Here is a 56313-nt window from a genome sequence, read left to right as displayed (position 1 = left end):
CACGATTCCTGTCATTTCCGCAGTCGGCCATGAGACGGATTTTACGATTGCTGATTTTGCGGCTGATCTGCGCGCCCCGACACCGACGGCCGCGGCCGAACTTGCCGTTCCACATATCGACGAAGTACGTGAAAAAATTTTAAACATGCAGGCAAGGCTTTTGCGGAGCGTGCGTGAAAAAGTGCGCCATGAAAGCAGCCGCCTCGCGTATCTCGAGCGGTCGCCCGCTTTGAAAAACCCGTACCGGCTGATCCGCCAGCAAATGGAACAGGCTGACCGCCTGGCGGAAAGCTTGCACAGGGAAGCCGGACGCCTGATCGGAGCGGCTGGGGAACAGTGTCGGAACTTGTATGAGCGCCTTTTGCGCAACCGGCCGGAGCAGAAACTTTTGCAGGCGCGGCGGGATTTTATAAGCCTTCACGGGAATTTGGTGAAACAAATGCAGGCGGTGCTGCGGGAAAAACAGCACCGGTTCGGGAAGAACATTTCCGCCCTTGAAGCACTCAGCCCGCTCAAAGTGATGGAAAGGGGATACAGCCTGGCAATGGCGGAAGACGAAACGATCATCAAAAAAACAAGCCAGGTCAAAAAAGGAGACACCATCCAGGTCGTGTTAACGGACGGGGGGCTCTTGTGCACGGTGGATGAAATTCGGAGGAGGAGAGAAAATGGCTGAATCATTAACATTTGAAGAGGCGATGGCGCAGCTCGAGGACATTGTCCGCAAACTGGAAGAAGGGGATGTTCCCTTAGAGGAAGCAATTTCCATCTATAAACAGGGAATGGAGCTGTCCAAACTGCTGCACGGCAAATTGAAGAATGTCGAAGAACAATTGACGAAAGTCATGTCCGAGGACGGGGAAGAAAAGGATTTTGAAATTAAGGAGGAGGAATAACCTTGCACGAGGCGACGTATGATGTGAAAGAAATTGAAAAACGGCTGGCGCAATATATTGCGGGACTAAAAGCGCCTTCCGTGTTAAAAGAAGCAATGGATTATTCCATCCAGGCCGGCGGAAAGAGAATTCGCCCCTTGTTCTTATTGTCAACCGTGTCCGCGCTCGGTGAACGTGTTGAAAAAGGCATGCAGACGGCGTGCGCAGTGGAGATGATCCACACTTACTCCCTCATCCATGACGACCTTCCGGCAATGGATGATGATGATTTGCGGAGGGGAAAGCCGACAAACCATAAAGTGTTCGGGGAAGCGGTTGCAATCCTAGCGGGGGACGGGCTTTTGACACACAGTTTCCAGCTCATTGCCGAAGACCCCTATCTGGATGATGCATTAAAAGTGAAACTGATTGCGCTCCTGGCAGAATCGGCCGGCCCGGAAGGCATGGTGGCGGGGCAGGTTGCCGATATGGAAGGGGAAAACAAAAAACTGACTTTAGATGAACTTGAATATATTCATGCCCATAAAACCGGTAAGCTGCTTACGTTCAGTGTCCTGGCCGGGGCGATGATCGGCGGCGTAACGGACATGCAGCTTGAACAATTCAGGCAGTTTGCCGAACATCTCGGCATTGCATTCCAAATCCGCGACGATATTTTGGATATTGAAGGGGATCAGAAAAAAATTGGAAAACGGGTTGGCAGCGACGAATCGCGCCATAAAAGTACATACCCGGCACTTTTGACGCTTGAAGGCGCAAAAGCGGAACTCAAGAAGCACATCCGGCTGGCAAAAGAACGGCTGAAAGAAACTGGCGCGGATACGGGCACGTTACTGGAGCTGGTACGGATGGTTGAAACGCGGGACCATTAATGCGCGCCATGTCGTTTTTGTGTTATAATACAGTAAGGTTAGCCCCTTGATGATTGGTAGCGCTTTTACAGAAGCGTTTTTGCCGAAACTGGCTGAAACGGGTCGGTATTTGCCGGATTATGTTTAAAGCGGGAATTTCTTGTCTAAGCGAAGGTTTCGTTTATAATAGAATTTAAGCTTACGCCGTTATTTTGAAATGAAAGCGAGTGATCCGTATTGGATCTTGAATCGATTAAGGACCCGTCCTTTTTGAAAAAAATGGACATTCCCGCGCTGATACAGCTGAGTGCGGAGATCCGCCGTTTTTTGATTGAAACGCTGTCGAAAACGGGCGGGCATATTGGGCCGAATCTCGGTGTTGTGGAACTCACGCTTGCTTTGCATAAATGTTTCGACAGCCCGAAAGACAAAATCCTGTGGGATGTAGGCCACCAGTCGTATGTGCATAAAATTTTAACCGGACGTGCGGGCCAATTCAAAACATTGCGTCAGTACCGCGGCCTTTCCGGATTTCCGAAGCAGAATGAAAGCATCCATGATGTATGGGAAACCGGGCACAGTTCCACGTCCTTGTCCGCGGCGATGGGCATGGCTGTGGCACGGGATTTAAAAGGCGAAAAATCCTATATCGTTCCTGTGATCGGCGACGGCGCGCTGACAGGCGGGATGGCTTTTGAAGCACTGAACCATATCGGCCATGAGAAGAGGGACATCATCGTTGTTTTGAATGATAACGAGATGTCGATCGCCCCGAATGTCGGAGCACTTCATCAGGTGCTCGGCAAACTGCGGACGGCGAGCAAATATCGGCGCGCCAAAGATGAACTGGAATTTTTGCTGAAAAAAATCCCGGCTGTCGGCGGAAAGCTCGCGGCAACCGCAGAACGGCTGAAAGATTCCCTTAAATACCTGCTTGTTTCTGGCATCTTTTTTGAAGAACTGGGGTTCACGTACTTCGGCCCTGTTGATGGCCATCATTTCGAAGCGCTTCTTGAAAATATCCAGTATGCGAAAAAAACGAAAGGCCCGGTACTCCTGCACGTCATTACAAAGAAAGGCAAGGGATATAAACCTGCCGAAAACGATACAAGGGGCGCCTGGCACGGCACAGGGCAGTATAAAATTGAAACCGGAGATTTTATTAAGCCGGTAAACGCCCCACCGGCATGGAGCAAACTTGTCAGTGACACCGTCTTGAGGCTTGCCAAAGAAGACCCCCGCATTGTTGCGATTACGCCGGCAATGACGGTCGGTTCCAAGCTGGAACGGTTTCAGCAGGAACTGCCGGACAGGGTGTACGATGTCGGCATCGCGGAACAGCATGCGGCCACTTTTGCGGCCGGCCTTGCGACACAAGGGATGAAGCCGTTTTTGGCCATTTATTCCACGTTTTTGCAACGGGCTTACGACCAGGTTGTCCACGATATTTGCCGGCAAAATTTAAATGTGTTCATCGGCATTGACAGGGCCGGCCTTGTCGGCGCGGATGGCGAAACACACCAGGGCGTGTTTGATATTGCCTTCCTGCGAAGCCTGCCGAATATGGTCTTAATGATGCCGAAAGATGAAAATGAAGGCCAGCATATGGTCTATACGGCTTTAAAATACGGCGACGGCCCGATCGCGATGCGGTTTCCGCGCGGCAACGGCCTCGGCGTTCCGTTGGATCCGGATTTGAAGGAAATCCCGATCGGCACGTGGGAAGTGCTGAAAGAAGGTACGGATGCCTGCATCCTTACATTTGGAACGACAATCCCGCTGGCGATGGAAGCAGCAAAATATTTACAAAAGCAGGGAACATCGGTAAAAGTGGTCAATGCACGGTTTTTGAAGCCGCTTGATGAGGCGGTGCTGGCATCCATTCTTGCAAGCGGCATGCCGGTGTTGACCGTTGAAGAAGGGGTGCTTCTAGGCGGCTTCGGCAGCGCAGTGTTAGAGTTTGCCCATGAACACGGCTTCCACCACAATTCCATTCGCCGTATCGGCATTCCGGACCGCTTTATCGAGCATGGCAGCGTAAAAGAATTATGGCGGGAAATCGGCTTGACAACTGAACGGATTATCGAAGAAATACAAGGCGAATTAACTGCAAAACATCAGAAAAGGGCTTAGCATCAATGAAAAAAGAACGTGTAGATGTTCTCCTCGTAGAACGCGGATTAATGGAAACAAGAGAAAAAGCAAAACGGGCGGTGATGGCGGGGCTTGTGTTTGCAAACGAAACCCGACTTGATAAACCGGGCGAAAAAATCCCGGTTGATACACCACTTGCCGTTAAAGGAAACCCGCTTCCATATGTTTCGCGGGGCGGGCTGAAACTGGAAAAAGCATTAAAAGTGTTTAATCTTGACATAAAAGGAAAAATCCTTCTCGATATCGGAGCCTCAACCGGCGGATTTACCGACTGCGCCCTGCAGCACGGCGCCAAAATGTCGTACGCCCTTGATGTCGGCTATAATCAGCTGGCATGGAAGCTCCGCCGGGATGAACGGGTTGTCGTCATGGAAAGGACGAATTTCCGTTACGTAACCCCGGGAAATCTGACAAAAGGAGTCCCGGATTTTGCATCGATTGATGTGTCTTTTATTTCTTTGTCCCTCATCCTTCCGGTATTAAAAACATTGCTTGCGCCGGACAGCGATGTTGTCGCCTTGATCAAGCCGCAGTTTGAGGCAGGGCGCGAGCAGGTTGGCAAAAAAGGGATCGTAAAGGATAAAAAAGTGCATCGGGAAGTCATTGAAAAAATCATCCATCTTGCAATACATGAAAAGTTTTCGGTTGAAAACCTTTCCTATTCCCCGATTACCGGCGGTGAGGGCAATATCGAATTTTTAATCCACCTCAAATGGCCGGCTTATGAAAAGGATAGGGGGCAGAACCGCCTCCCGGTGGCCGTAAAAGACGTGGTGGAAGAAGCCCACGCCGCACTGAAAAAAGGGTAATGTTATTTACAAAACAGCCTATTGGTTTTCCAGTAGGCTTTTTTGCGCAGGCTGTACCGCCTAGAAAGGGACAGGCTGATGTCTAACCGGGTACGTGTGCGAAAAAAGCAACTGATACGGCATTAAGATTTTCTTACAGGCATGGCTGCTTCTTTCAATGTACATTTTCCCGGAAATACGCTAACATACAGATAGATGCATATTTACAAAAGTAAGCACGCCTTGAGGTGAGGACATGAATAAAGGACAGCGCTTAATTAAAATACGGGAAATGATTACGAATTACGATATTGAGACGCAGGACGAGCTTGTTGAGCGTTTGCGGAACGCCGGATTCAATGTGACGCAGGCGACGATTTCAAGGGATATAAAAGAACTTCATCTTGTGAAAGTGCCGCTCAATAACGGCAGATACAAATACAGTCTGCCTGCCGACCAGCGCTTCAATCCGACGCAGAAGCTGAGGCGGGCGTTGGCAGACGCATTTGTCAGCGTAGATACGGCCGGGCATTTAATTGTGATGAAAACTTTGCCGGGGAACGCCCATGCAATCGGCGCTCTGATTGATATTTTGGATTGGGAAGAAATCATCGGGACTTTGTGCGGGGATGACACATGCTTGATCATTTGCAAAAATCAGGACGAGACCGAATCGGTTGCACAAAGATTTTTGGACATGCTTTAAGAAAGTGGTGATGTTCACTTGCTGCAAGAACTATCGATTAAAAATTTCGCCATTATCGACCAATTATCTCTATCGTTTGAAAATGGCTTAACCGTCCTGACAGGGGAAACAGGCGCCGGCAAATCGATTATCATTGACGCCATCCAGCTTCTGACAGGCGGCAGGGGATCGTCCGAATATGTGCGCCACGGCGAGGACCGCGCTGAAATCGAGGGGTTATTTCTAGTGGACGACGGGCATCCGTGCATGGAACGGGCCCGCGAATTCGGCATAGACATCGAAGAAGGCATGGTCATCTTGCGGCGCGATATTTCGAAGGCCGGAAAAAGCGTATGCCGCATTAATGGAAAGCTCGTCACCATTTCAGTTTTGCGCGAAATCGGGTCAACATTAATTGATATACACAGCCAGCATGAGACCCAGGAATTATTAAATGAAACATTCCATTTGCCGCTTCTCGATCATTATGGCCGGGTGGAAATTGAAGCGGCGCTTGACGATTACCGGGAAGTGTATAAAAAATACGAAACTGTATCCGGCCGTTTAAAAAGAATGAACGAAAACGATCAGCAGCTTGCCCAGCGTCTTGACCTCATTCAGTTCCAGCACGGTGAAATCCAAAGGGCCGACCTGAAGCTCCGTGAAGATGAAGAACTGGCCGATGAAAAAAGGAAGTTGATGAATTTTGAACGCTTGTTTGAATCGCTGAATACAAGTTATGAGGCGCTGCAGGGCGAACAGCACGGCCTCGACTGGATCGGGCTTGTCATGGGACAGTTGGAAACGGCTGCCGAAGCGGATCCTGCGCTTGCGCCGCTCTTGGAGACGGTGCAAAATTGTTTTTATACGCTCGAAGATACGGCCCGTACGATCCGCTCCCAACTTGATATGCTTGAATTTGACCCGGAGAGGCTGAACCAGATTGAAGCACGGATGAATGAAATCAACCAGTTGAAACGGAAATATGGCAGCTCGATCGAAGAAATATTGGAATACGGCGCGAAAATTGAAGAAGAAATTGAGTCAATCCTAAACCGTGACCATCATGTGGAACAGCTGCAAAAAGAACTGCAAACGGTCAAGCGCGATTTGTATTTGGAAGCTAAACAGCTCAGCGATTTGCGAAAAAAATGGGCGGAAAAGCTGACAAAGAATATCCATTCCGAATTAAAACAGCTTTATATGGACAAAACAACATTTGAAGTCCGTTTCCTTTCCACTGCGGATGATTATTTTGAAGCGGATGAGATCCCATTCAGGCGCGATGGGCTTGACCAGGTTGAATTTTATATTTCCACAAACCCGGGCGAGCCGCTCAAGCCTTTGGCAAAAACGGCATCTGGCGGGGAACTGTCCCGGATTATGCTCGCCTTAAAAACCATCTTCTCAAAACATCAGGGGATCACTTCAATTATTTTTGACGAAGTGGACACAGGCGTCAGCGGTCGGGTCGCCCAGGCGATCGCGGAAAAAATATACCGCATTTCGGTCCATTCGCAAGTGCTGTGCATCACCCATCTCCCACAGGTCGCCGCTATGGCGGATGTCCATCTGTTTATTATGAAAGAAACGGTAAAAGGACGGACGAGAACAAAAGTAAAACCGTTAGGGCAGGAAGAAAAAATTAAAGAAATCGGCCGCATGATTTCCGGCGTCGAAATGACTGACCTGACAAGGCAGCATGCAAAAGAACTGCTAGAACTGGCCGAAACGATTAAATAAGGGGTCCGGGGCCCGCCTTTTGGAAAAAAGGTGGAGCCGACCCCTTTCTATCCAGTTTGGGCAGGTTTTTTTCCAACGGTCCGGTTATATTTAAAGCGCTTCAAGGCTAAATTAAAATCATAGCCAAATAAAATAAAGGCTAAACCAAAAGGGTGGACTAGAAGCGAGGAGAGTGGATTGTTTGAACTTTGAAAACGTAAGAAAGCTGATTGGCGGATTTCTCCTTGTTTCACTTGTGCTATTAGGTTTTTCGCAACCTTTTCAACAATACCTTCACTTTCCGAAGCAAGTTCGCTTAATGGAAGGCCAGCAAATTGAATTCCATAAATCCGCCGCTGCAACAGTTGCTGTAAAAGGGAACAGTGCGGATATCAAGGAAAATAAGCAATCGGTTTCGATTAAAGGGAAAACAGCCGGAAAAGAAGAAATGTTTCTTGAACTGGCAGGCGTCCCGATTAAAAAAACCGATGTGGAAGTGTATAAAAACATCAAGATGATTCCGGGCGGCCAGTCGATCGGCGTCAAGCTGAAAACGCTCGGTGTCCTCGTCGTCGGCCACCATCTTGTGCAAACGGACAAAGGAAAAATCTCTCCCGGGGAACAAGCCGGCATTCAAGTCGGCGATATGATTCTCGAAATGGGCGGGAAAAAAATCGAAAATATGTCCGATGTTGCCCCAATTGTGCAAAAGGTGGGGGAAGAGGGGAAGGCACTTCCGGTTGTCATCAAAAGGGATGACCGGACGATCCGGACAACAATCCATCCGCAAAAAGACAAAACCGAACAAAATTATAAACTCGGGTTGTATATCCGGGATTCCGCTGCTGGCATTGGCACCATGACGTTTATCGACCCGAAAACAAAAAAATACGGAGCGCTCGGCCATGTCATTTCGGATATGGATACCAAAAAGCCGATCGTCGTTGAAAACGGCCGGATTGTCAATTCGGTAGTCACGTCCATTGAAAAAGGGAAAAACGGCAGCCCAGGGGAAAAACTTGCGCGCTTTTCCGAAGAGGGCCAAATCGGGACGATCACAAAGAACAGCCCGTTCGGCATTTTCGGCAAGCTAAACGGCAGCTTAAGCAGCTTGGGTAACGGGTATGCCAAACCGATCCCGATTGCGCTGTCCGACCAGGTTAAAACGGGGCCGGCCAAAATTTTAACCGTTGTGGACGGAAAAAAGGTCGAAGCGTATTCGATTAAAATCGTCAGCACCATTCCGCAAAAATTTCCGGCAACGAAAGGAATGGTCATCAAAATTACCGATCCTAAACTCCTGAAAAAAACAGGGGGGATTGTACAGGGCATGAGCGGAAGCCCGATTATCCAGAACGGCCGGCTTGTCGGTGCGGTGACGCATGTATTTGTCAACGATCCGACATCCGGATACGGCGTCCATATCGAATGGATGCTCAATGAAGCAGGCATAAAAGGAAGGGGCGCGTCCCCTTCCGCTTTCGAAAAAAAATAAAATTTATAAAAAAGCAGGAATTTTTCCGCCATTGTCGAAACATATTTATGTAAAGAGATACGGTTATTTTTTTTTTTTGAGGAGGACAGTGGTAGTGAAAAAAATCAAAGTATTTATTGTCGATGACAACCGTGAACTTGTACGTCTATTAGAAGAGTATATATCATCGCAGGAAGATATGGAAATTACCGGCACAGCCTACAGCGGAACGGAATGCCTTGAAAAGCTGAAAGACGCGGCGCCGGATATTTTATTGCTCGATATCATTATGCCGCATCTGGACGGACTCGGGGTTTTGAAAAAACTAAAGGAAACGGGCCATTCGCCGATGCCAAATGTGATCATGTTGACAGCTTTCGGCCAGGAAGACGTCACGAAAAAAGCAGTCGAACTCGGCGCTTCTTATTTTGTCTTAAAACCGTTTGATATGGATATGCTTGTTTCCCATATCCGGCAGATAAGCGGCAAAGCAAGCACTGTACTGAAGTCCCCGTCCGGCCTCGGCCGCGTACAGGCTGACTCAAAACCGAAAAATCTCGATGCGAGTATTACGAGCATCATCCACGAAATTGGGGTGCCCGCCCATATTAAAGGGTACATGTATTTACGGGAGGCGATTTCAATGGTGTACAATGATATTGAACTGCTCGGTTCGATTACAAAAGTGCTGTACCCGGAAATTGCCAAAAAATACAATACCACTGCCAGCCGTGTGGAGCGCGCTATCCGCCATGCGATAGAAGTTGCGTGGAGCAGGGGGAATATTGAATCGATTTCCACTTTATTCGGGTACACGGTTTCTATGACAAAAGCCAAACCTACAAACAGTGAATTTATTGCCATGGTCGCAGACAAACTTCGCCTTGAGCACAAAGCTTCCTGAAAGGGTTAGGGGCCGGCAGACGATACAAATCCTTACAACCAGCCATTTTATGTGTGTTTAAAAGTATCCGTACGGGAATGCTCGTTTCCCTGTGCCCTTCTTTTCATCTCCGTGCCGATTGAAGAATATATAAAAGATGGGAATTGAAAAGAAAAGGATGTGGGGCATTTGACATTTATTTTTGCGCATCGTGGTTCAGCAGGGACCCATCCGGAAAATACAATGGAAGCTTTCTTGCAAGCGGAAAGGGCGGGAGCGGATGGCATCGAACTGGATGTCCAACTCTCTAAAGACGGGGAAATTGTCGTCATCCATGATGAAACCGTGAACAGGACAACATCAGGTAAAGGTTTTGTGAAAGATTTTACGCTCGCCGAATTGCAAAACTTGGACGTACGTGACCGTTTTGGTGTGGCGGGAAAACTCCGCATCCCGGCGCTGAAGGAAGTTTTCGGCTGGCTGAAAACGAACCGGCTCCTCTGTAATATTGAACTGAAAACAGCGAAAATCAGCTATCCGTCAATCGAGGAAAAAACGGTTGCTTTAATCAAAGCTTATCAACTGGAGGAGCGGGTCATTTTTTCTTCGTTTAACCACTATTCGATTATCCATTGTTACAGGCTGGCACCTGAAATCGAAATTGCCCCCCTATACTCGGAAATGCTGTTTATGCCTTGGGTTTATGCAAAATCCATCCGGGCGGGGGGGATCCATCCACGTCTCGTGACCACCAGTGACCAGATTATTCAAACAGCGATGGAAAACGGCATCGCTGTCAGGCCATATACAGTCAATACCGAAAAAGATATGCGGAGGCTGTTTGAAATAGGCTGCACCGCCATTATTACGGATTATCCGGAAATGGCGGAACGGATCAGAAAAGAATACGAATAGCGGAAAGAGGCTGTACCGAAACGAAAAAACCCGTCGAGAAACTAAATTTCTTAACGGGTTTTTTCTGCCGATGGCCATGAATGTTTTTGCGTTTATTTGCTGAAACGCTTCTGCACTTTGTTGTGTTTACGGTCTCGGTGCAGGATAAAACCGGCAGTAAATGCAACCCCGCCTGTGCAAAAAAGCAGCCCTGCCAAAAACTGTACGGAGAGTGAAGGAAACGGGTGGTGCAAAATGCCGAAAATCATATCCCTCATCCATTTTATGCCGGCAGTCGCCATGATGACCGGAAAAGCCAAAATAAAAAGCGCAATCAACCTTCCCATCCCGTTCCCCCTTTTCCCGTATTTTTCCCATTATACCATCCGTATTTTTAGTGTGGCAATGCTTCCAATTGTATATAAAAGCGATTCTATATGTAATAAAATGGCAATGCCTGTGGGACGCTTTGGCATTGGCTATGGTTGCTGCGGAATCCGTATTTCATTGTGAATCCGGTACGTTCAACAGTCGTAAAAATTGAATAGGAGGATGGCAAATCAAACAGGACTGAAAAAGGGGGAACAAAATTGCAAAACGTCTTAATTGTAGGCGGCGGAAAAGGCGGGAAAGCAATTTTAAAAATTTTATCGGAAAGTACGCGGTTCCATGTCTCGGCGATCGTGGACATCAATCCAGATGCCGCCGGAATCAGGCTGGCTAAAGAAATGGGCGTGAAAACAGGGGAGGACTGGCGCAGTTATGCCCGCTCAAATGTTGGCATCATCATCGAAGTGACCAGCAATGAGCATGTATTCCGGGAAATCGTTGCCGAATGCCCGAAAAAAACGGTTGTCCCCGGTAGTGTCGCCTACTTGATTGCCAAATTGCTGGAGGAAAAAGAAGCCCTCATCCGGAAACTGGAAAATGAAACGAAAAAGCATGAACTGATCCTTCAGTCGACAGCAGAAGGTATGACAGTAATTGACAAAGGCGGCAATATTATTTTTATGAACCGGAGTGCGGAAAAGATCAACGGTGTATCCGCCTGCAGTGTGGTGGGCAGGCCGATTTCATGTGTCATCCCGAACAGCAGGCTGGAGCATGTACTCAGAACAAAGAAAAGCGAATCAAATGTGGAAATCGAATTGCAGAACGGCACAAAAATACTTGCATCCCATATCCCGATGTTCAACGAAGACGGTGAAGTTGCCGGGGCCATTTCGGTATTCCGCGATATTACTGAAGCCGTAAAGCAGGCTGAGGAAATCACAAATTTAAAAGAAATCAAAATGATGCTGCAGGAGATCATTCATTCGAGCGATGATGCGATCTCGGTCGTTGACGAAAAAGGGCGCGGCATCCTCATTAATCCCGCCTATACAAGGATTACCGGCTTAAGCGAGGAGGAAGTGATCGGCAAACCGGCAACCGCGGACATATCGGAGGGCGAAAGCATGCATTATAAGGTGCTGCAGACAAAAAAACCGGTCCGCGGCGTAAAAATGCGGGTCGGCCCGTTAAAAAAGGAAGTGGTTGTCAATGTGGCGCCGGTGATCGTGAACGGAGCATTAAAGGGGAGCGTCGGTGTCATCCACGATGTGTCCGAAATCGAGTCGTTAACGAAAGAACTGAGCCGTGCAAGGCAAATGGCGCGGGTAAGTACGGCCAAATATACATTTGATGATATTATCCATGCATCAGATGAGATGGATATGGCGGTCGAGCAGGCAAAACTTGCGGCGCAGACGCCCGTCACAATATTATTGCGCGGGGAGTCCGGCACTGGAAAAGAATTGTTTGCCCATGCGATCCACCAGGCCAGCAGCCGCAGAAATCATAAGTTTATCCGTGTAAATTGTGCGTCCATTTCCGAATCTCTGCTTGAGAGCGAACTTTTCGGCTATGAAGAAGGAGCTTTTTCGGGCGCGAAAAGGGGCGGAAAAAAAGGACTGTTTGAAGAAGCGGACGGCGGCAGCCTGTTTTTGGATGAAATCGGTGAGCTCAGCGCCCATATGCAGGCAAAGCTGCTGCGGGTGCTACAGGAAAAGGAAATCGTCCGCGTCGGGGGGACAAAACCGGTGCCAGTTGATGTCCGCATCATTGCCGCCACGCACGTTCATCTTGAAAAAGCTGTTGCCAAAGGGAAGTTCAGGGAAGACTTATATTACCGGCTTGACCGAATGCCGATCCGCATTCCGCCGCTCAGGTCGAGAAAACAGGAGATTCCGTTATTATGCAAGCGACTCATCCAGAAAATCAACCAGGATTACGGCCGGAACGTGGAAGGAATATCGGAGGCGGCGCTTTCGGTCTTATGCAGGTACGATTGGCCGGGGAATGTCCGCGAACTTGAAAATGTACTCGGCCGGGCGATTATTTTTATGGGTTTCCAAGAAAAAATCATGGATGCCGTGCACCTGGCCGGGCTTGGGCTAACGGCGGGGAAAAGGCTTGAAAAAAATGACAATTTTGTGGCGGGAGAAGGGAATCTGGACAGGTTGATGGCAGCGTTTGAAAAGCATGTGGTCGAAAAAGCATTGGCGGAAAACGCCGGAAATAAAACAAAAGCAGCGAAGCAGCTCGGCATTTCATTAAGAAGCCTGTATTATAAATTGGAGAAATACAATCTTGCAAAAAACGGCATGCAATAATTTGCATCTTCGTGCAAAAAGTAGCAAACTGGTAAACGTAAGTTTATTTTCCCGCGTGCCCCGTCTCCGCTTCCATAAATGTTTGGAAGGCATCGTTAGGGTGCAAAATGAAATACCACGCAAAATGGCATTATTTTTGCATTTTTGATTGGCAAAGGAGCATGGTTGTTCACCGTAAAATTTGCGGAAAAAGCGGGCAAGAAGGGATCCTGATGCTGGGGTGCCGCGCGAAGATGCCCGATGCGTGCTGCGGAGCAAATTCAGCGGTGTACAACAAGAAAGCCCCGCATCAAGGGCACTTTAATAGCAAAACCGCCCATGATGCATAGAAAAGAGTAACAGCACTTTTTTGCGGAAAACGGAGGACACCAAAATGGAAATTTTTGATTATATGGGAAAATATGATTACGAACAGCTTTTGTTTTGCCATGATGCCGCATCCGGTTTAAAGGCAATCATCGCCATACACGATACAACGCTCGGCCCTGCGCTCGGAGGAACAAGAATGTGGACGTATGAATCCGAAGAAGCGGCAATTGAAGATGCACTGAGGCTTGCAAAAGGCATGACCTATAAAAACGCCGCGGCGGGGCTGAATCTTGGCGGGGGTAAAACGGTTATCATCGGCGACCCGCACAAAGACAAAAATGAAGAAATGTTCCGTGCGTTCGGCCGCTTTATCCAAGGGCTCGGCGGCCGCTATATCACGGCGGAGGATGTCGGCACCACTGTTGAAGATATGGACATCATCCATGAAGAAACCAATTTTGTGACAGGTGTTTCGCAAACGTACGGTTCATCCGGCAATCCGTCGCCCGTTACCGCATACGGCTGCTATGTCGGGATGAAAGCCGCGGCAAAAGAAGCGTTCGGAAGCGATTCGCTGGAAGGAAAGACCATTGCGGTCCAAGGTGTCGGCAATGTCGCCTTTGAATTGTGCCGTTATCTTCATGGGGAAGGCGCCAATCTTATTGTGACCGATATTGCCGCTGATGCTGTGAAACGCGCGGTTGACGCTTTCCGGGCTAAAGCGGCGGATCCAAAGGACATTTACGCAGTGGACTGCGATATTTTTGCACCGTGCGCATTGGGGGCGATATTAAACGATCACACCATTCCGCTGCTGAAGGCAAAAGTCATTGCCGGTTCGGCGAATAACCAGCTGAAAGAGCCGCGTCACGGGGATCTGATCCATGAAATGGGTATCCTCTATGCACCGGATTATGTTGTCAATGCCGGCGGTGTCATCAATGTCGCCGATGAACTGCACGGTTACAACCGGGAAAGGGCTATGAAAAAAGTTGAGCAAATATACAATAATGTGGAAAAAGTCATTGAAATTTCAAAGCGCGACCGGATTCCGACATATTTGGCGGCCGACCGGATGGCAGAAGAACGGATCCGAAAAGTTTCCCGCTCGAGGTCGCAGTTTTTGCTATATAATAAACACATTTTGGAAAAACGGCTGCAGTATTAACACCGGCAGTCAACATGCCGCTATTGCTGCTTCGGCAATGCGGCCTAAACGAAGAAGGAGGTACACGGTTTGGCAACAGAATATGATGTAGTTGTGCTGGGCGGCGGCACTGGGGGCTATGTGGCGGCTATCCGCGCTTCCCGACTCGGATTAAAAACCGCAATTGTCGAAAAAGAGAAACTTGGCGGCACATGCCTGCATAAAGGCTGCATTCCGACGAAAGCCCTTTTAAGAAGCGCGGAAGTCTACCGGACAATCCGGAAAAGCGGGGATTTTGGCATTGACGTAACTGGCGCCGAATTGAACTTTGCAAAAATCCAGGAGCGGAAAAAGGCGGTAGTGGGCCAGCTGCACCGAGGTGTAGTGCATCTTATGAAAAAAGGGAAAATCGATGTGTACGAAGGCACAGGCAGAATCCTCGGCCCATCGATCTTTTCTCCGCTTCCAGGAACGGTTTCGGTGGAAAGTTCCGGCGGCGGAAACGAAATGCTCCTTCCAAAACATTTGATTATCGCAACCGGTTCGCGCCCGCGCGTTCTGCCGGGATTTGAGGTTGACGGGGAATATGTGCTCACGTCCGATGAGGCATTGGAACTTTCGGAACTCCCGGCATCGGTGATCATTGCCGGCGGCGGTGCGATCGGGGTTGAATGGGCGTCCATGCTTTCCGACTTCGGCGTGGAAGTCACGATTTGCGAGGTAGCAGACCGCCTTTTGCCGGGCGAGGACTGCGAAATATCAAAAGAGATCGCCCGCCTGCTGAAGAAAAAAGGGGTTACGGTTTTAACAGGCACTACTTTAAATCCCGCTTCCCTTCATACCGGGGAAGGCAAATTGCGGATCGAAGCAGACGTCGGCGCAAAAACGCTTGAGGCGGAAAAACTGTTATTGTCTGTCGGGAGGGTCGCCAACATAGAAAATATCGGCCTTGAAAATACGGAGATAGAAATCGAAAACGGCGCGATCCGGGTGAATGAATTTTACCAGACAAAAGAATCCCATATTTATGCAATCGGAGATTGTGTAGGCGGATTGCAGCTTGCCCATGTGGCATCGCGGGAAGGCATCATTGCGGTTGACCATATTGCCGGCAAAAATCCGGATCCGCTCAATGAAACATTTGTCCCGAAATGCGTGTACGCAAACCCTGAAATTGCGAGTGTCGGATTAAGTGAAGACAAGGCGAAAGAAAAAGGGTACAATGTGAAAGTTGGCAAATTTTCTTTTAAAGCGGTCGGAAAAGCGCTCGTCCACGGCGAATCGGACGGCTTCGTCAAAATGGTTGCAGATGTAGAAACGAACGATATATTAGGTGTACATATCATTGGACCGCATGCAACAGATATGATTTCAGAAGCCGGATTGGCGCGCGTATTGGATGCAGCCCCTTGGGAGGTGGCCATGGCAGTCCATCCGCACCCGACGCTGAGTGAAGCAATCGGGGAAGCGGCGCTCGCTGTCGACGGGCTTGAAATCCATGCGTAATGCTTTGAATGGGGAGTGAACAATATGACTGAAAATCGGCATAAAAGCTTGGGCTTAAGCGACCGGGATGTCATCGAGATGTATGAAACGATGCTTTTGGCGCGCAAATTGGACGAACGGATGTGGCTGTTGAACAGGTCCGGGAAAATCCCGTTTGTCATTTCCTGTCAGGGGCAGGAAGCCGCCCAGGTCGGCGCAGCATTTGCGCTCGACAGGAAAAAAGACTATGTTTTGCCGTATTACCGCGATCTCGGGGTAGTGCTCGCTTTCGGCATGACCGCGCGCGACATCATGCTGTCCGGATTTGCGAAAGCGGAAGACCCGAACTCGGGGGGGCGCCAGATGCCGGGCCATTTCGGGCAGAAGAAAAACAGGATCGTGACGCAGTCTTCGCCTGTCACAACACAGGTTCCGCATGCGGTCGGCATTGCGCTTGCCGGAAAAATGGAGAAAAAGGACTTTGTTTCCTTCGTGACGTTCGGGGAAGGCTCTTCCAATCAGGGCGATTTCCATGAAGGGGCGAACTTTGCCTCTGTCCATAAATTGCCGGTGATTTTCATGTGCGAAAATAACCAGTATGCGATTTCCGTCCCGATTGAGGAACAGCTCGGGAATCCTCGCGTTTCCGACCGGGCAATCGGCTACGGCATGCCGGGCGTGACCGTTGATGGAAATGACCCGCTCGCTGTCTATGAAGTTGTCAAAGAAGCGGCGGACAGAGCACGGCGCGGAGAAGGGCCCTCATTGATCGAGGCGGTCGTCTACCGGTTTACGCCGCACTCTTCCGATGATGACGACCGCTACCGGGCCCCGGAAGAAGTGAAAAAAGCGAAGGAAAAAGATCCTATCGCCACGTTTGGCCAATATTTAAAAGAGCTGGGCCTTTTGGACGTGCAAAAAGAAAAGGAAGTTAATGGACACGTCATGCAGATCGTGAATGAAGCGACCGACTATGCCGAAAATGCGCCGTATGCAAAGCCGGAAGATGCACTACGTTATGTATACGGCGAGGAGTGAGGAGGAAAGACCATGGCGGTAATTTCATATATTGATGCGATCACAAAAGCGTTGCGCGAAGAGATGGAGCGGGACGAAAAAGTTTTTGTAATGGGGGAAGATGTCGGGAAAAAAGGCGGGGTGTTCAAAGCGACAGCAGGATTATATGAAGCGTTCGGCGCCGGAAGGGTGATCGACACCCCTCTCGCCGAATCCGCGATTGTCGGCGTCGGGGTCGGTGCGGCGATGTATGGGATGCGGCCGATTGCCGAAATCCAGTTTGCCGACTTTATCTTGCCGGCAGTAAACCAAATTATTTCCGAAGCGGCCAAAATCCGCTACCGTACGAACAATGACTGGCATTGCCCGCTTGTCGTGCGCGCGCCTTACGGGGGCGGTGTCCACGGCGCCCTGTACCATTCGCAATCGATCGAAGCGGTATTTGCAAACCAGCCGGGCCTTAAAATCGTGATGCCGTCCACGCCTTATGACGCAAAAGGTTTGCTCAAGGCAGCGATTCGCGATGACGATCCTGTCCTCTTTTTTGAACATAAGCGCGCTTACCGTTTAATTAAAGGGGAAGTGCCCGATGATGATTATGTGCTGCCGATCGGAAAGGCCGAAGTGAAAAGGGAAGGCGAGGACATCACGGTTATCACATACGGGCTTTGTGTCCATTTCGCCCTGCAGGTGGCGGAAAAGCTCGCACAGGATGGCATTGATGCCCATATTCTTGACCTGCGCACTGTGTACCCGCTTGACAAGGAAGCGATTATGGAGGCGGCGGCAAAAACGGGAAAAGTGCTGCTCATCACCGAAGACAATAAAGAGGGGAGCATCATCAGTGAAGTGGCCGCTATCATTGCGGAACACTGCCTGTTTGATCTTGACGCCCCGATTATGCGTTTAGCTGGCCCGGATGTTCCGGCGATGCCGTATGCACCGACGATGGAAAAATATTTTATGGTCAATCCCGATAAAATCGAAAAAGCGATGCGGGAGTTGGCCGAATTTTAAGATGCAGGTAAGGAGGGTGTCAATTGGCGATTAAAAACATTACAATGCCGCAGTTGGGGGAAAGTGTGACGGAAGGGACGATCAGCAAATGGCTCGTATCCCCCGGCGACCATGTCAATAAATACGACCCGCTTTGTGAAGTGTTGACGGATAAAGTCAATGCGGAAGTGCCTTCATCTTTTACCGGCGAGATTGTGGAACTGATCGCGGCCGTGGATGAAACCGTCGCGGTCGGCGAAGTAATTTGTACGGTCAAAATCGAAGCGGCTGAAGAGGAAAGCGGAATGCGGCAAGAAGGGGAACCGGAATCCGTGCCTGTCTCCCCGGAACCGCCGGAAAACCGCGGAGGGAAAAAAATGCGCTATTCGCCGGCTGTTCTGAAGCTTTCCCAGGAACACGGCATCGACTTAAGCAAAGTAAAGGGAACGGGAAAGGAAGGCCGGATCACCCGCAAAGACCTTTTAAAAATTATTGGAAGCCTTAACGAACCGCAAGCGGAACAACTGCAAGCTCCGGCTTCCCAACCTTCCCCTGCTGCTGAAAAACAAACGCTGCCGGCGCCTGGACCGCAACAGGCGGCTGCTGAAGACCTTGTCATTCCCGTTGCCGGCGTGCGCAAAGCAATCGCAAACAATATGGTACGCAGCAAGGAGAAAATTCCACATGCGTGGATGATGGTGGAAGCCGATGTAACGAATCTTGTGCAATACAGGAATGCCGTGAAAGAAGATTTTAAACGGCGTGAAGGCTTTAATCTTACTTATTTTTCCTTTTTTGTAAAAGCTGTTGCCCAGGCGTTAAAAGAGTATCCGCAGCTCAACTCAACTTGGGCCGGGGACAGCATCATCCAAAAACACGAGATCAACATTTCGATTGCAGTAGCAGCGGAAGATAAGCTGTATGTCCCGGTGATCAAACGGGCCGATGAGAAATCGATTAAAGGCATTGCCCGCGAAATTGCGGATTTGGCGCAAAAAGCCCGTACAGGGAAACTGGCGCCTGAAGATATGGAAGGCGGCACATTTACCGTCAACAATACCGGTACGTTTGGCTCGGTGCAGTCGATGGGGATCATCAATTACCCGCAGGCTGCCATTCTGCAGGTGGAATCGATTGTCAAGCGCCCTGTCTTCATGGATGGCGGAATGTTTGCCGCCCGCGATATGGTGAACCTTTGCCTTTCGCTCGACCACCGCATTTTGGACGGACTGGTCTGCGGCCGCTTTTTAAAACGCGTAAAAGACATTTTAGAAGCGGTCACACCGGAAACCGCACCGCTCTATTAATGATCCATTGCCCGCTTTTATTCAAGCGGGTTTTTCTGTTTTGCGGAAAGTGTGGCAAATTATCGAAACTGATTGTTTTTGAATGAATTTAATTGATTTATACTGTTTTTGATTGTAAAATAACGACCGGAAGGATTGCAATTTCAGATGGCTGGCTGCGATTGAGAAGGAAAAAAGGGGGATAATAAGATTTGTTCTGCAGCCTGTTTTCCAGGCTTCCAGGAGAGAAAAGGATAAATGAAAGCAAAGGTTGTGTGAGGAATGATTTATACTGTTACGCTGAACCCGTCCGTCGATTATATTGTCCAGGTAGAAAATTTTGAACTCGGCGGGTTGAACCGCTCTGTTATGGATACGAAATTTCCGGGCGGAAAAGGCATCAATGTATCGCGCGTTTTGAAAAGGCTCGGCGTCGATTCCACGGCGCTTGGTTTTCTCGGCGGTTTTACAGGTGGCTATATTGAAAAATTTCTGCGGGAAGAAGGCATTTCAACGGACTTTGTCCATGTTTCTGAAGATACAAGGATCAATATTAAATTAAAATCAGGTGTAGAAACCGAGATCAACGGGAAAGGCCCGTCCATTTCGGAAGCAGAGCTGGACAAGCTGCTTGCCCAAATTGAAAAACTGAATGAAAACGACATGATTTTATTTTCCGGCAGCATCCCGAGTTCCCTGCCGTCCACGATTTATGTGGATTTGATCAAAAGATGCCAGAAAAAAAATATAAGGGTGATTGCCGATGTTTCCGGCGAACCGCTGAATCACGTCATTAAAGCGGACCCGTTTTTAATTAAGCCGAACCACCATGAAATTGGAGAGATTTTCGGCGTAAAAGTGGAAACGCCGGAAGAAGCACACAAATACGGCAGCCGCCTACTGGATATGGGCGTTGAAAACGTGATCATTTCGATGGCAGAAAAGGGCGCGCTCTTCCTGAATCAAGAGGTTTCTTATTATGCAGTGGCGCCGAAAGGGACGGTGAAAAATTCCGCCGGCGCAGGGGATTCTGTCGTAGCCGGATTTATGAGCGGGATTGCAAAAGGAAAGCCATACGAAGAAGCTTTCGCGCTCGGCGTCGCCTGCGGAAGCGCAACGGCATTCTCGATGGAACTGTGCACGAAAGAAGAAGCGGAAGAACTTCTTAAGCAAGTGAATGTAAAACCGTTATAAGATTAGAAAAACCGGGAAAGTTCCCGGTTTTTTCGGCATAAAAAGGGACAGCGAGAAACCGCTATCCAAAGCATCTAGGGAGTTTAGGGGTATGGATCTAGATGTACTATTATTGTACCCCGGATTCAAAGAAAATAAACGCCTTTTGGCAAGTTTTTTACACATTTTACTATGAATAAGCAAAAAAATGCAGCGCCAAACAGAACGTTTGAAAGGTGGCGGTAAATCCTGCTATGATAGTCTGTAACAGTAGTACAAGCAAGAAAGGAAGGGAAAAATGACTGTAAATTTTAATCTCTATATGAATGACGTCGTCCGGCAGGCCCGTGAAGAAGCTGTCAATGCCGGCTACAGGGAACTGCGGACGCCTGAAGAAGTGGACGAAGCTTTCGCCAAAAAAGGGACAACGCTTGTTTTGATCAACTCTGTGTGCGGCTGCGCAGGCGGAATCGCTCGTCCGGCTGCAGCGCATGCCATCCATTACGATAAGCGGCCTGACCAGCTTGTTTCAGTGTTTGCCGGGCAGGATAAGGAAGCAACCGCGAGGGCGCGCAGCTATTTCACCGGTTACCCGCCGTCCTCCCCGTCTTTTGCACTTTTAAAAGACGGAAAGATTGTGAAAATGATTGAACGCCATCAGATCGAAGGGCATGACCCTGCAGCTGTCGTGGCCGAACTGCAGGCATTGTTCAAAGAATACTGTAAAGAACTTTGATTTGGCCTTCTTCAAGCCTGAGCCTTACGATTGGAAAAGGCTTCAGGCTTTTTTATTTACTTTCGGGGGGAAAGACGATGTTCCGGATTGGTTACAGGATTTTAAAAACTGCTGTTGGCGCACCAGTGGCAATCAGCATTGACCAGTTTTTCCATCTGCAAAATTTTTTATCCGCCGCGATCAAATCGTGATCCTTTGCATCCAAAATACGAAAAAGAAATCTTTTACTGCGGCATGGAGCCGGCTTCTCGCATGCATAATAGTCATAGCATTGTCCTCCCTTTGCTTCACACTTCTCGGCTACCGAGCTTATGTCATCGGCATAACTTTGCTGATCTTGATCCCGCTGACGGTGGCATTAAAAGTGCAGGAGGGATTGTTCCTTCAAGTGTCATTTTGCTCCATTTTTATGCAAAAGGGCATATTACGTATGCTTTTCTACTGAATGAGGGCGCCATCATTTTCATCGGCATTGGAACCACATTGGTCATCAATTTGTACATGCCGTGCCTCGATTCAAAACTGCTCGCGATGCGGGCTGAAATTGAAAACAATTTTAAAGCTATTTTCGAAGAAATGATCTCCTATTTGCAGTTTGAGAAAATGTCGTGGGACGGGAGTGAAATTACTGAGACTGCCGCCCTGCTTGAAGAAGGGAAGAAGCTTGCGTTCCGCGATATCGAGAACCGGCTCTCAGCGGGGGATACATTTTATTATGATTATTTTTCGATGCGGGCGAAGCAGTTTGAAATATTGGAAGGTGCCTGCCGACTTTGGCATCGATCTCCCATATGGTGGAACAGCGGATGTTCGTTGCCCGTTTTTTGGAAGAAGTGAAAAACATATTAAGCCGCAAAATACGGCCCACCACCGCCTGGAATCGCTACATACCCTCCAGGAAAATATGAAAAAAATGGAACTTCCGAAAACAAGGGAGGAATTTGAGGCAAGGGCGGCACTTTATGTTTTCTTGCAGGAAATTGAACAATATTTAACAATTAAAAGTGGATTTAACATGTATGGAACCCGCTCCGTTAAGCAAACTAAGGAAAATACAATCAACGGGTGAATGGCATATGCATGTATGGATGGCAGTAATGCTTTTGTTCAGCATGCCGGTATTGCCGGCTGATGGGGGTGTTGCGTCAGGGGACCCTTTGATCATTGTGAATAAAGCAACCAACCGGCTCGCCTGGATCCGAGACGGGAAAATCCGGATGGAAACACCGGTTGCGACCGGAAAAACAAACGAGCTGACGCCGGAAGGGTTGTTTACCATTAAAGTGAAAGCCAAAAACCCTTATTACCGCAAAAAAAATATTCCGGGCGGGGATCCGCGCAATCCGCTCGGGTCACGTTGGATCGGGTTTGACGCTCGCGGCACGGACGGACGGATTTACGGCCTGCACGGCACGAATAACCCTTCGTCAATCGGCCGCTATATTTCAAGTGGCTGCATCCGGCTGCCTAAGGAGGCGCTTGAAAAATTGTACGAAGAAGTGCCAGTCGGGGTGAAAATTTACATCACCCGTTCGAATCGATCGATGCTCCAACTGGCAAAAGAGAAGGGCGCAATCAAATAAAAAGGAACGGGCATTCCCGTTCCTTCTTTGTTAGAACAGCATGGTCAATCCGGAGAGAACTGTGCCGGCCAACATTGCCAGCAGCATCAAATACACCACGATCTTTTGCGTTTTTTTCGACAAAACTTTTTTCACCTCTTGCACGGACAATGATAAGTTTATTCTAGCCCGAATCCGGAAAATGCACAAGCAAAATCATGCGGCGGGGTCATCGTTGTCTGTCCGCACATTTAGCGATATACTGATAAAGTACATACAAATATTGGAGGGTTTTCCATGGTCAATGAAGAACGTTTAGTAAAAGAATTTTTTGAATTGGTTCAGGTGGATTCGGAAACCGGCCATGAAGAAGAAATTGGCAAAGTGCTGAAGAAAAAATTCGAAAGCCTTGGCGTTGAAGTATATGAAGACGATACAAAAGGAAAAACCGGGCACGGCTCCGGAAACCTGATCTGCACATTGAAAGGGAACGTACCGGATGCCGCGCCGATCTATTTTACTTCGCATATGGATACCGTTGTACCGGGAAAAGGCATCAAACCGTCCATTAAAGACGGTTACATCGTCTCGGACGGCACCACGATTCTAGGGTCGGACGATAAAGCCGGGCTGTCCGCTATGTTCGAAATGATACGGGTGTTGAAAGAAGACAATATCCGGCACGGGGATATCCAGTTTGTGATTACCGTCGGCGAGGAGTCCGGCCTTGTCGGGTCCCGTGAATTGGATCCCTCCCTGTTAAAGGCAAAATACGGTTTTGCACTTGACAGCGACGGCCCGGTCGGCACGATTGTCACTGCCGCCCCGACGCAGGCAAAAATCAAGGCAACAATTTTAGGGAAAACGGCCCATGCCGGGGTGGCGCCGGAAAAAGGCGTCTCTGCGATTACGATTGCTGCAAAAGCCATTTCAAGAATGCCGCTCGGCCGCATCGACAGCGAAACGACCGCCAATATCGGGCGCTTTGAAGGCGGCCGAGCGACGAATATTGTATGCGACCGCGTCGATATTCTTGCCGAAGCCCGTTCGCTCGTGCCGGAAAAAATGGAGGCGCAGGTGGCGAAAATGAAGGAAGCGTTTGAACAAGTGGCACAGGAAATGGGCGGAAAAGCGGAAATTGAAGTGAACGTCATGTATCCGGGCTTCAAATTCGCTGACGGCGACCAGGTTGTTGAAGTTGCCAAAAAAGCGGCAGCGAAAATCGGCCGTGAAAGCAAACTCGAGCAAAGCGGGGGCGGAAGCGACGCCAATGTCATTTCCGGCTTTAATATCCCAACGGTGAACCTCGGCACGGGTTATGAAGAAATCCATACGACCAACGAAAGGATTCCGGTCAAAGAACTGGTGAAACTGGCGGAAATGGCAGTTGCGATTGCGGAAACCGCCGCAGAAGAAAAATAACAGATCCATTGCGACGGGGGGACGCGAAAACGGCCTCCCGCATCCCCTTTTAAAGAAAGGAACGAAACGGATGAATACGCTCAATAAATTTATCATTTTTAAATCGAGGGAAGAGGAGTACGGCATTCATATCCAATCGGTGATCTCCATTGAAAGGGCACAAAAAGTGAACCCGATCCCGAAACTGCCGGAATTTGTTCGGGGTGTGATGAGGGTAAGGGATGAGCTTGTCCCGATTATTGATGTGGAGCATGTTTTCTATCAAACGCAGCTAGTGCATGAAGAGGATGCGCGCATCATTGTGCTACAGACTCAGGCCCTTCCGATAGGCCTGCTTGTGAAAGAAGCGAATGATATTGTGGAAATACTGGAAAATGACCAAAAACAGATCGGTCTTGTTGGTTATGACCGCACAAAATATTTTACGGGCGTGGCAAATCTGGGAGGACGGCTTATTACAGTGGTGGATGCCGATTTGTTCACGGAATCGCTTGAAGGGATAAAAGAAATTGCGGCTTATATGAAAGAGGCAAAAGCGGCCGCAAAATCACAAAACACCGGAGTTGGTGGATGATGAAGCAGTTTTATCTGAAAAACGGCCGCGTCATTCTGCATGTGGATATGAACAGTTTTTTTGCTTCGGTTGAAATGGCGGAAAACCCCGGATTGAAAGGCAAACCGGTAGCGATTGCCGGCAATCCGAAAGAGCGGAAGGGCATTATTGTGACGTGCAGCTATGAAGCAAGGAAATACGGCGTAAAAACGACGATGCCGGTTTGGGAAGCGAAAAAAAGGTGCCCGGATCTGTTGGTCATTCCACCCCATTTTGAGCGGTATAAAAAGGCTTCCGCCGCTATGTTTGCGATCCTGCGCCGGTATTCGCCGCTTGTCGAGCCGGTATCCATAGATGAAGGCTATGTCGATATAACGGATCAATTCGAACCCGGCAGCCCGCTTTTGATCGCCGAATCGATCCAGCAGGAGATTCTGGCTGAGCTTGACCTGCCATCAAGTATTGGCGTCGCCCCAAATAAATTTTTGGCAAAGACGGCTTCGGATATGAAAAAGCCGTTGGGCATTACCGTCCTCCGGAAACGCGATATTCCTCGCTTATTATGGCCGATGCCTTTAATCGATATGCACGGTGTGGGCGGCAAAACGGCGGAAAAACTCGAAAAACACGGTATTTTTACGATCGGAGATTTGGCGCATGCGGATGATGTATTACTAAAGCAATTGCTCGGCATCCGCGGCATCCGCCTGAAAGAAAGGGCGAATGGCAAAGACAATAGGCCGGTCGATCCGGAATCCGTAAATGTTACGAAAAGCATCGGGCGCATGCAGACGCTGCCTGAGGACTTGGATGACGAGCACCGCATCAATGCTGTCCTGAAAAAACTGGCGGATGAAACGGCGGAAAGGATGGAGAAAAAAGGTTATGCGGCAACGAATGTGAGCGTTATGATCCGTTACCGGGACCGGAAGACGGTGACAAGAAGTAAAAAATGCAGCAGTCCTGTTGAAAGCGGTCAAGCGCTTTTTGAAACGGCGCGGGCGCTTTTTATCCGGCACTGGGACAATACCCCGGTCCGCCTTCTCGGCATAACAGGATCCGGTTTAGTTGAGCGCAGGGCGGCAGCGGAACAGTTAAGCCTTTTTACGTATGAAGAAGCCGCAAAAAAAGAGCCGCTGTATAAGGCGATCGAGCAGCTACGCGAAAAATTCGGGGAAAATATTATCCAAACCGGAAGAGAAGCGGAGAATCCGCATGATCCTCCTGTCCTCTAGTCTTTCCAAAAACTGAAAAGCGAAGAGAGGCCATTCTTTTTCGGCTTTTCGGGTTCCTTTTTTTGCTTTTTGATATAAATTTCCTTTTGATTGATGGCATGGTCGTATGCGAGCACAAGCCCGATATCGGTTTCCACGCCTTTTTTCTCGACAATGGAGAAGGGAATGTCGCTTTTGTCCGCTTCCTTGATGTATTTGGAAAGATAGCTGTAATCGAGGGCGCCGTTTAAAAGCAGTTTTGCGTCCGGATGTTCATGGAGAAGCCGGGTTACTTCCGGATAGGTTTCCGCTTCCATGACCTGGTCGTTTGTTAAAGCGGCGACAATCCTTTCCCGGATGGTTCCGAGAAATTTTTTGCGCTCTTCCGGCAACGTTTCTTTTTCCCCGTAAATGCCTTCCTTCAAGTAATCTTCCACATTTTTTCTGTTCCCCATGTTTCCACCCCGCAATTTTCTGTTACCGATAGTTTGTTTAAGAAAGGAACACGCTATCCATTTATGTACGGCGTGTTCCTTTTATTTTTGAGGGCCGGGGCAAGCGCCTCCGCTTTTTTTCTAGCAGTTGCAGACTTCAAGGTCTTCTACCGGCCACCAGAAGAAGCCGTCTTTTTCGAGCAGCTCATCGGCAGATTTCGGGCCCATCGTGCCGGCTTCGTAATTCGGAAAGGAAATGGCTTTGTTTTCCCATACTTGCGAAATTTTGTCGACAAAGCTCCACGATAAGGCGACTTCATCCCAGTGGGTAAAGTTCGTCGCATCCCCGAGGAGGCAGTCATGGATCAGCTTTTCGTATGCTTCCGGCGTATTGATGCCATTTTTGCTGCTGTTGGCAAAGCTCAGCTGTACAGGGGTCGTTTCCATATGCTGGCCCGGTTTTTTCGCATTTAAATGCAGTGTGATCCCTTCTTCAGGCTGGATGTGGATGACAAGCAAATTTGGATGCAGATCATGGTTCGTGTTGTAATACAAATTCATTGGGATGTCTTTAAACTGCACCACAATTTTTGTCGATTTCGCGGCCATCCGCTTGCCGGTACGGATGTAAAACGGCACGCCCGCCCATCTGAAATTGTCGATCATCAGCTTTCCGGCCACATACGTTTCCGTGTTGGAGTCCGGTGCCACATTCAGCTCTTCCCGGTAGCCCGGAACCTTTTTGCCGTTGATTTTGCCAGGCCCGTACTGCCCGCGCACAAAATATTCCGGTACATCTTCCCCTTCAATGGTCCGCAATGCGCGCAGCACCCGCACTTTTTCACTGCGGATTTCATTTGTCGTCAGGCTGATCGGCGGTTCCATCGCTAGAAGCGCCACCATTTGTAGCATATGGTTCTGCACCATATCGCGCAAAGCCCCGCTCGTTTCATAATAGCGCGCCCGTTCTTCCACCCCGAGCATTTCACTTGATGTAATTTGGATATTGGAAATATAGCGGTTGTTCCAAAGCGGCTCAAACAGGGCATTCGCAAACCGGATCACTTCAATATTTTGCACCATCGCTTTCCCTAAATAATGGTCGATCCGGTAAATCTGGCTTTCCGAGAAAGACTTGCGGATCTGGTTGTTCAGCGCTTTTGCCGTTTCCAGGTTATGTCCGAAAGGCTTTTCGATAACCAGCCGCTTAAACCCCTTCGTATCGGTGAGCCCGTCGCTTTTTAAATGGTCGGAAATCGTGCCGAAATATTCCGGAGCCATCGCTAAATAGAATATGCGGTTGCCTTCCAATTGGTACTTTCCATCCAGCTCATCCGCCAGCTTTTTTAATTGTATGTATGAGTCGGAATCCGTCACGTCATGCGGCTGGTAATAAAAATGCGAGGCAAATTCCTCGATCCGCTCGGCATGTTTGTTTGCGCTCAGCACGGAATCCTTCACATGGTTCCGGAACACTTCATCCGTCCATCCCCTTCTCGCCGTGCCAATCACCGCGAAACGCTCCGATAATTTGCCTTTCCGGTACAAATTATATAAGGAAGGAAACAGCTTGCGTTTCGCCAAATCACCTGTTGCGCCAAAAAGCATAAACAATGATTTTGGTGTCTCGGTTCTCTGCATTTTCTATACCTCTCTTTGTTCAAAAAATCACGATTAGAGCTAACCTAATTTCATTATACGGTTATAATGTGCCATTCTGAAACCATTTCATGAAAAAACGAGAAAAAAATGACTTCTATTATTCATATTTTTGGCACAAAACCGATGAACTTCCGGTATCACTTTATTCTAGACTGTCGCCGGCAAATACGCAAATAATATGCAAATGTTTCCTTTCGCTAAAATTATGATAAGATAGTTTATATTTGTGGCCGGAAATGGCAAGTAAAGGGGGAAATCATTTGGAAATTTTATTTTTGGGAACCGGTGCAGGCGTACCCGCCAAAGCAAGAAACGTTACATCAATTGCATTAAAACTGCTCGAAGAAAGGAATGCGGTCTGGCTTTTTGACTGCGGGGAAGCAACGCAGCACCAAATTTTGCGCACGACGTTAAAACCGCGGAAAGTCGAGAAAATTTTTATTACCCATCTGCACGGCGACCATATTTTCGGGCTGCCCGGTTTTCTTGGCAGCCGTTCGTTCCAGGGCGGGGAAAGCCCGCTTGTGATATATGGCCCGAAAGGCATCAAGGATTTTGTGGAAGTCTCCTTGAGGGTGAGCGAAACGCATGTGAAATATCCTTTGTCCGTTATTGAAATCGGCGAAGGGACAGTGTTTGAAGACGGCCAGTTTACAGTTGAGGCGCGCCGTTTAAACCACGGGATCGAAAGCTTCGGCTACCGGATTATGGAAAAAGACAAGCCGGGCGCCCTTGATGCCGAAAAATTGCAAAAAGAAGGGATCCACTCCGGCCCTGTGTACCGGCTGCTGAAAGAAGGCCGGACGGTGACGCTCGATGACGGCCGCACGATCAACGGAAAAGATTATCTCGGCCCGGCGAAAAAGGGGAGGGTCGTCGCTATCCTTGGTGATACAAGGCCGTCCCCGGCAGCTGTCCGGCTGGCGCAGAATGCCGATCTCCTAATTCATGAAGCGACATTTAACCGGGAAAGTGAAAAAATGGCGCATGATTATTTTCACTCCACGACATTTCAGGCGGCGAAAACGGCGAAAGAAGCGGGGGCGAAGCAGCTTCTCCTCACCCATATCAGCTCAAGGTACGGCAAAGAAGACTGGCCTGTCTTAGAGCAGGAAGCGAAAACGGTATTTCCCGAAAGTCTGCTTGTGCATGACTTCATGGAAGTGCCTGTTTCCTAATATAAAAAAGCGGCGGGGCATTTTGGGTTGCCCACCGCTTTGTGTTTTTACGTTATTCTGCTACCGGGGTTTCTTTTTGGACAAGGGACAATTCTTTTGAACGCTTTGTTGCCGCTTTGACGCAATCGATAAATGCCTGTTTCACATCCCGCTCATCAAGGATGCGGATGCCTGCTTCCGTTGTGCCGTTCGGGCTTGTGACGGCTTTCCGGAGTGCTTTCGGCGGCTCGTTTGAAGTTTTTAGCATTTCCGCCGCGCCGATGATCGTCTGGATAATGAGGTGTTTCGCCGCGTGTGCTTCAAGCCCGATTTCTGCTGCCGATTGCTGAAGCGCTTCGGCGATATAATAAATATAGGCCGGTCCGCTGCCAGATAGTCCCGTCAACGCATCGAGCTGCTCTTCTTCCACAACCATCGTAAGGCCGATCGCCGAAAAAATTTCGAGCGCACGCCTACGGTCCGTTTTAGTGGCGGCTGCGTTAAACGCGATCCCGGTTGCCGACTGCCCGACTTTTGCCGAGGTATTTGGCATGGCGCGTGCAATTGGAATGTCCAGGCTCAATTGGTTTTCCATAAACGGGATGGTGATCCCGGCCGCTACCGAAATAAAGAGTGTTCCAGGTGCGATCAGCGGCTGGACGGACCGGAGCACTCCTGGAACATCTTTCGGTTTTACAGCCAAAACGGCAACATCCGGGCCGTCAAAAAGCTGTTCCAATGTTGGTGCGGCCTGGATGCCGTACCGGTGTTCCAATGCCGCAAGCCTTTTTTTGTTTGTACGGTTATGCACCTTGATATCACCGGATTTGACAACGCCTTTTTTCAGTATGCCCCCGATCATAGCTTCGGCGATCGATCCGGCGCCGATAAAAGATACTTTCATCGTTTTTCCTCCTTCCAAGCAAAAAGCCCCTTCATCCGTTAAAGGACGAAAGGGCGTTGTTCCGCGGTACCACCTTTTTTGCGGGAAAATGGCTTCCCGCATCTCATTAGTCTAACGGTTTATTCCGGTTTGGTTTGCCAAACAGCTCACAGGGCAGGTTCGGCCAAGCAGAGGATGGCGAAGTTTTCCAGCCTCGAACTCCACTCTCTTGCATCATGCGTGGCTTACTGGTCCCGGTCATAGCCGATCGCATATTGAAAATGTATTATTCATTATGAAGAAAAAAGGAACCATTGTCAAGAGGATATTCTTGGAATTTTCAGAGAAAATAGGGGCCTTTCCGAAAGTGACATTCCAGGCGGCATGCGATACAATTGTAAGATACATACGAAAAATTGGGGAAGATGGCAATATGAACGGACGTATAAGAAACAAAACGATTGTCATTACCGGCGCATCCGGCGGGCTTGGTGAAAAAATCGCTTTTGCGTGCGCAAAAAACGGGGCCAATCTTGTTTTGCTTGCCCGCAGCCTTGAAAAGCTTGAAAAAATCAAGGCAGAGATCGAGGCGGCTTATTCTGTTGCTTGCGATGCAATCCGGCTCGATGTATCCGAACACGAAAAAATCCCCGCCGTATTTGATGCGATTTACAGCCGGCACGGAAATATTGATATCCTCGTCAACAATGCCGGGTTTGGCGTATTTGACGAAGTCCAGGACATCCGGATGGAAGATGTCAGGGGCATATTCGACGTCAATGTCATCGGGCTGATCGCCTGCACAAAAGCGGTTGCGCCGCATATGCAACAAAAGCGCGCCGGCCATATCGTAAACATTGCTTCACAGGCGGCAAAAATGGCGACGCCGAAATCAAGCGTTTATGCCGCAAGTAAATTTGCTGTGCTCGGGTTTACGAACAGCCTGCGGATGGAAATGTCACGGTTCGGTGTTTATGTGACCGCCGTAAACCCGGGGCCGATTGCGACCCACTTTTTTGACATTGCCGACAAATCGGGGACATACCGGAAAAATATTGAAAAGTTCATGCTCGATCCTGAAAAGCTGGCGGAAAAAATTGCCGGCGCCATGTTTACAAACCGACGCGAAATCAATGCCCCGCAATGGATGAATGCGGGAAGCATGATTCATGCACTTTTTCCCGGGTTTGTGGAAAGGCTCGGGCGGAATGCGTTTTTCAAAAAATGATAGGAAGGAAAATCCACAGGTATTTGCACCCGTGGATTTTTTAATGACTGCGAAAATTGCCGGCAGGGGCTCCCCTCGAACTGAATTGCCACGTGATGAAGCCCGTGACTGCCAACGGAAAGCGGCGTTAACAACGGTCGCCCGCCTTGGTTTGCTGAATCAGCGGAAACATACGGGAAATCAGCGTGGGCAAAAAAACGGGGAGAAAAGCAGCATTCTTTTTTCAAAGTCTGAAATTTGTTGAGAAAAATATTTTTTCTGACGGGTGTACTCCTGCAGAAGATTCCTTTCCCCAGCCGGATACCGAAGTGGATTCCGGTCACCAATTTTACTGGAAAAAAATAGCTGCATTTCCAAAAAAATAATTGGATAGGGAACGTATATTCGAATATAATAGGGTATAGAATAAGAACATAGGTTCGTGATTCTTTCTCGCTAACTAAGTAAGGGAAGAAGGGGTGGAAATTGGGCCAGCGTGTCATTTTTCTTGTTGATATGCAGTCATTTTATGCGAGCATTGAAAAGGCCGACCATCCGGAATACAAAGATAAGCCCGTGATCGTGTCGGGCGATCCGGCGCGCCGGTCCGGGGTGGTGCTGGCTGGCTGCCCGCTTGCGAAAAAACGCGGCGTCAAAAATGCCCTCCGCTTATGGGAAGCGCAGCAGCTCTGCCCTGATGCGGTTATCGTCCGGCCGCGCATGCAGCGTTATTTGGATGTGTCTCTGCAAATTACCGCCATCCTTGAACGATATACGGATATGGTCGAACCGTATTCGGTCGACGAACAGTTCATGGATGTGACGGGCAGCAGGCGGCTGTTCGGGGAGCCGCATGCAATCGCCGCCAAAATCCAGCGGGATATCATGAATGAAACCGGTGTTTACGCCCGTTGCGGGATCGGACCGAATAAAGTGCTCGCAAAAATGGCATGCGATAATTTTGCAAAAAAAAATAAAAACGGCATCTTTGAACTGAATCACCATAATATCGAGGAATATTTATGGCCTTTGCCGGTCGGCGCGATGTTCGGCGTCGGAAGCCGGATGGAGCGGCATTTAAAGCGGCTCGGCATTTATACAATTGGCGCGCTTGCCCGCTTCCCGCTGCCCGTTTTAAAGAAAAGATGGGGCATAAACGGGCAGGTGCTGTGGGAGACGGCAAACGGCATTGATTATTCGCCTGTTTCAAGGGAATCGCATGACGGGCAGAAGGCGATCGGGCACGCGATGACACTGCCGCGCGATTACGCGAGTTTCGAGCGCGAAATTAAAGTGATTCTTCTTGAACTGAGCGAAGAAGTTTGTTCAAGGGCGCGGATATCAGGCGTGATGGGGGGGTGCGTTTCGGTCGGCTGCCAGGGGGCGGACTATACGCATCCGACGGGGTTCCACCGCCAGACGGCCCTCATGACGCCGACAAACGGGACGATGGACGTCTACCGGGCGGCATGCCGGCTGTTTCTCGAATTTTGGAACGGGAAACCGGTGCGCCGTATCAGCGTGCAGCTGTCGCGCCTGTGCAGCGACAAGACCCGGCAGCTGGAATTGTTTGAAAACAAAGAGGCGCAAAGAAAAATCGGCTATACGATGGACCGCATCAAGCAGAAGTACGGGGCCGCGTCGATCATCTGGGCGGTGTCGCTGCTCGATGCCGGCCAGGCTTTGGAACGCGCCAAAAAGATAGGGGGGCATTATAAATGAACGATTATTTGCGGCGCGGAAACAAACTTTGGGAGGGGTCGCGCATGTTTTTGCCCGAGCATAAACAGGCAATTCTAAAACGGAAAAGGGAGCAGGGAAAACTGCAAAAACCTGAACTGGATGAGCAGCATCTCGAAAAGATCAACCGGATGCTCAAGCTTGCCCGAGAGATACAGGCGCCGGTTTCGGTCCGTTTTTTCGAGGACGGGTCGTTCCGCGAGATCACCGGCACCGTAAAAGATTTCCGCCCGCTGGAAAGGGAATTGAAGCTGCTTAAAAAAACAGGGGAGGCCGTTTTTTTAAAAATGGATGCCATTATCGATGTGGAACGGGCATGAAAAAAGCCGGCAAGCTTTCCACGTTTGCCGGCCACGCCTTTCATCTTTTTCTTGCCTGCACGAGCGCCTGCTGGACAACCCAGTTTTGCGGGAACGGGTTGCCGAGCACCCAGTAGCTGATGCCGCGCAGGCCGTATTCGTTCAACAAATTGATTTTTGCCCGTATGCTGCGTGCGTCTTCAAACCAGACTTCATGCTGCTGGCCGGTTTCATCGGTGTAACGGAAATAAGGCGACTGATACGTTGGATGGTAGCGGATTTCCGCGCCGTATTGTGCCGCTAAAGCAACTGCTTCCTGGGGGCTTATGGTGCGCGCAAATGTCCCTTGGTGCCACGGGATTTTCCAGTCGCGCCCGTAAAGCGGCGCCCCCATCATGATTTTATTCGGTGGGATAACGGTGACGGCGTAATCCAGGACATGTCTCACTTCGTTGATCGGCGCAATTGCCCACGGCCTGCCGCCTGCCCAGCCCCATTCATACGTCATGAGGATGATAAAATCGACGATTGCGCCATGCGCCCCGTAATCATGGGCTTCATAAAGCAGCCCTTGCTGTGTTCCGGAATTTTTCGGCGCGAGCGCGGTCGAAACGAGAAAGCCTTCAGGGCGCAGGCGGCGGACGGCGCGCTGCAGAAAGGCTGTATAACGGTCGCGGTCTTCAGGGTACACATACTCAAAATCAAAGTTTACGCCGCGGTAGCCTTTTTGCCTCATGGCTGTTAAAAGATTATTGATCAGCGTGCCCTGCAGTGGTTCGTTTCGGAGCAGCCGGGCCGCCAAATCGGAACTGAAGCCCCTTTCCGTAAAATTGGCGAGAATCAAAAGTGGCTGGACACCGTTTGCTTCCGCCGCCTGGATGACAGGGCGGTCATTGAGCGGCGTCAGGCTGCCGTCTTCCCGGAAAGCATGGCGGAAAGGGGACAGGTACGTAAAATAATGCCCAAGCCTGTATACTTCCCCGGCGCCTGCAACATCAAAAGAAGTTGTATAGGCGTTGACTTCTTTTACCGGCCGTGCGGGAGCCGGGATACGAAGCACCTGGCTTACAGCAAGGGATGCGCTTGTAAGCTGATTTGCCCGGGTAATACTTTGCGGGTTCACTCCATAAGCCCGGGCAATCCCGTACAATGTTTCGCCTGCTCTGACCGTATGGTTCCTGTAAGGGATATAAAGTACCTGCCCCGGAGAAAGTGAGGCGGGATTGCGGAGCACATTGGCTTCGATCAGGGACCGGGCCGTAACGCCGAGGCGCGCGGCAATCGTTCCGAGCTGGTCCCCTTCCTGGACGATATATTGGAAAAACCGGTCAGGAATAACAAGTGCCTGGCCGGGCACAAGCGGCGACGAGCCACCGAGCCCGTTTGCCGCCAAAAGCTGCGCAAGATCCGCATTAAGGCGGTTTGCAATCCGCCAAAGCGTATCGCCTTGCTGCACAGTATAAATTTCCATCTTCGACACTCCCCGATTTCATGCTCCTATACCATATTCATGGACATAAGCGGATGTTCAGAAAAACGGGAAGGATGCGTTAAAAATTGCGGTTTCCGAGGACAATGTTTTCCAAAAATTCATCAACCGCTTTTTCATACTGTTCCCGGTTCAAATTAAATGACTGGGCATGGGCTCCGTTTTCGGCAATAAACAGCTGTTTCGGCCCTCTTTTCTTTTCGTACAGGGCTTTTGTCATTTCCGGCAGAATGTAATCGTCCTTGGCGCTGTGGATAAACAAAACAGGCTTTCTGATGCGGTCGACCACATCGATCGGTGAAACATGGCGGAGCGAGTAGCCGTCGCGGATGCGGACAAAAAGGTCGGCAAGCGGGAAAAACCATTTTCCAGGCAACTTTGCCTCGTGTGTAAACTCCTGGATCAATTGGGTGCGAAAACTGGAAAACGGGCAGTCGGCGATATAAAAATCCGCCCGGTCACAAAGCTGCCCGGCATACAAAAGAAGCGTTGCGGCGCCCATCGATTCGCCGTGGATGCCGAAAAAAATGTCTTCCCCTTCGCGCGCCAGCAGCGCATCGACAACCGCTTTCAAATCAAATTTTTCGTAGTAGCCGTAGCTCGTCGATTTGCCACCGGATTCTCCGTGGCGCCTGTGGTCGTAAAGGATGGCATTAAAGCCCCGTTTAAGAAAAACATTCATGTACTTGATCGAATTCATTTTGTTTTCTGTTACGCCGTGACAGAAAATCATGAATTTTTTTGAATCGGGGTAGGGCTTGACCCAGACAGATTTCAGCATATAGCCGAAAGGGGAGAGGATCCACACTTCTTCTTTCGGCAGAGACGCGTATGCTTCAAGATCTAGCCGCTTTGCCGCAACTTCGCGGTCAATGATCAGGTGTTCGTCTTTTTTGCGCATATGCATCACCTGCTCGGAAATATAAAATCCGAGCGCGCCTGCCGAAAGCGCCGCCGTGCCCAAAAAAGATAAAACTTTTTTCAAAAAAATCCCTCCGTATCTTAAAATAAACGTTTAAGACGATTATACGATTATATGCCCGCAAGCCGAATGATTGCAAACAAAAACCGACGCGGCGAAATGAGCCGTGCCGGTTGCCGTATTATTGCGGGCTGTTCTGCCGTTTTGCCGGATGGATAGCTTTTTCCAAATCTTCCGCGGCCATCATCTGTTTCGGTGTATCCGCTGAAGGTTTCCCTTTTTGGCTATAGCCTTTGTCGAGTTTTTTCATACCAATCCCCCGAAAAGCAGATAGGGTTAGGATGCCCGAAAAACGGTCCAATTATCCGGAAGCGGCTTATTTTAAATTCATCAGCTTCTGCTTCAGCTCGTTTTCCATTGTCACCAGTTCCTGTTCGACCTGGACCCGCCTTGCCCTACCTTCCTGCTGGATGCGGAGCGTTTCTTCGAGCGTTGAAATCAAGTTTTCCTGCGTCTTTTTCAACGTTTCGAGATCCACAAGGCCGCGTTCGTTTTCCTGCGCCGTTTCAATCGTGTTGGCCTTCAGCATTTCCGCATTCCGCAGCAGCAGCTCATTTGTCGTTTTTGCCACCTGCTTTTGAGCCTCAACCGCATGGCGCTGGCGGATAAGCGTTAATGCGATGGCAATCTGGTTTTTCCATAACGGGATCGCGGTCATGATCGAAGACTGGATTTTCTCTGCCAGTGTCTGGTTTGTGTTTTGGATGAGGCGAATTTGCGGCGCGCTCTGGATGGTGATCTGCCGGCTCAATTTCAGATCGTGCAGCCGTTTTTCCAACCGGTCGGCAAACTGGATCATGTCGCTTACTTCCTGGAAAGCCATCTGGTCGCCGGTTGCTTCCGCTTTTTTCTTCAGCTCGGGAATTGTTTTGGTGCGCAGTTCATCAAGCTTGAGTTCACCGGCCGCAATATAAATATTGAGCGCGTGGAAATAATCTTTGTTTTTTTCATACAGCTGCTCGAGTATTTGGATATCTTTCAGCAGCGTTTTTTTCGAAAGGTCGAGCTTCACGCTGATGCGGTCGATCTGGGCGCTCGTTTTCTGGTATTTCGACAGCAGTTCCTGTACAGAGTTGGAAATTTTGCCAAGCATGCGCGAAAAGAAGTTTTTCTTTTCGGGCACAAGTTCCTCCGGGTTGACCTGCTCGAGTTTGCGCATTAGTTCGTTTAAAATATCGCCGATTTCCCCGATATCTTTTTTCTGTACCTGGTCAAGCATCGCATGCGAAAAATTCAGCAATTTCGACTGCGCCTGTGTGCCGTATAAAATGACGGCCTGGTGGTTTGCAGGGTCGATTTGTTTTGCCAGTTCATACGCTTTTTCGCGGTTTTCTTCCGGAAGCATGTCGACAAGGCGTGCAGGTTTCCGGCCCCCGGCAGGCTGCACCTCTCGTATTTCCTTGTCTCCGGGATCCTGGCTGCCGAAAGGATCGGCAAGCAGGTCATCAAGGTTTTCTCCAGCCGGTTCCTGCCAGAGCGGTTGTTTTTCTTCTGTCATTTTTTCAAACTCCTTTCATGCCGGAGGGAGATTTGCGTTCCAGCGAATGTTTCGCGTAAGCCAGTTCAAAGTCGAGCTCGTCCAAATCGGTCGAAAGCATATGGTACAAATCCTTTTCCGTCTCACGGCCCAATTGCTTTAATGCTTCTTCCGTATCCTGTAAATGATCGGACATTTTTTTATTTTTGACAGGCTGACCATTTAACAGGGCGTATTTTTCCGCCAGTTCCACCATGGAATCCAGGTGGTAAAAATAAAACGATTCCGCCTGGTAAAAGCGCTTCGGTTCTTTTTTAACCAAAGCATGTATTTTCCGGATCACTTTATTCATATCATAAAAAAGCTTGAATGTACCGATGCTGCGGACGGAAAAAAATGTTTTTTGCAGCCGCTTGATTTTTCTATCGGCTTCTTTCAAGTTTTTACGGATATACAAATAATCCTTTCTGGACAGCTGCTGTTCTTTCAGAAAGCTCCTCACCATAAGCCACTTCACGAGGCGGTTGACCAAAAAACCGCCTGCAAATGACAGCAGAAGGGACAGCCAAAACAAACGGCCGAAAGCAAAATAAATGAGCATCCAAAGCAGGAGTATGCTTGGAAAGGTAATGGCCGTGCGGATTACCGCGCCAATAAAAAATTTCATGATTGGACACCCCTGTACATTTCTTGATAAATTTGGCCATATGTCTAATACGGAAAGCCGGGAAGAAAAGATTCAAAAAACACGTAAATCTTTTCTTTAACGCTACTATACCAAAGATTCCGCGGATTTTTAAACCGAACGGCGCCTAATTTGACAATTTTTTTTATGGACATTTGATTTCTGCAAAACTGTACAGGAGATGGTATGTTAAAAAATGCGGCCGGAAATGGTAAAATAGAAAAAAACGGAAATTTACGGGAAGGGCGGTGAAGGTTGTTTGCAAACTTGCACATATGTCGGAAAAACGTTGTAAATCCGGGCACATTTGCGGTTTTGCAGGCAGCGGAAAATGGCGAAAAACAGGCAGACACAGCTGAAAAAAGAAAAGCAGGAAGAAAAGCTCCGATTGCAGGATGCGCTGGGGAGCGATGTGCTTGAGAAGCTGAAACAAGCGAAGCAGGAATTGACCGTGGAGGAGGAAGAAAAGAAAAAAGCGGAAGCGGAAAGGAGAAGGGCAGAAAGGAAGCGGCGCGAAAAAAACAAATCGTTTGCGGAACTGCTGGAAGAATCTGATATGGATTGGAGAAAATTTAAATAATTGACGAGACCCCGCCTGAAAAGTGCATGCGGGGCTTTATTATGCCCCGGCAACAAGGACATGACGATATACTTCCGGCGCGCTCCCGATACATCATCAGGATGCCGGAAAAAACAGAATGAAGGCGGTAATTTTTTTCATGGTTCTGGCCGCCCGGTTTCTTTTTTGGGTTGTGTTTGCTTTGCAGAACTGCGGAGGAAAGCACGGATGTCTTCAGCGGAAATCCCGATCTCCCTCGCTTCTTTCAACAGCAGCATCCATTCTTTTTTTGGCTGTGCGCAATATCCATAGTCAATTCCTCCAATTTTATTTGTTTGAATCTTGCCAGTTTTTAAACTTGATAAATTCCTTCATCTTGATGAAATCCTCTTTTTTCATCCCCTCATCAATGACCTTCCTTAAAAGTTCGATCCACTTCTCGTCAAAAGTGTCTTCCGCCAAGTTTTTTCCGCAAGCACATCAAGCAGCAAATATTCGACCGTTGTATCAAGCGGGCGCGCGATTTTTGCGAGAAACTCAAGGGAAGGGTTATTGCGGATGTTTCGTTCAATATAACTTAAATAAGATTTCGACACGCCGGCCCGCCAGTGTGTAATCGAGTAGCAGTAGCCTTTTTTCAGGCGGAGTTCTTTTATCTTTTTCCCGATCATGGTATTCTCCTTTTTTGATAAGTCCTTAATGTTCATTATAAAAAACGATCGATTCTTTATAAAATGCCAAAATTGTACGGACGGATGAAATAATTTGAGAAAAAGAACAAAAAATGTTCTTAATTAAGAAAATACCACTTTTTTAAAGTTATACAAAATTAACGTGCTTTCGTATATTCAAGTTGTGCAGATCGTTAAAACAAACGCTGATAAAATGCACATTTTCACTGTTTTAATTATAAAAAATAGATAAAAGGAGGATGGATTTGTTCTCTAAAAAGGACTACTGGAAAATCCAGGGAGGGAACAGAAAGGGGTATAGGTGAAAAGCGGGAAATCCGGGGTGGAAAAAGCGCACCAATCGTCACAAAGCAGCACAGCGAAGCAAAACACCGAAAACGCCAAAACAGCTGTAAACAAGGCTGCTCCAGGCAAAAATAACACAGAAAAAGGGGCAGCAATGCCGGATACAAACGTGCAAACAGAATTGGTTCCTGGCAGGGGGCCGGCCTTGCTTGATTGCCGGCGCGGAAAAACACCGCCCGCCTCGGCAAATAAAGCAAAAGCAGCCGCTTTTTGCGCAACTGCCTGTGCTTTTACTTTCGCCCCATTTTCCATTTGTTATATTCGAGGAATTCCCGAAATTCTTCTTTGGATACACCGGAATGCATGGCTTCAATGACCAGCTGTTCCCACTCGGCATCAAGTTCTGTTGTTTCTTTCTCATCTATTTGGTCGTGGAGCAAGACACCGATAGACACCCCGAGCACCTGGGAAATTTTTTCGAGAAATTGAATGGATGGGTTGGTTTGGATATTCCGTTCAATGGAACTTAAATAAGATTTTGCCACGCCTGCTTTTTCAGCCAATTCAGATAAAGACAGTTCTTTTTTCAGGCGGTAGCTTTTAATTCGTTCGCCAATCATGCACGTCACCTACCTCCGTTTTATTATAGCATATAACGAAGAATATGTTTCATATCTAGAACAAAAAAATTCACAACCCCCCAAAAATCGTTCCTAAGTTCGTCAGCCTTTATGATTGCCTTTTGCTTTTTTCTTTCTTAAAAAAGAATGGAATTCGGCGACCGACAGCCCCTTGTTTTTTGCCATGCTGATGAGATGCACCCATTCCTGATCCAACTGTTTATTGGAATATTGAACATCAGGCTTCATCCTCATTCCTCCTAAAATACAATGTATTTCAGGCAGCCCAGCCGTCTTAGCCTCCGCCTTAGACCTGTGGCTTTGCGCCTCTATTTTTCAAAAAGGTTTGCTCTTTTCTGATTTCTCCAATCCTTGTATCCGAACAATCGGTTCATTATGAATATAGACATTTTTTCTATCCGTGATGGTGGAATTTGTCGAAAAATCTAAAAATTGTTATGACAAATTCATCCTTTCTTCCCCTATTATATCGGCAAAGGGTGCCATTATTTTGGGATCTGGGCAGAATGTTGGCGCAAATATTGTCGAAAACGGACGATTCAGGTGACGCTTTTTGCGCGGGGGGCATAAATAAGATGGCAAAGAATGGCGCGCATCCTTTGCCGTGCAGGGTTATCGGTGTGCGGTATAAACATTTTGCTTTGTGATTTCGCGAAGCAGGTTGAGTTCCCGTTCTGTTAAAGGCAGTGCATTCACCGCATTGGCATTGGCACGCACCTGGTCCGGGGAGCTGGCGCCGGCAACGACTGAAGCAACCGTAGGGCAGGCGAGGTCATATTGGAGGGCGAGCTCGAGCATCGTCCGTCCGCCGCCAAGCAGCGCTTCTTTGATTTTTTCAAGAAGTGTGGCGATTTCTTCGTAAGTGTAATCAAGATACCCGTCCCGGGGCACCTTTTCCATCATTTTCCCGCTTAAAATTCCTTTTGCGACCGGGCCCCTGGCGACAATGCTGATCCCGTTTTCCTCCAAAAGATCCGTGACCGTTTCTTCCGGGCGCCGGTCCAATAAGCTGTACTGCATCATCACACTTACGATTGACGATTTTTTCATGTATTCGCGGATGACATTCGGGCGGATGGAAGAAATGCCGTAATAACGGATCACGCCTTCTGCTTTTAACTCTTCAAACGCTTCAATCGTTTCTTCAATCGGGTCTTCGATCGTTCCGCCGTGGAGCTGGTACAAATCGATATAATCCGTACCGAGGCGCTTCAGGCTTTGTTTGACGGATTCTTTTATGTATGCTTTGGACGGGTCCCAATGCCAGCCTTTGCCGTCTTCATTCCAGCGGTTCCCGACTTTCGTCGCGATGACCACTTCCCCGCGCACGTTTTTGAGCGCCCCGCCTACCAATTTTTCGTTGGTGCCGTGGTCATAAAGGTCGGCCGTGTCGAAATAGTTGACGCCTTCTTCGAGCGCCGTTTCGATAATGGCGCGCGCTCTTTTCGGGTCAGTGCCGAGCGACATGCAGCCGAGACCGAGTTTTGATACATATAAATTGGAATTGCCTAAACGGTTTTTTTCCATTTTTTCCTTCCCCCTTTTTCTTTTATTGTATAAAAGCGAGAGGGAAAAACACAAACATTGGGTTTAGGAACACGTTTTTTCAATCCATTCCTCGACCGTGCTGTACTTGCGGCTGTATTTTTTCAGTTGTGCGCGGATTTCCCAAGCCTTTCCTTTCAAAATAATGCCTTTTGGATGGACAAGAATGGTCATCATTTTTCACTCCCCTGGCCGGTAACTTTTTTATGGTAAAATATATGAGTCAGTTTAGAATCAAGAACTCGAGGAGTTTGGTAACATGCATAAATACGAAGAAAAAACGTTGAAGGTGGAAGAGATTTTTAACGGGAAAATATTGCATTTGCAAGTATTGGATGTCGAGCTGTCGGACGGGAAGACATCAAAGCGCGAGGTGATCAAGCACCCTGGTGCCGTCGCTGTGCTGGCTGTCACGAAAGAAAATAAAGTTGTCATGGTCGAACAATACCGGAAAGCGGCCGAGCGCGCGCTCATCGAAATTCCGGCCGGGAAACTGGAACCGGGGGAAGATCCGCTGGAGGCGGCGATGCGTGAACTCGAGGAAGAAACCGGCTATGCGTGCGGGAAATTGGAGCCGATAACTGCTTTTTACACCTCGCCGGGTTTTGCCGATGAATGGATCCGACTTTATATGGCTACAGGCCTTGAAAAACTGGAAGAGCCGAAAGCGGGAGATGACGATGAGTTTGTCGACATTTTGGAATTCAGTCTTGATGAGGTGAAAGGGATGCTCCGGTCGGGGAAATTATGCGATGCCAAAACGATCATCGCCCTTCAGCATTGGATCCTGCTGGGGGAAAACAAATGAACAACGAGGCTTATTTTGCTGATCTGCATATCCATATCGGGCGCACGCAAATGGGCAGGCCGGTAAAAATTACGGGTGCACAAAGCCTCACGCTTGAAAATATTTTAAAAGCGGCCAAAAAACCGAAGGGGTTGGACATTGTCGGGGTGATCGACTGCCATTCACCGGAAGTAAGGGAAGAAATCAGAACGCTTATCGGTTCAGGCGGTTTAGCCCCGTTAAAAGGCGGCGGGCTTTTGTACCAGGGGAAAGTCACACTGATCCCGGGTGTTGAAATTGAAGTTTATGATGAAAATTGCCTGGGGCCGGTCCATGTGCTCGCCTATTTTCCGGAATTGGCAGCACTTGATGCGTTTTCCGGATGGTATGCGGCGCGTGTTGCCAATCCGCATTTAAGCACGCAGCGGATCCGCGCGGGGGCAAAAGAGCTGCAGCAAAAAGTGAAGGCGCTGGATGGAATGTTTATTCCCGCCCATGTGTTTACCCCTTTTAAAAGCTTGTACGGAAAAGGGGTGGAACGGTCGCTCGAAGAAGTGCTTGACCCGGATTTGATTGATGCCGTAGAACTCGGGTTAAGTTCCGATACTGATATGGCGGACCGGATCGGGGAGCTGCACCGCTATCCATTTGTGACGAATTCGGATGCGCACTCGCTTGCAAAAATCGCGAGGGAATACCAAATGGTGGCACTTGAGTCTCCGTCATTCAATGCTCTTTTAAAGGCGTTCCGGAATGAGGGGGGGAACCGGATCATCGCAAATTACGGGTTAAACCCGAAACTCGGGAAGTATTACACAACGACGTGCGCTAAATGCCGCCAGCCTGTTTCAAGTGGAATTTGCCCGCATTGCGGGTCCCCGTTAAAAACGAAAGGCGTTTCCGGACGGATTGAAGAATTGGCGGATGCCCAACCGCTTAACACGCGCCCGCCTTATATCCACCAGGTGCCGCTTGAGTTTTTGCCAGGTCTCGGACCGAAAACGATGGCAAAACTACTGGACCATTTCGGGACGGAGATGGATATTTTGCACCGCGTACCGGAGGAGGCGCTTCGTGAAGTCGTTAACCTGAGTCTTTCGGATCTGATCGTAAAAGCACGGGCAGGAATGCTGGCGCTTGACTCGGGCGGCGGCGGAAAATACGGAAAGGTGAAGCAGAAAAAGCCCCGGTAGATCGTTTCCTCCATCTCCTGCATAAACGTTCCCCTCCTTTCATAGATTGATAGCAAGAGCCAACTCGCTTTCAGGAGGGGAAAGCAATGCGGAAACAAAATGTGCTACAAAATCCGATCAGCCGCCATATCAGGGAAAATTCCTCTATTTATTCGTTTGTCATCGTGCTGTTTTTGATGGGCGTGATCTTTGGCGCCGTCATTGTCAACAGCCTGTCCATCGCCCAGAAAGAAGATTTGTTTTTCTATTTGAAGCAATTTTTCGGACAAGTGTCGACCGGCAAAGTCGCTGCGCCGGAAGATTTATTCCGTTCGAGTTTTTTGCACAATATCAAATTTCTCGGGCTGATTTGGGTGCTCGGCATTTCGATCATCGGCCTGCCGCTCATTCTCATTCTTCTTTTTTTAAAGGGACTTGTTGTCGGTTTTTCGATCGGCTTTCTCGTGAACCAAATGAGGTGGGGCGGGTTTTTGCTCGCATTTGTCACCGTCCTCCCGCAAAATCTGCTCATTATTCCGATGTTTATTTTTACGTCCGTGATCGCGGTTATGTTTTCCTTAAACCTGATCCGTAAAATTTTCATCAAACAATCAGCCCATTATGCGTTTTTCCATTTATTTATCAAATATTGCGGGGCACTTGCCGCGGCATTCATTGCCGTATTGCTGGCGGCTTGCGTGGAAGCGTACATTTCCCCGCAGCTTATGCAGTCTGTTATGAAGATTATTAATTAATAATTAATATTAAAAAATAACCATTATTTTTTACAGTTTATAATCATTTCATTTTGACTATTTCCCTTAATCTGCTATAATATCATAGACAGCGGCGAGGGGGAGGAATAATGGAAGAAGCTCGTATTGATAGAATTAAAAAGCAATTACATTCAGCCAGTTACAAGCTGACGCCGCAGCGAGAGGCGACCGTGCGCGTTTTGCTTGAACATGAAACGGACCATTTGAGTGCGGAAGATGTGTACCTCCTTGTAAAAGAAAAATCCCCTGAGATCGGTCTCGCCACCGTTTATCGTACTTTGGAACTGCTGTCCGAACTGAAAGTGGTGGACAAAATCAATTTCGGCGACGGGGTATACCGCTATGACCTCAGGCAGGAAGGCGCCGCACATTTTCATCATCACCTTGTGTGCATCGAATGCGGCGCGGTGGACGAAATACAGGAAGATTTATTGGAAAATGTAGAAAAAGTTGTGGAAAGCCGCTGGCATTTTATCATTAAAGACCACCGCCTGACATTTCACGGCATCTGCTACAGGTGCCAGCAAAAAGAAAAGGGAAAGAAAGACGGGACAAAAGAAGAATGACCAGGCCTTTTCGCGCGGACGAAAAGGTTTTTGTTATAATATGCGTTTTTGGCTACCTCAGAAATTTTTACATACAACATGTATAATTCGGCAAAAGTCTGTCATAGCTTGTATTAAAAGTGATTCAGAAAGGCGGACGAAACATGCCGTGGCTGAAAATGTTGCTCCATGCGCTGAAAATCTTCATTCTGTTTTTATGCTGCACGTTGCTTTTTTACTTTACGCTGCTGTGGGTTAATCAGGAATATGAAAACTACCACCGCTATGAAAAACCAAAAGGGGCGGCCGTTAAGGTAAGCGCGGCCGCGAAGGATGAGCCGGCGTGGGTACAACGCCTGTTGCTCTTTTATATGGATGGGGAGTAATCGGAATGGAAGACCAATTAAAAGATTTTATGCATTTTATGGTTGTTGAAAAAGGGCTGGCCAAGAATACGGTTGCATCGTATGAACGCGATTTGCGCAGCTATCTCCGTTATTTGCAAAAGGTGGAGCTGCTCGCGTCCTGGAATGAAGTGACGCGGTTCCATATCATGCATTTTTTGAACTTTTTAAAACAGCAGGGGAAATCATCGAAGACGCTCGCAAGGCATGTCGCCTCGATCCGGTCTTTCCACCAGTTTCTGCTGAGGGAAAGGGCGGCGGACCATGACCCGACCGTCCATATTGAAACTCCCCGGGCCGAGCGCACTTTGCCGAAAGTATTAAGCATCCAGGAAGTCGAAGCGCTGCTTGCCGCGCCGAAAGGGGATACGCCGCTCCATATGCGTGACCAGGCGATGCTTGAGCTGCTGTATGCAACCGGCATGCGTGTCAGTGAACTGATCGGGCTAAATCTCGATGACCTCCATTTGTCGATGGGCTTTTTGAAATGCATCGGAAAAGGGGACAAGGAAAGGATTATCCCGGTCGGGCGTACAGCAACTGCGGCGCTTGAACGGTATTTAAAAGACGGGCGACCGAAATTAGTGTCCAAAACGGAAAAAACGGATGCGCTGTTTTTGAACCACCACGGCAGCCGGCTGACGCGGCAGGGGTTTTGGAAAATTTTAAAAGCGCTCGCCAAAAAAGCAAATATTGAAAAAGACATTACGCCGCATACGCTCAGGCATTCGTTTGCTACCCATCTGATCGAAAACGGCGCTGATTTGCGGGCGGTGCAAGAAATGCTCGGGCATGCTGATATTTCGACAACGCAAATTTATACCCACGTCTCGAAAACAAGATTAAAAGATGTCTATGCCAAATTCCATCCAAGGGCCTGATGCTTCTCCCTCTTTGCATTCCACGGGGCAGGTTGAAGCATCCGGCCCTTTCTTGTACTTTTGTGGCAGATTTTAGTAAAATAATAATTATGATCACATTCACGGCAGATAGACGGCTGCCGCAAAGCTTGAGGAGGCAATGAAATGAAAGAGAGCGGATTCAAAAGGGTGCATCTCATTGTAATGGATTCCGTCGGGATCGGGGAAGCGCCCGATGCTGATAAATTTAATGATAAGGGCGCGGATACGCTCGGCCATATCGCGGAAAGAATGAACGGGCTCCATATGCCGAATATGGCAAGACTTGGGCTGTCCAATATCCACGAAATTAAAGGCATAAAGCCGGCGGAAAAGCCGCTAGCGTATTACACGAAAATGCAAGAAGCGTCAAACGGAAAAGATACGATGACGGGCCACTGGGAAATCATGGGTTTGAATATAAAGGAGCCTTTCCGGACATTCCCGGACGGTTTTCCACCCGAACTGATCTCCCTTTTGGAAGAAAAAACAGGCCGCAAAGTGATCGGCAACAAGCCGGCGAGCGGGACGGCGATTATCGAAGAACTCGGGGAAGAGCATATGAAAACCGGCGCTTTAATCGTTTATACATCCGCCGATCCCGTTTTGCAGATTGCCGCGCACGAAGAAGTAGTGCCGCTTGAAGAATTATATCAAATCTGCAAAATCGCCCGCGAAATTACGCTTGCGGACGAGTACAAAGTCGGACGTGTGATCGCGCGCCCATTTGTCGGCAAGCCGGGAAGTTTTAAACGGACGGCAAACCGCCATGACTACGCGCTTAAGCCTTTCGGGCGGACGGTCATGAACGAATTGAAAGACAGCGGGTTTGACGTCGTTGCGCTCGGTAAAATCTCGGATATTTACGACGGGGAAGGCGTAACGGAAGCGATCCGCACCGTCTCCAATATGGACGGGATGGACAAATTCATCGCAACGTTTGATAAAGATTTTATCGGGTTAAGCTTTTTGAATTTGGTCGACTTTGATGCTTTGTACGGCCACCGCCGCGACCCGGAAGGATACGGGAAAGCGCTGGAGGAATTCGATGCGCGCCTCCCGGAAGTTTTTGCCAAAATGAAAGATGGTGACTTGCTGATTATTACTGCTGACCACGGCAATGACCCGGTCCACCATGGCACGGACCATACGCGCGAATATGTGCCCCTGTTGGTGTATGCCAAACGTTTTCAAGTTGGCAAGGCACTGCCGGTCAGGAGAACGTTCGCGGATATCGGCGCAACGGTGGCGGATAATTTTGGCGTCAAAATGCCTGAATACGGTACAAGCTTTTTGGCGGATTTAAAATAGGAGGATTTGAAATGGATTACGGACAGGTAAAAGAAGCAGCCGCATTTTTGCAAAATAAGTATACAGGGAGGCCGAAAATCGGGCTGATCCTCGGTTCCGGGCTCGGCATCCTCGGCGAAGAAATCAAACAGTCGGTGCGGGTGCCGTACAAAGAAATCCCGCATTTTCCCGTGTCGACGGTAGCGGGGCATGCCGGCCAGCTTGTTTTCGGTTTTTTAAGCGGAAAAGAAGTCGTCGCGATGCAGGGCCGTTTCCATTACTATGAAGGCTATCAGATGGGCCAGGTGGCGTTCCCGGTGCGGGTGATGAAAGAACTCGGCGTGGAAGTGCTGATCGTGACAAACGCGGCAGGCGGGGTGAATGAAAAATTAAAACCTGGCCAGCTGATGCTCATTTCCGACCATATCAATTTGATGGGCACGAACCCATTGATCGGACCGAATGACGCGGAATTCGGCGTGCGTTTTCCGGACATGTCCGCCGCGTATGATCCGGAATTGCGCCAATTGGCAAAACAAATCGCAGACGAGCTGCAAATCGATGTGCAGGAAGGCGTTTATGCGGCGTTTACAGGCCCTTCATACGAAACGCCCGCCGAAATCCGCATGGTGCGCGCAATCGGCGGCGATGCGGTTGGCATGTCAACAGTGCCGGAAGTGATCACAGCGCGCCATGCCGGATTGAAAGTACTGGGCATTTCCTGTATTACGAATATGGCAGCGGGGATCCTTGATGTGCCTTTGAACCACGAAGAAGTGGTGAAAACGGCAAACCGGGTCCGGGAAGATTTCCTTTCGTACGTAAAAGAAATCACCGGTCGTTTGAAAGTAGGGCAGCCAAATGAGAATGGTTGATTTGATTGAAAAAAAGCGTGATGGATATGAATTGGCAACAGAAGAAATCCAATTTATCATCCGCGGTTATACGGACGGTACAATTCCGGATTACCAGATGAGTGCTTTCGCCATGGCCGTCCTTTTCCGCGGGATGACGGAAAGGGAACGGGCCGATTTGACAATGGCGATGGTGCACTCCGGCGATATGATTGATTTATCGGCCATTGAAGGGATTAAAGTCGATAAGCACTCAACCGGCGGCGTCGGCGATACGACTACGCTCGTGCTCGCGCCGCTTGTTGCGTCAGCAGGCGTCCCGGTTGCTAAAATGAGCGGGCGCGGACTCGGCCATACGGGCGGCACTATTGACAAGCTCGAATCGGTACCGGGTTTTCATGTCGAAATTTCAAATGAGGAATTTATCCGGCTTGTCAACGAGAATAAACTTTCCGTCATCGGCCAAAGCGGCGATTTAACGCCTGCCGACAAGAAACTGTATGCATTGAGGGATGTCACAGGCACGGTCGACAGCATCCCACTGATCGCCAGTTCAATCATGAGCAAAAAAATCGCGGCCGGGGCGGATGCGATCTGCCTCGATGTGAAAACGGGCGCGGGCGCATTTATGAAAACGCTCGAGGATGCCCGCGAACTAGCGCGTGCGATGGTTTCGATCGGCAGGCACACCGGCAGAAAAACGATTGCCGTGATCAGCGATATGAGCCAGCCGCTCGGGTATGCAGTCGGCAATGCCCTTGAAGTAAAGGAAGCGGTCGATACGCTGAAAGGGAAAGGCCCCGAAGATTTGCGCGAACTCTGCCTTGTACTCGGGAGCCATATGGTCGTTTTGGCGCAAAAAGCAGGCTCCTTAAAAGAGGCGCGCGCGATGCTCGAAGCTTCGATTGCCTCCGGTAATGCGCTTGAAAAATTTAAAGTGTTCCTCAAGTCACAGGGAGGGGATGTATCCGTTGCGGACCATCCGGAAAAACTGCCGCAGGCCAAATTCCAAATCGATCTTCCTGCGTTAGAGAGCGGATATATCTCCGGCATTACGGCGGATGAAGTCGGCCTTGCCGCCATGATGCTCGGCGCCGGCAGGGCTACAAAAGAGTCAAAAATTGATCTTTCGGTCGGGATCGTCCTCCATAAAAAAGTGGGCGACCCTGTTAAAAAAGGGGAATCGCTTCTCACCATCCATGCCAATCAAGAAGACATTGCGGAAGTGAAAGAGAAACTTTACAAACATATCCGGATCTCAAAGGAAAAAACGGCCCCTCCCCGCCTCATATGGGAAGAAATCGAAGAATAACCTGATTCCCACCCGGCATACGCCGGGTTTTTTTATCGCGTGTGAAAAAATCAGTATAAAAATGGCGGAACTGGAAAAAATGGTTCTATGCATACGTATTTAAAATCTCCGCCCGGTTCGGGGGTTTTGCACTGGAGTTTCACATTTTACAAGATGGAGGGTCATCATGAAGAAAATCACAAGTTTGCTCGCCTGTCTGATACTTGCCGCCGCCGCCCTGGGCCCGCGCGCTTTTGCGGCCGAAACGAAAAATGAACTGGCCCCGGATGCCAAATCCGCCATTTTGATCGAGCGTGACACGGGAACAGTTTTATACAGCAAAAACAGCCATGAAGAACTGCCGCCCGCATCCATGACAAAAATTATGACCATGCTTTTGATTATGGAAGCGCTTGATAAGGGCGAAATTAAAATGAATGAAAAAGTGCGGGCGAGCGAATATGCGGCCTCCATGGGCGGATCGCAAATCTTCCTTGAGCCCGGCGAAGAAATGACAGTGGAACAAATGCTGAAAGGCATTGCCATCGGTTCGGCAAATGACGCTGCCGTTGCGATGGCGGAAAGGATTGCCGGAAGTGAAGAAGCTTTTGTCGACCGCATGAACGAACGGGCAAAAGCGCTCGGCCTGAAAAACACGCATTTCGAAAATGTAACGGGGTTGCCTGTAAAAGGCCATTACAGCTCGGCATATGACATGGCCATGATGGCGAAGGAACTGCTGAAGCATGAAGAGATTACAGAATTTACCGGGAAGTACGAAGATTATTTAAGGGAAGGCACGGATAAAAAGTTTTGGCTTGTCAATACGAATAAGCTTGTCCGGTACTATCCCGGCGTTGACGGCCTAAAAACCGGCTTTACGAGTGAAGCGAAATTCTGCCTGACCGCGACGGCCAAAAAGAACGGCATGCGCGTCATCGCCGTCATTTTCGGCGCGCCGTCGACAAAAGAACGGAACGCGCAAGTCTCAAAAATGCTCGACTATGCATACAGCCAGTATACCTCACATCCGTTATACAAAAAAGGGGCGGTACTTGCTGAAGCGAAAGTCAGCAAAGGCGATGTGAGGCACATCCGCGCCGTGACAAGCGAGCCTGTATCGGTGCTGACGAAAAAAGGCGTGAAACTGTCAAATATCAAGAAAACGGTTAAATTGAACGGGCATTTGCAGGCCCCTCTGGAAAAAGGGCAGCCGGTCGGGACGCTCTCGGTCAGCCAGGGCGGAAAAATGCTGGCAAAAACAACGCTTGTCGCGGAAAAAAGCGTCAAGCGCGCAAGCTGGTGGCAGCTATTCAAACGCGCTGCCGGGATGTTTGCCCAGAATGACTGATGTCGAATGAAATGCAAAAAATGTTTTTTTCTTGCTTCTTTTGTCGGCAGGAAGGAAAAACGGGCAGGAAGGTCGAAATGACTCACTATTAACAGCGAAGGAGGCTTTTAATCGTGAGTCTGGCGATTGACCTGGAAGTGAAAAAAGATGTTTTATGCATCCGGCTGCAGGGGGAATTGGACCACCACACCGCCGAAGCTTTGCGCGGGAGCGTGACGAAAGCAATTGATGAAAACGGCATCCGCCATCTTGTTTTAAATTTGGAGCAGCTTACCTTTATGGATAGCTCGGGTTTGGGCGTGATATTGGGGCGGTACAAACAGATCAAACAGAAAAACGGGGAGATGATCGTCTGCGCCATTTCCCCGCCAGTAAAACGGCTGTTTGAACTGTCCGGTTTGTTTAAAATTATCCGTCTTGACGAATCCGAACAATACGCGCTGCACAGATTGGGGGTTGCCTGAATGAAAAACAAAATGCAATTGCAATTTTCCGCGCTCAGCCAAAACGAATCTTTTGCCCGTGTGACGGTTGCCGCTTTTGTGGCGCAGCTTGACCCGACGCTTGAGGAACTGACCGAAATCAAAACGGTCGTGTCGGAAGCAGTGACGAATGCGATTATCCACGGGTATGAAGGCGATCCGGACGGGATTGTCTATTTGTCGGCGGCCATCGAGGATAACGGGACGGTTGAACTTGTGATCCGCGATGAAGGGAAAGGGATAGAAGATATTGAAGAAGCCAGGCAGCCGCTATTTACGACAAAGCCCGAACTGGAAAGGTCCGGCATGGGCTTTACGATCATGGAAAATTTTATGGACGATGTAGAAATCCAGTCGCAGCCAGAATTAGGCACCGTTGTTCGTCTAAAAAAGCATTTGGCCCTGAAAAACGCCTTATGCAATTAAGGAGTCGTGCCGATGGATGTAGAACTGAAGAAGGGCAAAAAACAGGCCCAGCTGAAAGATGAGGAAGTGAAAGACTTAATCAGGCGGAGCCAGGACGGGGACCAGGCCGCGCGCGACCTGATTGTCGAAAAAAATATGCGCCTTGTCTGGTCGGTTGTCCAGCGTTTTTTAAACCGCGGGTACGAGCCGGATGACCTGTTTCAGATCGGCTGCATCGGACTGTTGAAATCCGTTGACAAATTTGATTTAACTTATGATGTGAAATTTTCAACGTACGCGGTTCCAATGATCATCGGGGAAATTCAGCGGTTTTTGCGGGATGACGGGACGGTAAAGGTAAGCCGCTCGCTGAAAGAGATGGGCAACCGCATCCGCAAAGCGCGCGATGAACTGACGAAAAAGCTCGGCAGATCGCCGACGGTCCATGAAATATCGGAAGTGCTGGACATCCCGGTTGAAGATGTTGTGATGGCGCAGGAAGCAAACAAATCCCCATCCTCGATCCACGAAACGGTTTACGAAAACGACGGCGACCCGATTACGCTATTGGACCAAATCGCGGATCAGAACGACCAGAAATGGTTTGATAAAATTGCGCTGCAGGAAGTGATCAGGGGATTGGAGGAGCGGGAAAGGCTGATCGTCTACCTCCGCTATTACAAGGATCAGACGCAGTCGGAAGTGGCGGAGCGGCTCGGCATTTCCCAAGTCCAGGTTTCCCGCCTTGAAAAGAAAATATTGGAAGTTATGAAAGAGCGCATGGAGATGTAAAGCTGTGCGCTTTTTTGCATTCCCGGTTTGATGCATGAAAACCTCCCAATATCACATACTACAAGTAACCAGTAACAAGCAGGGGGTGAATGCAATGGATGAAACGGTTTATTTACGGCTGCGCCACCGCATCCGCGTGAATCCGGGAAGCTCGGTTTTGTTGTCCCATATTGCCCAGATCATCGCCCCCGGGCATTTGGAGGAAATCCTCCCCCGGATCCCCATTCATCAGATTACGGAAGAAGATCGGGATACTGTTGTAGTGGACATGATGCAAATCATTTCCTGTATCCGGCACTATGCCCCTTCGGCTGCCATTTCCCAGATCGGCCCGTCGGAGGCGATCATTGAAGTGGCGATAAAGAAAAGGAATCTACCGGTATTGTTTTTTATTTTGATTTGGATTTTGCTGTTTTTGGGCTCCGCGCTCGCCATTATCAATTTTCACGAAGATGTCGGCATGCAGGCGGCCCAGGAAAAAATCTATTATCTCATCACCGGCATCCATGATGACACGCCGCTCGTTTTTCAAATCCCTTATTCACTCGGGCTTGGGGCGGGAATGGTCATTTTTTTCAACCATGTGTTTAAAAAAAGATTCAACGAAGAACCGAGCCCGCTCGAAGTGGAAATTTTCAACTACCAGCAGGACATCGACCAGTACATCCTGCTGAATGAAAACAAGGAGAGCATTAAACATTTTGACCATCGTTAAAGAGATGTTTGCCGCCTTTTGCGGACTTGGCGGTGGGCTTGTCGCCGGCTGCGGTTACGTGGCATTTTTAACCGTGCTCGGCATCGTGCCGCGGCTTGTGCAGCTGTCGAAAACCGCAAAATTTATCCAATATTATGAGTGGGCGGTGGTGCTCGGGGTGCTGTCCGGCACATGGTGGGGGCTCGGGGATGCCGGCGGGAGACTCCCTTTGTTTGTTGCGGCGCCGGCCGGGCTTTTTTGCGGCGTGTTTGTAGGCATGCTTGCCGCCGCGTTGACGGAAGTGATCAATGTTATCCCGATTTTTTCGAAAAGAATCGGGATGGACCGGCGACTGATCAGCGCGTTAATGGCCATTGTCATCGGCAAAGTGGCCGGTTCTTTATTCCAATGGCTCTATTTTGTATACCATTAAGAAAGGAAAGTCGGCATGGGGAAGAAACGGAGGGTCATCCTTGTTACAGACGGAGACGAATACGCCAAAAAAGCAATTGAATGTGTCGCAAAAAAAATCGGAGGGCGCTGCATCTCACAGACGCGGGGCAATCCGACCGTGTTGAGCGGGGAACAGACTGTAGAGCTGATCAAAAACGCGGCATCGGATCCCGTCTTTGCCATGTTCGACGACAGCGGGTATATCGGGCCGGGTTCCGGAGAAGAAGCGCTTATGTATGTTGCCGGGCACCCGGATATCGAAGTTTTGGGGGTGATTGCGGTCGCGTCCAAAACCCACCAGGCGGAATGGTCAAGGGTCGATGTCTGCATTGACAACAATGGAGAATTAACGCCGTACGGGGTCGATAAATTCGGCGTTCCGGAAATGGAGCTGAAAAAAATAAACGGGGACACGGTCTACAGCCTCGATTGCCTGGATGTGCCGGTCATTGTCGGGATCGGGGACATCGGAAAAATGTCCAAAAAAGACGACTATAAAATTGGCGCCCCCATTACCGAAAAAGCTGTCAGCCTCATCTTGGAAAGGAGCGGATTCAGGCATGATGAACACAAGCGCAAAAAGGCCGGTTCCGGCAAATCCTGCTGAAACTGAAGCATTTTTTAAAAATAAAATCGGCCTCGGCATCAGCTATGATATCGGCGTAAGGAAAATCCAAGTGTTAAAAAAAGAAGTGCAGGTTTACTATATCAACGGGTTGACGGACACGCTTTATATTATCCATATTCTCGAACAGCTTGTGGAATTAAATAACGATCAGCATTCTGAGCGGAATGCGTATGAACTGATCCAAAACCGGATTGTCCACCAGCAGTTCCAAAAAGTCAAAACGCTTGATGAAATGGTGGACCAGGTCCTTTCCGGGCTGATTGGAATCACCGTGGAAGGGGAGACGGAAGCGATTATTATCGATGTCCGCAGCTATCCAGGCAGGACGCCGATGGAACCGGATACGGAAAAGGTTGTCAGGGGATCGCGGGACGGCTATGTGGAAAATATCGTTTTTAATACTGCGCTGACGCGGAGAAGGATCCGTGATGAGCGGTTGCGTTTTGAAATGATGAAAGTGGGGGAACGCTCGAAAACGGATGTGGCGCTCGCCTATATTGAAGGAGTGGCCGACCCCGAATTGATTGAAACGGTAAAAAAAGAACTGAAAGCGATCGATCTTGACGGCATCACGATGGCGGATAAGACGGTGGAAGAATTTTTGCTGAAGCAGGGTTTCAATCCTTTTCCGCAAATCCGCTATACCGAACGTGCAGATGTCGGCGCCGCCCACCTGCTTGAAGGGCATGTATTAATTTTTGTCGATACATCGCCGAGTGTTATCATTACACCGGCGACGATCTTCCACCATATGCAGCACGCCGAAGAGTTCAGGCAGGCGGCCGCAGTAGGGACTTTGATCCGTTGGGTCCGGTTCTTTGGCATCTTCACATCGATTTTTTTATTGCCGCTTTGGTACTTGATGGCAGTGGAACCGTCTCTTTTGCCTGATAAGCTGGATTATATCGGCCCGAACAAGCAGTCGCATGTCCCGCTCATTGCCCAAATTATGATTGCGGACCTCGGCGTGGAATTTATGCGGGTCGCCGCCATCCATACGCCGACCCCGCTTGCGACGGCAATGGGCTTGATTGCCGCCGTCATGATCGGACAGATTGCGGTGGAAGCAGGCCTTTTTGTATCTGAAGTCATTTTGTATGTGTCCGCGGCGGCGATCGGGACATTTGTGACGCCAAGCTATGAATTGAGCGTCGCCAATAAAATTGTCAGGGTCCTGCTGCTTGTTTTCGTCGGATTTTTCAAAGTAAAAGGGTTTGTGATTGGCAGCACGGTGTTCTTGCTGTTTCTCGTTGCGATGAAGCCTTTGAACGCCCCGTATTTATGGCCGTTTATCCCGTTTAACCCGATGGCATTTTTCCAAATCCTTTTCAGAAGGCCGATTCCGGGCTCCAAATTCCGTCCGAGCATCGTCCAGCCTGTTGACCGCTTCCGGCAGCCGCCTGATGCGTAAACTATTGCGAAAAGCCTGTTTTTATGATAAAGTTAGTAGAAAAATTAAGAACAGGATTTCAGTGCCGGGAGAACAAAACGGAGCCGCCGGGCATAATGTATTTGGAAGGCGGCTTTCCTCTATTCGGGCGGAATATACAGGTGGAGTTGAAAAAGATGAACCATTACGGGACGATGAAAGTAAATGCACAGGGGCATCTCGAAATCGGCGGCGTGGACACGGTGGATTTGGCCGCCCGTTACGGAACGCCTCTTTATGTATATGACGTTGCTTTAATACGGCAGAGGGCCAGAGCATTCAAAGAGGCTTTCCAAAACCTTGGTGTAAAATCCCGGGTTGCCTATGCAAGCAAAGCTTTTTCTTCCATTGCCATGCTGCAGCTGGCGAATGAAGAAGGTCTCTCCCTGGACGTTGTCTCGGGCGGGGAATTGTATACTGCAA

The 56313-nt window shown here is 49.0% G+C and carries 65 protein-coding genes, 1 pseudogene and 1 riboswitch (2 of these 67 only partly in view); of the genes and pseudogenes, 50 read left to right on the top strand and 16 right to left on the bottom strand.

All coding sequences use genetic code 11. The features are described 5' to 3' along the window. The 10 genes from xseA to BpJC4_RS03000 all read left to right on the top strand — a co-directional run. A protein-coding gene (gene xseA, locus BpJC4_RS03045; RefSeq protein WP_151679559.1) for an exodeoxyribonuclease VII large subunit crosses the window boundary here: on the top strand, positions 1–676 show its 3' end. The gene continues 677 nt to the left of window position 1, outside the view; the window shows 676 of its 1353 coding nt (coding positions 678–1353); its start codon lies off the left edge, out of view; its stop codon occupies positions 674–676. Beyond that, positions 669–896 carry an exodeoxyribonuclease VII small subunit gene (locus BpJC4_RS03040; protein WP_151679558.1) on the top strand — a complete coding sequence of 76 codons (228 nt, stop codon included), beginning with the start codon at positions 669–671 and terminating at the stop codon, positions 894–896. Before xseA ends, BpJC4_RS03040 begins: the two co-directional genes overlap by 8 nt. A gap of 2 nt (positions 897–898) precedes the next feature. Then, entirely contained in the window at positions 899–1768 is an 870-nt protein-coding gene (locus BpJC4_RS03035) for a polyprenyl synthetase family protein (RefSeq protein ID WP_151679557.1), read from the top strand. A gap of 216 nt (positions 1769–1984) precedes the next feature. Beyond that, positions 1985–3880, top strand: a complete 1896-nt coding sequence (gene dxs / locus BpJC4_RS03030) for a 1-deoxy-D-xylulose-5-phosphate synthase (RefSeq protein ID WP_151679556.1) — start codon at positions 1985–1987, stop codon at positions 3878–3880. Between the two features lie 5 nt (positions 3881–3885). After that, complete coding sequence (locus BpJC4_RS03025) at positions 3886–4710, top strand: TlyA family RNA methyltransferase (RefSeq protein ID WP_151679555.1); 825 nt, start codon at positions 3886–3888, stop codon at positions 4708–4710. Between the two features lie 235 nt (positions 4711–4945). Further along, positions 4946–5395 carry a transcriptional regulator AhrC/ArgR gene (gene ahrC / locus BpJC4_RS03020; protein ID WP_151679554.1) on the top strand — a complete coding sequence of 150 codons (450 nt, stop codon included), beginning with the start codon at positions 4946–4948 and terminating at the stop codon, positions 5393–5395. Between the two features lie 18 nt (positions 5396–5413). Continuing rightward, positions 5414–7117, top strand: a complete 1704-nt coding sequence (recN, locus tag BpJC4_RS03015; protein ID WP_151679553.1) for a DNA repair protein RecN — start codon at positions 5414–5416, stop codon at positions 7115–7117. Positions 7118–7298: 181 nt separating this feature from the next. Further along, positions 7299–8591 carry a SpoIVB peptidase gene (spoIVB, locus tag BpJC4_RS03010; protein WP_151679552.1) on the top strand — a complete coding sequence of 431 codons (1293 nt, stop codon included), beginning with the start codon at positions 7299–7301 and terminating at the stop codon, positions 8589–8591. 94 nt (positions 8592–8685) lie between these two features. Then, complete coding sequence (gene spo0A, locus BpJC4_RS03005) at positions 8686–9474, top strand: sporulation transcription factor Spo0A (protein ID WP_151697511.1); 789 nt, start codon at positions 8686–8688, stop codon at positions 9472–9474. A 168-nt stretch (positions 9475–9642) separates the two neighbouring features. Then, positions 9643–10368 carry a glycerophosphodiester phosphodiesterase gene (locus tag BpJC4_RS03000; RefSeq protein ID WP_151679550.1) on the top strand — a complete coding sequence of 242 codons (726 nt, stop codon included), beginning with the start codon at positions 9643–9645 and terminating at the stop codon, positions 10366–10368. A gap of 92 nt (positions 10369–10460) precedes the next feature. Here BpJC4_RS03000 and BpJC4_RS02995 read toward each other — a convergent pair whose 3' ends face one another. Next, entirely contained in the window at positions 10461–10694 is a 234-nt protein-coding gene (locus BpJC4_RS02995; protein WP_151679549.1) for a DUF2627 domain-containing protein, read from the bottom strand. 243 nt (positions 10695–10937) lie between these two features. Between BpJC4_RS02995 and BpJC4_RS02990 the strand changes: the two genes are divergently transcribed. From BpJC4_RS02990 to BpJC4_RS02945, 13 genes and pseudogenes are all read left to right on the top strand, one after another. After that, on the top strand, positions 10938–13001 hold the full coding sequence (locus BpJC4_RS02990) for a sigma-54 interaction domain-containing protein (protein ID WP_151697510.1): 2064 nt from the start codon (positions 10938–10940) through the stop codon (positions 12999–13001). A 373-nt stretch (positions 13002–13374) separates the two neighbouring features. Continuing rightward, on the top strand, positions 13375–14478 hold the full coding sequence (locus tag BpJC4_RS02985) for a Leu/Phe/Val dehydrogenase (RefSeq protein ID WP_151697509.1): 1104 nt from the start codon (positions 13375–13377) through the stop codon (positions 14476–14478). Positions 14479–14547: 69 nt separating this feature from the next. Beyond that, complete coding sequence (gene lpdA, locus BpJC4_RS02980) at positions 14548–15963, top strand: dihydrolipoyl dehydrogenase (RefSeq protein ID WP_151679547.1); 1416 nt, start codon at positions 14548–14550, stop codon at positions 15961–15963. A gap of 24 nt (positions 15964–15987) precedes the next feature. Further along, positions 15988–16980 carry a thiamine pyrophosphate-dependent dehydrogenase E1 component subunit alpha gene (locus BpJC4_RS02975; RefSeq protein ID WP_151679546.1) on the top strand — a complete coding sequence of 331 codons (993 nt, stop codon included), beginning with the start codon at positions 15988–15990 and terminating at the stop codon, positions 16978–16980. Between the two features lie 12 nt (positions 16981–16992). Next, positions 16993–17976 carry an alpha-ketoacid dehydrogenase subunit beta gene (locus BpJC4_RS02970; protein WP_151679545.1) on the top strand — a complete coding sequence of 328 codons (984 nt, stop codon included), beginning with the start codon at positions 16993–16995 and terminating at the stop codon, positions 17974–17976. A gap of 23 nt (positions 17977–17999) precedes the next feature. Then, positions 18000–19262 (top strand): dihydrolipoamide acetyltransferase family protein, encoded by a 1263-nt coding sequence (locus BpJC4_RS02965; protein WP_151679544.1) that lies wholly within the window; start codon positions 18000–18002, stop codon positions 19260–19262. Positions 19263–19523: 261 nt separating this feature from the next. Further along, positions 19524–20435, top strand: coding sequence for a 1-phosphofructokinase (pfkB, locus tag BpJC4_RS02960; RefSeq protein WP_151679543.1), 912 nt, complete (start codon positions 19524–19526; stop codon positions 20433–20435). Positions 20436–20712: 277 nt separating this feature from the next. Beyond that, positions 20713–21150: a BrxA/BrxB family bacilliredoxin gene (locus tag BpJC4_RS02955; RefSeq protein ID WP_151679542.1), complete on the top strand. Its 438-nt coding sequence runs from the start codon at positions 20713–20715 to the stop codon at positions 21148–21150. A 77-nt stretch (positions 21151–21227) separates the two neighbouring features. Next, a complete protein-coding gene (locus BpJC4_RS17050; protein ID WP_371862222.1) occupies positions 21228–21341 on the top strand; it encodes an aromatic acid exporter family protein in 114 nt (37 codons plus the stop codon). Continuing rightward, positions 21338–21594 (top strand): annotated as a pseudogene (locus tag BpJC4_RS17045) (aromatic acid exporter family protein); the annotation flags it as partial. The gene BpJC4_RS17050 and the pseudogene BpJC4_RS17045, both read left to right, overlap by 4 nt. A gap of 57 nt (positions 21595–21651) precedes the next feature. Further along, positions 21652–21987 carry a hypothetical protein gene (locus BpJC4_RS17040; protein ID WP_371862226.1) on the top strand — a complete coding sequence of 112 codons (336 nt, stop codon included), beginning with the start codon at positions 21652–21654 and terminating at the stop codon, positions 21985–21987. Next, positions 21911–22219: a hypothetical protein gene (locus BpJC4_RS17035; protein WP_371862225.1), complete on the top strand. Its 309-nt coding sequence runs from the start codon at positions 21911–21913 to the stop codon at positions 22217–22219. Before BpJC4_RS17040 ends, BpJC4_RS17035 begins: the two co-directional genes overlap by 77 nt. A gap of 7 nt (positions 22220–22226) precedes the next feature. Continuing rightward, positions 22227–22733: a L,D-transpeptidase gene (locus tag BpJC4_RS02945; protein ID WP_151679541.1), complete on the top strand. Its 507-nt coding sequence runs from the start codon at positions 22227–22229 to the stop codon at positions 22731–22733. Positions 22734–22763: 30 nt separating this feature from the next. Here BpJC4_RS02945 and prli42 read toward each other — a convergent pair whose 3' ends face one another. After that, the gene (gene prli42 / locus BpJC4_RS02940) at positions 22764–22856 is read right to left on the bottom strand and encodes a stressosome-associated protein Prli42 (RefSeq protein WP_151679540.1); all 93 of its coding nucleotides are present in this window, start codon (positions 22854–22856) and stop codon (positions 22764–22766) included. Positions 22857–23009: 153 nt separating this feature from the next. Between prli42 and BpJC4_RS02935 the strand changes: the two genes are divergently transcribed. The 3 genes from BpJC4_RS02935 to BpJC4_RS02925 are packed head-to-tail and all read left to right on the top strand — an operon-like array spanning position 23010 to position 25922. Next, a complete protein-coding gene (locus BpJC4_RS02935; RefSeq protein ID WP_151679539.1) occupies positions 23010–24134 on the top strand; it encodes a tripeptidase T in 1125 nt (374 codons plus the stop codon). Continuing rightward, positions 24100–24708, top strand: coding sequence for a chemotaxis protein CheW (locus BpJC4_RS02930; protein WP_308689605.1), 609 nt, complete (start codon positions 24100–24102; stop codon positions 24706–24708). Before BpJC4_RS02935 ends, BpJC4_RS02930 begins: the two co-directional genes overlap by 35 nt. Then, positions 24708–25922, top strand: a complete 1215-nt coding sequence (locus BpJC4_RS02925) for a DNA polymerase IV (protein ID WP_151679538.1) — start codon at positions 24708–24710, stop codon at positions 25920–25922. Before BpJC4_RS02930 ends, BpJC4_RS02925 begins: the two co-directional genes overlap by 1 nt. Here BpJC4_RS02925 and BpJC4_RS02920 read toward each other — a convergent pair. Together BpJC4_RS02920 and zwf are read right to left on the bottom strand one after the other, a co-directional pair. Continuing rightward, complete coding sequence (locus BpJC4_RS02920; protein ID WP_151679537.1) at positions 25919–26356, bottom strand: YueI family protein; 438 nt, start codon at positions 26354–26356, stop codon at positions 25919–25921. The two genes, BpJC4_RS02925 and BpJC4_RS02920, sit on opposite strands and share 4 nt — an antisense overlap. A 120-nt stretch (positions 26357–26476) precedes the next feature. Next, a complete protein-coding gene (gene zwf, locus BpJC4_RS02915) occupies positions 26477–27976 on the bottom strand; it encodes a glucose-6-phosphate dehydrogenase (RefSeq protein ID WP_151697508.1) in 1500 nt (499 codons plus the stop codon). 281 nt (positions 27977–28257) lie between these two features. On the opposite strand from zwf, the gene rnz reads away from it, so the two are divergent. After that, entirely contained in the window at positions 28258–29175 is a 918-nt protein-coding gene (rnz, locus tag BpJC4_RS02910) for a ribonuclease Z (protein WP_151697507.1), read from the top strand. Between the two features lie 52 nt (positions 29176–29227). Here the strand turns inward: rnz and proC are convergent, their stop codons facing one another. Further along, positions 29228–30058 carry a pyrroline-5-carboxylate reductase gene (gene proC / locus BpJC4_RS02905; RefSeq protein ID WP_151679534.1) on the bottom strand — a complete coding sequence of 277 codons (831 nt, stop codon included), beginning with the start codon at positions 30056–30058 and terminating at the stop codon, positions 29228–29230. Between the two features lie 412 nt (positions 30059–30470). Between proC and BpJC4_RS02900 the strand changes: the two genes are divergently transcribed. The 4 genes from BpJC4_RS02900 (at position 30471) to BpJC4_RS02885 (ending at position 33304) form a co-directional block, all read left to right on the top strand. Beyond that, the gene (locus BpJC4_RS02900) at positions 30471–31265 is read left to right on the top strand and encodes an SDR family NAD(P)-dependent oxidoreductase (RefSeq protein ID WP_151697514.1); all 795 of its coding nucleotides are present in this window, start codon (positions 30471–30473) and stop codon (positions 31263–31265) included. A gap of 185 nt (positions 31266–31450) precedes the next feature. Beyond that, a complete protein-coding gene (locus BpJC4_RS02895; protein ID WP_151697506.1) occupies positions 31451–31630 on the top strand; it encodes a hypothetical protein in 180 nt (59 codons plus the stop codon). Positions 31631–31730: 100 nt separating this feature from the next. Then, on the top strand, positions 31731–32966 hold the full coding sequence (locus tag BpJC4_RS02890) for a DNA polymerase IV (RefSeq protein ID WP_151679532.1): 1236 nt from the start codon (positions 31731–31733) through the stop codon (positions 32964–32966). Further along, positions 32963–33304, top strand: coding sequence for a YolD-like family protein (locus tag BpJC4_RS02885; RefSeq protein WP_151679531.1), 342 nt, complete (start codon positions 32963–32965; stop codon positions 33302–33304). The genes BpJC4_RS02890 and BpJC4_RS02885 overlap by 4 nt, the downstream gene beginning before the upstream one ends. Before the next feature lie 40 nt (positions 33305–33344). Here the strand turns inward: BpJC4_RS02885 and BpJC4_RS02880 are convergent, their stop codons facing one another. The 5 genes from BpJC4_RS02880 to BpJC4_RS02865 form a co-directional block, all read right to left on the bottom strand. Then, the gene (locus BpJC4_RS02880; protein WP_151679530.1) at positions 33345–34754 is read right to left on the bottom strand and encodes a glycoside hydrolase family 18 protein; all 1410 of its coding nucleotides are present in this window, start codon (positions 34752–34754) and stop codon (positions 33345–33347) included. A gap of 79 nt (positions 34755–34833) precedes the next feature. Next, positions 34834–35757 (bottom strand): alpha/beta hydrolase, encoded by a 924-nt coding sequence (locus BpJC4_RS02875; RefSeq protein ID WP_151679529.1) that lies wholly within the window; start codon positions 35755–35757, stop codon positions 34834–34836. Between the two features lie 118 nt (positions 35758–35875). Next, positions 35876–36004, bottom strand: a complete 129-nt coding sequence (locus tag BpJC4_RS16805) for a hypothetical protein (protein WP_259371264.1) — start codon at positions 36002–36004, stop codon at positions 35876–35878. A 66-nt stretch (positions 36005–36070) separates the two neighbouring features. Further along, positions 36071–37252 carry a toxic anion resistance protein gene (locus BpJC4_RS02870; protein WP_151679528.1) on the bottom strand — a complete coding sequence of 394 codons (1182 nt, stop codon included), beginning with the start codon at positions 37250–37252 and terminating at the stop codon, positions 36071–36073. Positions 37253–37256: 4 nt separating this feature from the next. Beyond that, positions 37257–37898, bottom strand: coding sequence for a 5-bromo-4-chloroindolyl phosphate hydrolysis family protein (locus BpJC4_RS02865; protein ID WP_253693356.1), 642 nt, complete (start codon positions 37896–37898; stop codon positions 37257–37259). A 349-nt stretch (positions 37899–38247) separates the two neighbouring features. Between BpJC4_RS02865 and BpJC4_RS02860 the strand changes: the two genes are divergently transcribed. Next, on the top strand, positions 38248–38496 hold the full coding sequence (locus tag BpJC4_RS02860) for a YqkE family protein (RefSeq protein ID WP_151679527.1): 249 nt from the start codon (positions 38248–38250) through the stop codon (positions 38494–38496). 137 nt (positions 38497–38633) lie between these two features. Here BpJC4_RS02860 and sinI read toward each other — a convergent pair whose 3' ends face one another. From sinI to mciZ, 6 genes are all read right to left on the bottom strand, one after another. After that, positions 38634–38753, bottom strand: coding sequence for a DNA-binding anti-repressor SinI (sinI, locus tag BpJC4_RS17030; RefSeq protein ID WP_151679526.1), 120 nt, complete (start codon positions 38751–38753; stop codon positions 38634–38636). 141 nt (positions 38754–38894) lie between these two features. Continuing rightward, a complete protein-coding gene (locus tag BpJC4_RS02850; RefSeq protein ID WP_253693353.1) occupies positions 38895–39146 on the bottom strand; it encodes a helix-turn-helix domain-containing protein in 252 nt (83 codons plus the stop codon). A gap of 596 nt (positions 39147–39742) precedes the next feature. Next, positions 39743–40072, bottom strand: a complete 330-nt coding sequence (locus BpJC4_RS02845) for a helix-turn-helix domain-containing protein (protein WP_151679525.1) — start codon at positions 40070–40072, stop codon at positions 39743–39745. Positions 40073–40174: 102 nt separating this feature from the next. Continuing rightward, positions 40175–40321, bottom strand: a complete 147-nt coding sequence (locus BpJC4_RS02840; protein WP_151679524.1) for an anti-repressor SinI family protein — start codon at positions 40319–40321, stop codon at positions 40175–40177. Between the two features lie 28 nt (positions 40322–40349). Next, positions 40350–40433: riboswitch (cyclic di-GMP riboswitch) on the bottom strand. A gap of 272 nt (positions 40434–40705) precedes the next feature. Further along, the gene (locus tag BpJC4_RS02835) at positions 40706–41620 is read right to left on the bottom strand and encodes an aldo/keto reductase (protein WP_151679523.1); all 915 of its coding nucleotides are present in this window, start codon (positions 41618–41620) and stop codon (positions 40706–40708) included. A gap of 63 nt (positions 41621–41683) precedes the next feature. Next, positions 41684–41812: a Z-ring formation inhibitor MciZ gene (gene mciZ, locus BpJC4_RS02830; protein ID WP_151679581.1), complete on the bottom strand. Its 129-nt coding sequence runs from the start codon at positions 41810–41812 to the stop codon at positions 41684–41686. Positions 41813–41897: 85 nt separating this feature from the next. On the opposite strand from mciZ, the gene BpJC4_RS02825 reads away from it, so the two are divergent. The 18 genes from BpJC4_RS02825 to lysA all read left to right on the top strand — a co-directional run. Next, positions 41898–42446 carry an NUDIX hydrolase gene (locus tag BpJC4_RS02825; RefSeq protein ID WP_151679522.1) on the top strand — a complete coding sequence of 183 codons (549 nt, stop codon included), beginning with the start codon at positions 41898–41900 and terminating at the stop codon, positions 42444–42446. Beyond that, complete coding sequence (locus BpJC4_RS02820) at positions 42443–43618, top strand: endonuclease Q family protein (RefSeq protein WP_151679521.1); 1176 nt, start codon at positions 42443–42445, stop codon at positions 43616–43618. Before BpJC4_RS02825 ends, BpJC4_RS02820 begins: the two co-directional genes overlap by 4 nt. 86 nt (positions 43619–43704) lie before the next feature. Next, a complete protein-coding gene (gene spoIIM / locus BpJC4_RS02815; protein WP_151697505.1) occupies positions 43705–44352 on the top strand; it encodes a stage II sporulation protein M in 648 nt (215 codons plus the stop codon). 110 nt (positions 44353–44462) lie between these two features. Continuing rightward, entirely contained in the window at positions 44463–44939 is a 477-nt protein-coding gene (gene fur, locus BpJC4_RS02810) for a ferric iron uptake transcriptional regulator (protein WP_151679519.1), read from the top strand. Between the two features lie 143 nt (positions 44940–45082). Beyond that, positions 45083–45304, top strand: coding sequence for a DUF4227 family protein (locus BpJC4_RS02805; protein ID WP_151697504.1), 222 nt, complete (start codon positions 45083–45085; stop codon positions 45302–45304). Between the two features lie 5 nt (positions 45305–45309). After that, positions 45310–46203 carry a site-specific tyrosine recombinase XerD gene (xerD, locus tag BpJC4_RS02800; RefSeq protein ID WP_151697503.1) on the top strand — a complete coding sequence of 298 codons (894 nt, stop codon included), beginning with the start codon at positions 45310–45312 and terminating at the stop codon, positions 46201–46203. Between the two features lie 144 nt (positions 46204–46347). Continuing rightward, entirely contained in the window at positions 46348–47532 is a 1185-nt protein-coding gene (gene deoB / locus BpJC4_RS02795; protein ID WP_151679516.1) for a phosphopentomutase, read from the top strand. Positions 47533–47543: 11 nt separating this feature from the next. Next, complete coding sequence (locus tag BpJC4_RS02790) at positions 47544–48386, top strand: purine-nucleoside phosphorylase (protein ID WP_151679515.1); 843 nt, start codon at positions 47544–47546, stop codon at positions 48384–48386. Then, positions 48373–49677: a pyrimidine-nucleoside phosphorylase gene (locus tag BpJC4_RS02785; RefSeq protein ID WP_151679514.1), complete on the top strand. Its 1305-nt coding sequence runs from the start codon at positions 48373–48375 to the stop codon at positions 49675–49677. Before BpJC4_RS02790 ends, BpJC4_RS02785 begins: the two co-directional genes overlap by 14 nt. Before the next feature lie 166 nt (positions 49678–49843). Next, complete coding sequence (locus tag BpJC4_RS02780) at positions 49844–51007, top strand: D-alanyl-D-alanine carboxypeptidase family protein (protein WP_151679513.1); 1164 nt, start codon at positions 49844–49846, stop codon at positions 51005–51007. 113 nt (positions 51008–51120) lie between these two features. Further along, positions 51121–51471 (top strand): anti-sigma F factor antagonist, encoded by a 351-nt coding sequence (spoIIAA, locus tag BpJC4_RS02775; RefSeq protein WP_151679512.1) that lies wholly within the window; start codon positions 51121–51123, stop codon positions 51469–51471. Next, positions 51472–51915, top strand: coding sequence for an anti-sigma F factor (gene spoIIAB / locus BpJC4_RS02770; protein ID WP_151679511.1), 444 nt, complete (start codon positions 51472–51474; stop codon positions 51913–51915). Between the two features lie 12 nt (positions 51916–51927). Next, positions 51928–52686: an RNA polymerase sporulation sigma factor SigF gene (gene sigF, locus BpJC4_RS02765; protein ID WP_151697502.1), complete on the top strand. Its 759-nt coding sequence runs from the start codon at positions 51928–51930 to the stop codon at positions 52684–52686. Positions 52687–52780: 94 nt separating this feature from the next. Then, positions 52781–53401, top strand: coding sequence for a stage V sporulation protein AA (locus BpJC4_RS02760; RefSeq protein WP_151679509.1), 621 nt, complete (start codon positions 52781–52783; stop codon positions 53399–53401). Then, positions 53361–53813: a stage V sporulation protein AB gene (locus BpJC4_RS02755; RefSeq protein WP_172967435.1), complete on the top strand. Its 453-nt coding sequence runs from the start codon at positions 53361–53363 to the stop codon at positions 53811–53813. Before BpJC4_RS02760 ends, BpJC4_RS02755 begins: the two co-directional genes overlap by 41 nt. A 15-nt stretch (positions 53814–53828) precedes the next feature. Next, the gene (gene spoVAEA / locus BpJC4_RS02750; protein ID WP_151679507.1) at positions 53829–54440 is read left to right on the top strand and encodes a stage V sporulation protein SpoVABEA; all 612 of its coding nucleotides are present in this window, start codon (positions 53829–53831) and stop codon (positions 54438–54440) included. Further along, positions 54394–55872 carry a spore germination protein gene (locus BpJC4_RS02745; protein ID WP_151679506.1) on the top strand — a complete coding sequence of 493 codons (1479 nt, stop codon included), beginning with the start codon at positions 54394–54396 and terminating at the stop codon, positions 55870–55872. Before spoVAEA ends, BpJC4_RS02745 begins: the two co-directional genes overlap by 47 nt. 155 nt (positions 55873–56027) lie before the next feature. Further along, positions 56028–56313, top strand: the 5' end (the start) of a protein-coding gene (lysA, locus tag BpJC4_RS02740) for a diaminopimelate decarboxylase (protein ID WP_151679580.1). It continues 1034 nt past the right edge of the window; the window shows 286 of its 1320 coding nt (coding positions 1–286); its start codon is at positions 56028–56030; its stop codon lies off the right edge, out of view.

Source organism: Weizmannia acidilactici, from assembly GCF_008974185.1.
GTDB lineage: Bacteria > Bacillota > Bacilli > Bacillales > Bacillaceae_C > Weizmannia > Weizmannia acidilactici.
The sequence above is the reverse complement of the archived record's forward strand: the minus strand, read 5'-3'. Positions and strand labels throughout refer to the sequence as shown.

Excerpts from the sequence above, each read along its gene's own strand:
- spoIIM (WP_151697505.1), top strand. The coding sequence starts at position 43,705 with ATGCGGAAACAAAATGTGCTACAAAATCCGATCAGCCGCCATATCAGG.
- sinI (WP_151679526.1), bottom strand. The coding sequence starts at position 38,753 with ATGCTGCTGTTGAAAGAAGCGAGGGAGATCGGGATTTCCGCTGAAGAC.
- spoIIAB (WP_151679511.1), top strand. The coding sequence starts at position 51,472 with ATGAAAAACAAAATGCAATTGCAATTTTCCGCGCTCAGCCAAAACGAA.
- spoVAEA (WP_151679507.1), top strand. The coding sequence starts at position 53,829 with ATGGGGAAGAAACGGAGGGTCATCCTTGTTACAGACGGAGACGAATAC.
- BpJC4_RS02935 (WP_151679539.1), top strand. The coding sequence starts at position 23,010 with ATGGTCAATGAAGAACGTTTAGTAAAAGAATTTTTTGAATTGGTTCAG.
- BpJC4_RS02785 (WP_151679514.1), top strand. The coding sequence starts at position 48,373 with ATGAGAATGGTTGATTTGATTGAAAAAAAGCGTGATGGATATGAATTG.
- BpJC4_RS16805 (WP_259371264.1), bottom strand. The coding sequence starts at position 36,004 with ATGAAAAAACTCGACAAAGGCTATAGCCAAAAAGGGAAACCTTCAGCG.
- BpJC4_RS02755 (WP_172967435.1), top strand. The coding sequence starts at position 53,361 with ATGAAAACAAGGAGAGCATTAAACATTTTGACCATCGTTAAAGAGATG.
- BpJC4_RS02860 (WP_151679527.1), top strand. The coding sequence starts at position 38,248 with ATGGCGAAAAACAGGCAGACACAGCTGAAAAAAGAAAAGCAGGAAGAA.
- BpJC4_RS02850 (WP_253693353.1), bottom strand. The coding sequence starts at position 39,146 with ATGATCGGGAAAAAGATAAAAGAACTCCGCCTGAAAAAAGGCTACTGC.
- BpJC4_RS02955 (WP_151679542.1), top strand. The coding sequence starts at position 20,713 with ATGACTGTAAATTTTAATCTCTATATGAATGACGTCGTCCGGCAGGCC.
- BpJC4_RS02925 (WP_151679538.1), top strand. The coding sequence starts at position 24,708 with ATGAAGCAGTTTTATCTGAAAAACGGCCGCGTCATTCTGCATGTGGAT.
- BpJC4_RS02975 (WP_151679546.1), top strand. The coding sequence starts at position 15,988 with ATGACTGAAAATCGGCATAAAAGCTTGGGCTTAAGCGACCGGGATGTC.
- deoB (WP_151679516.1), top strand. The coding sequence starts at position 46,348 with ATGAAAGAGAGCGGATTCAAAAGGGTGCATCTCATTGTAATGGATTCC.
- BpJC4_RS17040 (WP_371862226.1), top strand. The coding sequence starts at position 21,652 with ATGCCGTGCCTCGATTCAAAACTGCTCGCGATGCGGGCTGAAATTGAA.
- ahrC (WP_151679554.1), top strand. The coding sequence starts at position 4,946 with ATGAATAAAGGACAGCGCTTAATTAAAATACGGGAAATGATTACGAAT.
- BpJC4_RS02845 (WP_151679525.1), bottom strand. The coding sequence starts at position 40,072 with ATGATTGGCGAACGAATTAAAAGCTACCGCCTGAAAAAAGAACTGTCT.
- BpJC4_RS03040 (WP_151679558.1), top strand. The coding sequence starts at position 669 with ATGGCTGAATCATTAACATTTGAAGAGGCGATGGCGCAGCTCGAGGAC.
- fur (WP_151679519.1), top strand. The coding sequence starts at position 44,463 with ATGGAAGAAGCTCGTATTGATAGAATTAAAAAGCAATTACATTCAGCC.
- pfkB (WP_151679543.1), top strand. The coding sequence starts at position 19,524 with ATGATTTATACTGTTACGCTGAACCCGTCCGTCGATTATATTGTCCAG.
- BpJC4_RS02805 (WP_151697504.1), top strand. The coding sequence starts at position 45,083 with ATGCCGTGGCTGAAAATGTTGCTCCATGCGCTGAAAATCTTCATTCTG.
- BpJC4_RS02985 (WP_151697509.1), top strand. The coding sequence starts at position 13,375 with ATGGAAATTTTTGATTATATGGGAAAATATGATTACGAACAGCTTTTG.
- BpJC4_RS02840 (WP_151679524.1), bottom strand. The coding sequence starts at position 40,321 with ATGAAGCCTGATGTTCAATATTCCAATAAACAGTTGGATCAGGAATGG.
- BpJC4_RS02880 (WP_151679530.1), bottom strand. The coding sequence starts at position 34,754 with ATGGAAATTTATACTGTGCAGCAAGGCGATACGCTTTGGCGGATTGCA.
- BpJC4_RS03025 (WP_151679555.1), top strand. The coding sequence starts at position 3,886 with ATGAAAAAAGAACGTGTAGATGTTCTCCTCGTAGAACGCGGATTAATG.
- sigF (WP_151697502.1), top strand. The coding sequence starts at position 51,928 with ATGGATGTAGAACTGAAGAAGGGCAAAAAACAGGCCCAGCTGAAAGAT.
- BpJC4_RS02945 (WP_151679541.1), top strand. The coding sequence starts at position 22,227 with ATGCATGTATGGATGGCAGTAATGCTTTTGTTCAGCATGCCGGTATTG.
- BpJC4_RS02870 (WP_151679528.1), bottom strand. The coding sequence starts at position 37,252 with ATGACAGAAGAAAAACAACCGCTCTGGCAGGAACCGGCTGGAGAAAAC.
- mciZ (WP_151679581.1), bottom strand. The coding sequence starts at position 41,812 with ATGACCATTCTTGTCCATCCAAAAGGCATTATTTTGAAAGGAAAGGCT.
- BpJC4_RS02820 (WP_151679521.1), top strand. The coding sequence starts at position 42,443 with ATGAACAACGAGGCTTATTTTGCTGATCTGCATATCCATATCGGGCGC.
- BpJC4_RS02920 (WP_151679537.1), bottom strand. The coding sequence starts at position 26,356 with ATGGGGAACAGAAAAAATGTGGAAGATTACTTGAAGGAAGGCATTTAC.
- BpJC4_RS02995 (WP_151679549.1), bottom strand. The coding sequence starts at position 10,694 with ATGGGAAGGTTGATTGCGCTTTTTATTTTGGCTTTTCCGGTCATCATG.
- BpJC4_RS02790 (WP_151679515.1), top strand. The coding sequence starts at position 47,544 with ATGGATTACGGACAGGTAAAAGAAGCAGCCGCATTTTTGCAAAATAAG.
- BpJC4_RS02760 (WP_151679509.1), top strand. The coding sequence starts at position 52,781 with ATGGATGAAACGGTTTATTTACGGCTGCGCCACCGCATCCGCGTGAAT.
- zwf (WP_151697508.1), bottom strand. The coding sequence starts at position 27,976 with ATGCAGAGAACCGAGACACCAAAATCATTGTTTATGCTTTTTGGCGCA.
- proC (WP_151679534.1), bottom strand. The coding sequence starts at position 30,058 with ATGAAAGTATCTTTTATCGGCGCCGGATCGATCGCCGAAGCTATGATC.
- BpJC4_RS02745 (WP_151679506.1), top strand. The coding sequence starts at position 54,394 with ATGATGAACACAAGCGCAAAAAGGCCGGTTCCGGCAAATCCTGCTGAA.
- BpJC4_RS02865 (WP_253693356.1), bottom strand. The coding sequence starts at position 37,898 with ATGAAATTTTTTATTGGCGCGGTAATCCGCACGGCCATTACCTTTCCA.
- BpJC4_RS02835 (WP_151679523.1), bottom strand. The coding sequence starts at position 41,620 with ATGGAAAAAAACCGTTTAGGCAATTCCAATTTATATGTATCAAAACTC.
- xerD (WP_151697503.1), top strand. The coding sequence starts at position 45,310 with ATGGAAGACCAATTAAAAGATTTTATGCATTTTATGGTTGTTGAAAAA.
- BpJC4_RS02885 (WP_151679531.1), top strand. The coding sequence starts at position 32,963 with ATGAACGATTATTTGCGGCGCGGAAACAAACTTTGGGAGGGGTCGCGC.
- BpJC4_RS02900 (WP_151697514.1), top strand. The coding sequence starts at position 30,471 with ATGAACGGACGTATAAGAAACAAAACGATTGTCATTACCGGCGCATCC.
- BpJC4_RS02780 (WP_151679513.1), top strand. The coding sequence starts at position 49,844 with ATGAAGAAAATCACAAGTTTGCTCGCCTGTCTGATACTTGCCGCCGCC.
- BpJC4_RS02970 (WP_151679545.1), top strand. The coding sequence starts at position 16,993 with ATGGCGGTAATTTCATATATTGATGCGATCACAAAAGCGTTGCGCGAA.
- BpJC4_RS02825 (WP_151679522.1), top strand. The coding sequence starts at position 41,898 with ATGCATAAATACGAAGAAAAAACGTTGAAGGTGGAAGAGATTTTTAAC.
- BpJC4_RS17050 (WP_371862222.1), top strand. The coding sequence starts at position 21,228 with ATGTTCCGGATTGGTTACAGGATTTTAAAAACTGCTGTTGGCGCACCA.